This is a genomic window from Micromonospora sp. NPDC005173, assembly GCF_040608515.1.
Taxonomy (GTDB): domain Bacteria; phylum Actinomycetota; class Actinomycetes; order Mycobacteriales; family Micromonosporaceae; genus Micromonospora.
This window is the reverse complement of the sequence record NZ_JBEXIK010000012.1, coordinates 115,344-171,277: the sequence shown is the minus strand read 5'-3', so window position 1 is coordinate 171,277 and position 55,934 is coordinate 115,344. Positions and strand designations below refer to the sequence as shown.

54 protein-coding genes, 1 tRNA gene and 1 other RNA gene (2 of these 56 cut by a window edge) are annotated in these 55,934 nt (G+C 71.9%); 14 read left to right on the top strand and 42 right to left on the bottom strand.

The window, feature by feature from the left end:
* Positions 1-228: the 5' portion of a hypothetical protein gene (locus tag ABZV00_RS16675; RefSeq protein ID WP_355606750.1), read on the bottom strand. Its footprint begins 1,005 nt before the window's first position; the window shows 228 of its 1,233 coding nt (coding positions 1-228); the start codon lies at positions 226-228; the stop codon falls past the left edge of the window.
* An 88-nt stretch (positions 229-316) separates the two neighbouring features.
* Complete coding sequence (locus ABZV00_RS16670) at positions 317-1,120, bottom strand: PPOX class F420-dependent oxidoreductase (RefSeq protein WP_355606747.1); 804 nt, start codon at positions 1,118-1,120, stop codon at positions 317-319.
* 323 nt (positions 1,121-1,443) lie between these two features.
* Here ABZV00_RS16670 and ABZV00_RS16665 point away from each other — a divergent pair, with 323 nt between their 5' ends.
* Together ABZV00_RS16665 and ABZV00_RS16660 are read left to right on the top strand one after the other, a co-directional pair.
* On the top strand, positions 1,444-3,801 hold the full coding sequence (locus tag ABZV00_RS16665; RefSeq protein WP_355606744.1) for a fibronectin type III domain-containing protein: 2,358 nt from the start codon (positions 1,444-1,446) through the stop codon (positions 3,799-3,801).
* Between the two features lie 15 nt (positions 3,802-3,816).
* On the top strand, positions 3,817-4,512 hold the full coding sequence (locus ABZV00_RS16660; protein WP_355606741.1) for a hypothetical protein: 696 nt from the start codon (positions 3,817-3,819) through the stop codon (positions 4,510-4,512).
* Between the two features lie 99 nt (positions 4,513-4,611).
* Here ABZV00_RS16660 and ABZV00_RS16655 read toward each other — a convergent pair whose 3' ends face one another.
* From ABZV00_RS16655 to ABZV00_RS16625, 7 genes are all read right to left on the bottom strand, one after another.
* Entirely contained in the window at positions 4,612-5,763 is a 1,152-nt protein-coding gene (locus ABZV00_RS16655; protein WP_355606738.1) for an epoxide hydrolase family protein, read from the bottom strand.
* Between the two features lie 129 nt (positions 5,764-5,892).
* Positions 5,893-6,666, bottom strand: coding sequence for an alpha/beta hydrolase (locus tag ABZV00_RS16650; protein WP_355606735.1), 774 nt, complete (start codon positions 6,664-6,666; stop codon positions 5,893-5,895).
* A 162-nt stretch (positions 6,667-6,828) separates the two neighbouring features.
* On the bottom strand, positions 6,829-7,209 hold the full coding sequence (locus ABZV00_RS16645; protein WP_355606732.1) for a YciI family protein: 381 nt from the start codon (positions 7,207-7,209) through the stop codon (positions 6,829-6,831).
* Between the two features lie 34 nt (positions 7,210-7,243).
* Positions 7,244-7,918: a DUF998 domain-containing protein gene (locus ABZV00_RS16640; RefSeq protein ID WP_355606730.1), complete on the bottom strand. Its 675-nt coding sequence runs from the start codon at positions 7,916-7,918 to the stop codon at positions 7,244-7,246.
* A gap of 130 nt (positions 7,919-8,048) precedes the next feature.
* Complete coding sequence (locus ABZV00_RS16635) at positions 8,049-9,323, bottom strand: RNA polymerase sigma factor (protein ID WP_355606727.1); 1,275 nt, start codon at positions 9,321-9,323, stop codon at positions 8,049-8,051.
* Positions 9,324-9,415: 92 nt separating this feature from the next.
* Positions 9,416-9,961, bottom strand: a complete 546-nt coding sequence (locus ABZV00_RS16630) for a hypothetical protein (protein WP_355606724.1) — start codon at positions 9,959-9,961, stop codon at positions 9,416-9,418.
* 56 nt (positions 9,962-10,017) lie between these two features.
* Positions 10,018-11,166 (bottom strand): hypothetical protein, encoded by a 1,149-nt coding sequence (locus ABZV00_RS16625; protein ID WP_355606721.1) that lies wholly within the window; start codon positions 11,164-11,166, stop codon positions 10,018-10,020.
* A gap of 225 nt (positions 11,167-11,391) precedes the next feature.
* Here ABZV00_RS16625 and ABZV00_RS16620 point away from each other — a divergent pair, with 225 nt between their 5' ends.
* Positions 11,392-12,930 (top strand): gluconokinase, encoded by a 1,539-nt coding sequence (locus ABZV00_RS16620; protein WP_355606718.1) that lies wholly within the window; start codon positions 11,392-11,394, stop codon positions 12,928-12,930.
* Between the two features lie 108 nt (positions 12,931-13,038).
* Here the strand turns inward: ABZV00_RS16620 and ABZV00_RS16615 are convergent, their stop codons facing one another.
* On the bottom strand, positions 13,039-13,347 hold the full coding sequence (locus ABZV00_RS16615; protein ID WP_355606715.1) for a helix-turn-helix domain-containing protein: 309 nt from the start codon (positions 13,345-13,347) through the stop codon (positions 13,039-13,041).
* On the bottom strand, positions 13,344-13,919 hold the full coding sequence (locus ABZV00_RS16610) for an IS607 family transposase (protein WP_355606712.1): 576 nt from the start codon (positions 13,917-13,919) through the stop codon (positions 13,344-13,346). Before ABZV00_RS16610 ends, ABZV00_RS16615 begins: the two co-directional genes overlap by 4 nt.
* A 29-nt stretch (positions 13,920-13,948) precedes the next feature.
* Here ABZV00_RS16610 and ABZV00_RS16605 point away from each other — a divergent pair, with 29 nt between their 5' ends.
* A complete protein-coding gene (locus ABZV00_RS16605; protein ID WP_355606710.1) occupies positions 13,949-15,286 on the top strand; it encodes a serine hydrolase in 1,338 nt (445 codons plus the stop codon).
* Between the two features lie 8 nt (positions 15,287-15,294).
* Here the strand turns inward: ABZV00_RS16605 and ABZV00_RS16600 are convergent, their stop codons facing one another.
* The 3 genes from ABZV00_RS16600 to ABZV00_RS16590 form a co-directional block, all read right to left on the bottom strand.
* A complete protein-coding gene (locus ABZV00_RS16600) occupies positions 15,295-16,080 on the bottom strand; it encodes a hypothetical protein (RefSeq protein WP_355606707.1) in 786 nt (261 codons plus the stop codon).
* A gap of 120 nt (positions 16,081-16,200) precedes the next feature.
* The gene (locus ABZV00_RS16595; RefSeq protein ID WP_355606704.1) at positions 16,201-16,959 is read right to left on the bottom strand and encodes a MerR family transcriptional regulator; all 759 of its coding nucleotides are present in this window, start codon (positions 16,957-16,959) and stop codon (positions 16,201-16,203) included.
* A gap of 50 nt (positions 16,960-17,009) precedes the next feature.
* Positions 17,010-19,379 carry an EAL domain-containing protein gene (locus tag ABZV00_RS16590; RefSeq protein WP_355606702.1) on the bottom strand — a complete coding sequence of 790 codons (2,370 nt, stop codon included), beginning with the start codon at positions 19,377-19,379 and terminating at the stop codon, positions 17,010-17,012.
* A gap of 506 nt (positions 19,380-19,885) precedes the next feature.
* Here ABZV00_RS16590 and ABZV00_RS16585 point away from each other — a divergent pair.
* Positions 19,886-21,028, top strand: a complete 1,143-nt coding sequence (locus ABZV00_RS16585) for a hypothetical protein (protein WP_355606699.1) — start codon at positions 19,886-19,888, stop codon at positions 21,026-21,028.
* Positions 21,029-21,264: 236 nt separating this feature from the next.
* On the opposite strand, the gene ABZV00_RS16580 is transcribed toward ABZV00_RS16585, so the two are convergent.
* From ABZV00_RS16580 to ABZV00_RS16560, 5 genes are all read right to left on the bottom strand, one after another.
* Complete coding sequence (locus tag ABZV00_RS16580; RefSeq protein WP_355606696.1) at positions 21,265-21,498, bottom strand: zinc-ribbon domain-containing protein; 234 nt, start codon at positions 21,496-21,498, stop codon at positions 21,265-21,267.
* 111 nt (positions 21,499-21,609) lie between these two features.
* Positions 21,610-22,488 (bottom strand): SRPBCC family protein, encoded by an 879-nt coding sequence (locus ABZV00_RS16575; protein WP_355606694.1) that lies wholly within the window; start codon positions 22,486-22,488, stop codon positions 21,610-21,612.
* Positions 22,481-23,038 (bottom strand): helix-turn-helix domain-containing protein, encoded by a 558-nt coding sequence (locus ABZV00_RS16570; protein ID WP_355606691.1) that lies wholly within the window; start codon positions 23,036-23,038, stop codon positions 22,481-22,483. Before ABZV00_RS16570 ends, ABZV00_RS16575 begins: the two co-directional genes overlap by 8 nt.
* Before the next feature lie 91 nt (positions 23,039-23,129).
* Positions 23,130-24,473 (bottom strand): class I SAM-dependent methyltransferase, encoded by a 1,344-nt coding sequence (locus ABZV00_RS16565; RefSeq protein WP_355606688.1) that lies wholly within the window; start codon positions 24,471-24,473, stop codon positions 23,130-23,132.
* Positions 24,470-25,867 carry an FAD-binding oxidoreductase gene (locus ABZV00_RS16560; RefSeq protein ID WP_355606685.1) on the bottom strand — a complete coding sequence of 466 codons (1,398 nt, stop codon included), beginning with the start codon at positions 25,865-25,867 and terminating at the stop codon, positions 24,470-24,472. The genes ABZV00_RS16565 and ABZV00_RS16560 overlap by 4 nt, the downstream gene beginning before the upstream one ends.
* Positions 25,868-25,960: 93 nt before the next feature.
* Between ABZV00_RS16560 and ABZV00_RS16555 the strand changes: the two genes are divergently transcribed.
* The 3 genes from ABZV00_RS16555 (at position 25,961) to ABZV00_RS16545 (ending at position 27,557) form a co-directional block, all read left to right on the top strand.
* Positions 25,961-26,431, top strand: coding sequence for a YbaK/EbsC family protein (locus ABZV00_RS16555; protein WP_328423846.1), 471 nt, complete (start codon positions 25,961-25,963; stop codon positions 26,429-26,431).
* Positions 26,432-26,485: 54 nt separating this feature from the next.
* Positions 26,486-26,770: a DUF427 domain-containing protein gene (locus tag ABZV00_RS16550; protein WP_355606682.1), complete on the top strand. Its 285-nt coding sequence runs from the start codon at positions 26,486-26,488 to the stop codon at positions 26,768-26,770.
* A gap of 73 nt (positions 26,771-26,843) precedes the next feature.
* Entirely contained in the window at positions 26,844-27,557 is a 714-nt protein-coding gene (locus ABZV00_RS16545; RefSeq protein WP_355606679.1) for an RICIN domain-containing protein, read from the top strand.
* Positions 27,558-27,567: 10 nt separating this feature from the next.
* On the opposite strand, the gene ABZV00_RS16540 is transcribed toward ABZV00_RS16545, so the two are convergent.
* Positions 27,568-28,923, bottom strand: coding sequence for an MFS transporter (locus ABZV00_RS16540; protein ID WP_355606676.1), 1,356 nt, complete (start codon positions 28,921-28,923; stop codon positions 27,568-27,570).
* 1 nt (position 28,924) lies between these two features.
* On the opposite strand from ABZV00_RS16540, the gene ABZV00_RS16535 reads away from it, so the two are divergent.
* Positions 28,925-29,932 (top strand): helix-turn-helix domain-containing protein, encoded by a 1,008-nt coding sequence (locus tag ABZV00_RS16535; RefSeq protein ID WP_355606673.1) that lies wholly within the window; start codon positions 28,925-28,927, stop codon positions 29,930-29,932.
* 81 nt (positions 29,933-30,013) lie between these two features.
* Here ABZV00_RS16535 and ABZV00_RS16530 read toward each other — a convergent pair whose 3' ends face one another.
* The 8 genes from ABZV00_RS16530 to ABZV00_RS16495 form a co-directional block, all read right to left on the bottom strand.
* On the bottom strand, positions 30,014-30,478 hold the full coding sequence (locus ABZV00_RS16530) for a hypothetical protein (RefSeq protein ID WP_355606670.1): 465 nt from the start codon (positions 30,476-30,478) through the stop codon (positions 30,014-30,016).
* 28 nt (positions 30,479-30,506) lie between these two features.
* Positions 30,507-32,459 (bottom strand): VWA domain-containing protein, encoded by a 1,953-nt coding sequence (locus ABZV00_RS16525; protein WP_355606668.1) that lies wholly within the window; start codon positions 32,457-32,459, stop codon positions 30,507-30,509.
* A 2-nt stretch (positions 32,460-32,461) separates the two neighbouring features.
* Entirely contained in the window at positions 32,462-33,922 is a 1,461-nt protein-coding gene (locus ABZV00_RS16520; protein ID WP_355606665.1) for a sigma 54-interacting transcriptional regulator, read from the bottom strand.
* A 57-nt stretch (positions 33,923-33,979) separates the two neighbouring features.
* A complete protein-coding gene (locus ABZV00_RS16515; RefSeq protein WP_355606662.1) occupies positions 33,980-35,056 on the bottom strand; it encodes a hypothetical protein in 1,077 nt (358 codons plus the stop codon).
* A 76-nt stretch (positions 35,057-35,132) separates the two neighbouring features.
* Positions 35,133-35,783, bottom strand: coding sequence for a response regulator transcription factor (locus ABZV00_RS16510; protein WP_355606659.1), 651 nt, complete (start codon positions 35,781-35,783; stop codon positions 35,133-35,135).
* Positions 35,780-37,024, bottom strand: coding sequence for a histidine kinase (locus ABZV00_RS16505; protein WP_355606656.1), 1,245 nt, complete (start codon positions 37,022-37,024; stop codon positions 35,780-35,782). Before ABZV00_RS16505 ends, ABZV00_RS16510 begins: the two co-directional genes overlap by 4 nt.
* Positions 37,025-37,088: 64 nt before the next feature.
* Entirely contained in the window at positions 37,089-37,595 is a 507-nt protein-coding gene (locus ABZV00_RS16500) for a hemerythrin domain-containing protein (RefSeq protein ID WP_355606653.1), read from the bottom strand.
* Positions 37,592-38,572, bottom strand: coding sequence for an aldo/keto reductase (locus ABZV00_RS16495; protein ID WP_355606650.1), 981 nt, complete (start codon positions 38,570-38,572; stop codon positions 37,592-37,594). The genes ABZV00_RS16500 and ABZV00_RS16495 overlap by 4 nt, the downstream gene beginning before the upstream one ends.
* Before the next feature lie 69 nt (positions 38,573-38,641).
* Here ABZV00_RS16495 and mgrA point away from each other — a divergent pair, with 69 nt between their 5' ends.
* A complete protein-coding gene (gene mgrA, locus ABZV00_RS16490) occupies positions 38,642-39,637 on the top strand; it encodes an L-glyceraldehyde 3-phosphate reductase (RefSeq protein WP_355606647.1) in 996 nt (331 codons plus the stop codon).
* A gap of 24 nt (positions 39,638-39,661) precedes the next feature.
* Here mgrA and ABZV00_RS16485 read toward each other — a convergent pair whose 3' ends face one another.
* Both ABZV00_RS16485 and sigJ read right to left on the bottom strand, forming a co-directional pair.
* Positions 39,662-40,582: a lytic polysaccharide monooxygenase gene (locus tag ABZV00_RS16485; protein ID WP_355606644.1), complete on the bottom strand. Its 921-nt coding sequence runs from the start codon at positions 40,580-40,582 to the stop codon at positions 39,662-39,664.
* A 123-nt stretch (positions 40,583-40,705) separates the two neighbouring features.
* Positions 40,706-41,653, bottom strand: a complete 948-nt coding sequence (gene sigJ / locus ABZV00_RS16480) for an RNA polymerase sigma factor SigJ (protein WP_355606641.1) — start codon at positions 41,651-41,653, stop codon at positions 40,706-40,708.
* Positions 41,654-41,834: 181 nt separating this feature from the next.
* On the opposite strand from sigJ, the gene ABZV00_RS16475 reads away from it, so the two are divergent.
* A complete protein-coding gene (locus ABZV00_RS16475) occupies positions 41,835-42,932 on the top strand; it encodes an LUD domain-containing protein (protein WP_355606638.1) in 1,098 nt (365 codons plus the stop codon).
* A gap of 110 nt (positions 42,933-43,042) precedes the next feature.
* Here the strand turns inward: ABZV00_RS16475 and ABZV00_RS16470 are convergent.
* A tRNA-Ala gene (locus ABZV00_RS16470) sits at positions 43,043-43,115 on the bottom strand.
* Between the two features lie 85 nt (positions 43,116-43,200).
* A complete protein-coding gene (locus ABZV00_RS16465; RefSeq protein ID WP_355606635.1) occupies positions 43,201-43,791 on the bottom strand; it encodes a YqgE/AlgH family protein in 591 nt (196 codons plus the stop codon).
* Between the two features lie 172 nt (positions 43,792-43,963).
* Here ABZV00_RS16465 and ABZV00_RS16460 point away from each other — a divergent pair, with 172 nt between their 5' ends.
* A complete protein-coding gene (locus ABZV00_RS16460; protein WP_355606632.1) occupies positions 43,964-44,764 on the top strand; it encodes an S-methyl-5'-thioadenosine phosphorylase in 801 nt (266 codons plus the stop codon).
* A 143-nt stretch (positions 44,765-44,907) separates the two neighbouring features.
* The gene (mdlC, locus tag ABZV00_RS16455; RefSeq protein WP_355606629.1) at positions 44,908-46,503 is read left to right on the top strand and encodes a benzoylformate decarboxylase; all 1,596 of its coding nucleotides are present in this window, start codon (positions 44,908-44,910) and stop codon (positions 46,501-46,503) included.
* A 50-nt stretch (positions 46,504-46,553) separates the two neighbouring features.
* On the opposite strand, the gene ABZV00_RS16450 is transcribed toward mdlC, so the two are convergent.
* The 10 genes from ABZV00_RS16450 to pruA form a co-directional block, all read right to left on the bottom strand.
* Positions 46,554-47,498: a hypothetical protein gene (locus ABZV00_RS16450; RefSeq protein WP_355606626.1), complete on the bottom strand. Its 945-nt coding sequence runs from the start codon at positions 47,496-47,498 to the stop codon at positions 46,554-46,556.
* 53 nt (positions 47,499-47,551) lie between these two features.
* Positions 47,552-48,055, bottom strand: a complete 504-nt coding sequence (locus ABZV00_RS16445) for a hypothetical protein (RefSeq protein ID WP_355606623.1) — start codon at positions 48,053-48,055, stop codon at positions 47,552-47,554.
* Between the two features lie 152 nt (positions 48,056-48,207).
* Positions 48,208-48,888 carry a hypothetical protein gene (locus ABZV00_RS16440; protein ID WP_355606620.1) on the bottom strand — a complete coding sequence of 227 codons (681 nt, stop codon included), beginning with the start codon at positions 48,886-48,888 and terminating at the stop codon, positions 48,208-48,210.
* A 122-nt stretch (positions 48,889-49,010) separates the two neighbouring features.
* Positions 49,011-49,386, bottom strand: a transfer-messenger RNA (tmRNA) gene (gene ssrA, locus ABZV00_RS16435).
* 104 nt (positions 49,387-49,490) lie between these two features.
* Positions 49,491-49,970, bottom strand: a complete 480-nt coding sequence (smpB, locus tag ABZV00_RS16430; protein ID WP_328423795.1) for an SsrA-binding protein SmpB — start codon at positions 49,968-49,970, stop codon at positions 49,491-49,493.
* Positions 49,971-50,121: 151 nt separating this feature from the next.
* A complete protein-coding gene (gene ftsX, locus ABZV00_RS16425; RefSeq protein WP_355606617.1) occupies positions 50,122-50,997 on the bottom strand; it encodes a permease-like cell division protein FtsX in 876 nt (291 codons plus the stop codon).
* Between the two features lie 67 nt (positions 50,998-51,064).
* The gene (gene ftsE / locus ABZV00_RS16420; RefSeq protein WP_328423791.1) at positions 51,065-51,745 is read right to left on the bottom strand and encodes a cell division ATP-binding protein FtsE; all 681 of its coding nucleotides are present in this window, start codon (positions 51,743-51,745) and stop codon (positions 51,065-51,067) included.
* Between the two features lie 117 nt (positions 51,746-51,862).
* Complete coding sequence (gene prfB, locus ABZV00_RS16415) at positions 51,863-52,984, bottom strand: peptide chain release factor 2 (RefSeq protein WP_328423789.1); 1,122 nt, start codon at positions 52,982-52,984, stop codon at positions 51,863-51,865.
* Between the two features lie 64 nt (positions 52,985-53,048).
* Complete coding sequence (locus tag ABZV00_RS16410; RefSeq protein ID WP_328423787.1) at positions 53,049-53,564, bottom strand: PadR family transcriptional regulator; 516 nt, start codon at positions 53,562-53,564, stop codon at positions 53,049-53,051.
* Between the two features lie 187 nt (positions 53,565-53,751).
* Positions 53,752-55,380: an L-glutamate gamma-semialdehyde dehydrogenase gene (pruA, locus tag ABZV00_RS16405; RefSeq protein ID WP_355606613.1), complete on the bottom strand. Its 1,629-nt coding sequence runs from the start codon at positions 55,378-55,380 to the stop codon at positions 53,752-53,754.
* A 339-nt stretch (positions 55,381-55,719) separates the two neighbouring features.
* On the opposite strand from pruA, the gene ABZV00_RS16400 reads away from it, so the two are divergent.
* A protein-coding gene (locus tag ABZV00_RS16400; protein ID WP_355606610.1) for a hypothetical protein crosses the window boundary here: on the top strand, positions 55,720-55,934 show its 5' portion. 865 nt of this gene lie beyond the right edge of the window; only the first 215 of its 1,080 coding nucleotides appear in the window; it begins with the start codon at positions 55,720-55,722; its stop codon lies off the right edge, out of view.

Here is a 55,934-nt window from a genome sequence, read left to right as displayed (position 1 = left end):
GAGTACCCGGAAGACGAGTTCGTCGTCGGCGAGGTCCACCGGCAGGCCGGTACGCGGCTGCGTGCACCCGAGGAACCCGACGGCCTCGATCCGCAGCCGGGTCAGGTGGTCCTTGCGTCGGAGCCAGGCGTCGGTGGCGCTGCGGTACGCGTGTCGCCGCCGCCGGTTCTCGCGCTCGGCCCAGGCGATCCGCCAGTGCGGCTCCAAGGTGGTGGGGCGTGAGGTCACGGTCACACGCGGTACAACCGCTCACGTGCGTGACAGGGAACGCGGCAACGATCGATGCTTCCCTTTGTTCCCGAAAGGAGAGATTTGGCTACCCGCGAGGGCTACCGACCTCGGACAGCTCGGCCCGGTCGCTCGCGGGGACGATCGCGAAGTGCACCGTCCCGCCGGTCCTGCGCCGCCCGAGGCGGTGCATCAGCGGCACGAGCACGCCGTGCAGCAGCGGGTACTTGCGGCGCAGCGTGCGGGCAGCCATGTCGTACTCCGCGCCTTCCAGCCGCTGGGCGGTGGCCTGGACGGCCGAGCCGGTCGGCACGCCGCGCGCGGTCGACGCCGCCACCGTGACCATCGGGTTGTTGCCGATCCGCCGGGTCTTCCAGGCCCGTTCGAAGCTGCGCACGTACGCCCGGCCGCCGGCCACCGCGATGCTCACCGGCGTCCCGACCGGTCGGCCGTCCCGGCGGTACGTAGTCAGTACGACCGTCTTCTGCGGGCCGAACGGTGCCAGCGCCGGCACACCGGTCGGTGAAACCACGCCGAGCACCCAACCCCGCTCGCGCCACCGGTACGCGAACGCCGCGCCGGCTACCACCACGGCACCGCCGATCGCGAGGGTCTGCCCGGTGGTGCCGCCGAGATTGCGGTCGGCGACGTGCACCACCGTGTGAGCGGTCCCGCCGACCATGTAGCCGGCGAAGGCCACGGTGAGCGCGTCGGCCCAGATGGTGGCGAGCAGCAGGGTCACGCCGATGCCGAGCTGGAAGGCACCGATGTCGTGCACGAAGTGCCGGTGCGGCGGGAAGTCGGCCCAGGTGCTGAACGAGGCCGGGGCGAGCATCGCCCACACCCCGACGACCGCGCTGGCCAGCCCGAGCAGGGCGGCAGCGGTTCGCACGATTGTTCTCATACGCCCATGACGAGACCACGCACCTCGGCGTGACACCCGAACGGCCCGGCTCCGCCAGTGGTCACGGCGGGCGCAGCGAGGCGAAGAACTGCGGAGCCCGCCTCCACGGCAGCGCCGCAGGCGACCAGTCGCATGTTGCCGGCCTCGCGCCGCCGGTTGAAAGACGCTCACCGGCGCCGCCTGGACGCCGGGGCTATCGCGGTAATGCGGGCGTTCCCCTCGCGAGCATGTACTAAAAATAGGGTGTTCTAAATATAGATCACCATGACAGACTGTGCCCCGTCATTGATCAACCACGGGGATGGAGCGGCATGGCCGACAACAGACGTCATCGATACTTCAGCAGGTCCTTGCGCGCGACGGCATTCGCCGTCGCGCTCGTCCTACCGGTCTCCCTGATCAGCCAGCCGGCTGCCCAGGCGGAGGCCCAGGCGGTGGTCGAGGAACAACTTCCGGCCTGCACCGACCCGTCCGTACCGGAGGACATCAACCACGCCTCCATCCGGCTCGAAGGACCGACAGCCGGGTCGGAGGTCGCGGTCGACGCGAACGGCAAGATCGCCATCAACGGCTACCTGCACAAGCAGGCCACGATGGTGGACGTCTCGATCGAGAAGACGACCTCGTCCAGCTTCACCTTCGGCCCGCCGCCGCCCGGCGAAACGAACTGGTCCGCTTCCTGGACCACCAGCATGCGCCCGCCGCACCTGGGCCCGGTCCAGGTCTGCTCCCGCGCCGAGCGTGAACCCGGCCGGTACGCGAAGATTCTGCGCGACATCACCGTGGTGGACCTGATCCCGCCGAGCAACGTCCCGAACCTGGCGGTCGGCACGATCACGGCGACCAGCGCCAAGGTGAGCTGGGGCGCGGCGACCGACAACTACGGCCTCGCCGGATACGAGGTCAAGGTCGACGGCGGTACGGCGCAGCGGACCACCGTCGGCACCCGCTCGTACTCGATCACGGGGTTGCAACCGTTGAGCAACCACACCGTCTCCGTGGTCGCCATCGACCTGGCGGGCAACCGGTCGGCGACGCCCGCCACAACGTCCTTCACGACGGACGCGCTGCCGCCGCCGCCGGACGTTGACGCCGGTCTGACCCTGGACCCGGACGAGGGGGGCGCCATAGCCAGCTGGCACCCGCAGCCCGCCAACGAGGCGAGCTACCGCGCCTACCTGGACGGCGAGATCTACGACCAGTTCGCGCTGGAGCAGCTCTGCGTGGACGGGAACGGCAACGTGGCCAACCCGTGCACCGCGGACAGCGTCATCAAGCTCCCGATCGAGCCGCTCGAGGAGTACACGCCGTACGCGTTCCGGGTCGAGGCGCTGCGCGCCGACGGCACGGTGGCACGGGAGCTCGCCGGCGACTTCACCACGATGATCCATGTGGACGAGGTGTCGGCGGCGACCACGCAGACGACCGCCAGCGAAACGTCGCAGTGCGCCGGCGCCGGTGGCGACTTCTACATCGCGGCCAGCTCACGCGCCACGGTGCCGGTACCCGCCGGCAGCACGGAGATCTTCCTCGGCTGCTACCGGGCGGCGAACAGCAGTTGCCTCGACGCCTTCCTGCCTCCGTCGGGCGAGAAACTGCTCGACTGCGCGGACAACATCACCGACATGCTCTTCGCGGTGGCCCCGTCCGGCCGCGGACCGGTGATCTCCTCGGTGGACGCCACGCAGGCCCGCCTGCTGGTGCCGGGCCCGGTGGCGCCGATCGCCTGGTGTGCGAGCGGAGCCTGCGCGACGCTGCTGGCTCCCATCGCGGAGACGGTCGAGGTCGTCGCGGCCGCTCAGGTCGCCGCCGCCGGCACCTCGTGGATCGTCGTCGGTGCCGCCGGCATCGGCATCGGTGTCGTGCTGGGCGTCCTGCTCGCCATCCTGTTCCCCAGCACGATCGGCGTGAACGGCCTCATCGAGTACCCGATCGAGCACGACGTCGACTTCGACACGTTCGAGAACTGGGGCCTGGACGAGGGCGAGTGGTACAACAGCCTGAAGGTCTACGCCGAGGTCATCAAGACCACGAAGTTGGTGGCCGACCAACGCGATCTCGACTTCGCGTGGGACTCCACGGAGGATTCGCGACTCAAGCGGATCATCGACTCGGCGTGCACGGCCCAGCGTGGCACCCAGGGCAAGGCCGGGTGTGACGACAACGTCATCGTCTACGTCCCCGGTGCCAAGAACTACAAGGGCGCCGACATGACGCAGACCGGCAAGCACATCGTGGCCGCCATGGGTGACGGCGGATTCCCGCAGCCGCCGACCCGGGCGGTGTGGTTCTACCCGGCGCGCAGCGTGGGAGGGCAGGCGGCGCGCGCCAAGGGCTACAACCACGGATGGTTCAACAGAGTGGAGTTCAAACCGAACGCGTGCGATGTGCGGGTGCCCGGGCAGACCTGCGACGAGTTCCCGTTCTGGTCCACGAACCAGGCGGTCAACCTGACCGGCCAGGTCGCCAGCCTCAAGCTGGTGTCGACGACGGAGTCGCTGCCGCAGGCCAACGACATCAACGCGTTCTACGGCAAGTGCAAGGTGAACAACAACACCGAGTTCATCGTGCTGCCGGTGAAGCCGTGGGTCGAGGCCGGCGGCACGAGCTTCGCCTTCAAGGTCAGCGGGGGTGGGGCTAGCCTCTGCATGACCCCCACGGCCCCGTAGCCGAGGAGCTTGCTGATGCTCGATGACATGCGCGTGTTGCGCGACGCGGTGCGGGAGTACCGCGTCGCGGCGACGGCTGCCGGCCTCGACTGGCCCGACCAGGGCGAGTCGCCGGCCGGGCAGCCGCCGGACGTGGTCTACCGGATCTTCGGGGTGGATCACGTCGCGGAGCAGCTGACCTGGTTGCAGTCGCAGCGATGGCCCGACCGGCGGTTGCTGCCCAACGCCGGATGGCGGATGCCATGGCCGGAGGGCGGGGACGCGCTGGACTATCTGGGGCTGTCGATCGGCACGCCGTTCCCCTGGCGGCAGCAACTGCCCCTGTTCCACTTCGATTTCCTCCTCTACACGTTCGTCCTCGCGGGCGAGCACGAGGGTGAGATCTGGCGTTACGTGATCTCAGAAGACGCCTGGGAGTCCGTCCGTGCCGCCACCAGCCTGGCCGGGCTCTTCGACCAGTGGGCCAGGGGAATCGCCGCCGGGGTGGTCGGCTACGACGAGCACAACAAGTGGCTCCTGGTCGACGACGACGTGGCTAGGGCTCCCGGCCTCGACCCGCTGGCCTTCCCGGTGGCTCCGGTGGAGGAGACGCTGCTGCAGGCGCGGCAGCGCGAATGCGGAGTGAACATGGCCGTCGTCGAGGAGGGCTTCGAGTACCAGGAGGAGTTGCTCGACGCCATCGACGCCGCCAAGGCGTCGCTCGGCGCGTAGCCCGGGTGCCGGCGGCTGTTGCGGTGACAACCGAAACAGCCGCCGGCCACGCCGGGCGCTAGTCAGCCAGGGTGGCGACCGGCCCGGCTCCCCTGCCGGTCAGTACGGGCGCAGCGAGGTGAAGAAATGCCTCAGCTCACCGGCGAGCAGGTCCGGCTCCTCCAGCGGCATGAAGTGCCCGCCCCGGCCCGGTTCGCTCCAGTGTCGGATGTCGGTGCAGGCCCGCTCGGCGATCTCCCGGGGGAGGTTGGCCTGCGAGGGTTCGGTGCTCACCGTGAAGGCGGCGGGCACGGTGATGTCGGGTCGTGGGGTGTTGTGGTCGAAGTCGAAGTACTGCCGGAACGAGGAGCCGATCGTGTCGGTGGCCCAGTACAGCGTGATGATGGTGAGCAGGGTGTCCCGGTCGAAGCTGTTCGCCAGGTCACCGTGGTTGTCGCTCCAGTCCCGGTACTTGTCGACGAGCCAGGCGGCCAGCCCGGCCGGTGAGTCGGCGAGCGCCGCCGCGAGGGTGTCCGGCCGGGTGCCCATGATGGCGCTGTAGCCGCCGTCGGTCTCGTCGTACGCGGCTTCGGCGTCGAGGTACGCCTGCTCGGCCGGGGAGAGCGGACGGGCGTCGAAGCTGGCCGGGAACGGTGGGTGGATCATGTGGATGCCGGCGACCTGTTCCGGGTACAGGGCACCCAGCCAGCCGGTGACCACCCCTCCGACGTCGCCGCCGAAGGCGCCGTAACGCTCGTAGCCGAGCACGTCGGTCATCAACTCGTGCAGCGTCCGAGCGAGGACCGCCCGGGTCACCGGCTCGTCAGGCACCTCCGAGAAGCCGAAGCCGGGCAGCGAGGGCACCACCACGTCGAACGCGTGCGCCGGGTCGCCGCCGTACCGGGCGGGGTCGGTCAGCCGGTCGACCAGGGGCAGCATCTCGACGAAGCTGCTGGGCCAGCCGTGGCTGAGGATCACGGGCAACGGCGCGGGCGTACCGGCCGGACGGGCCGCGCGGACGTGCAGGAAGTGCAGCTTCCGGCCGCCGACGAGGGCCAGGTGGTGTGGGTAGGCGTTGAGTTCAGCCTCGCGGGCCCGCCAGTCGAACCCGTCGCGCCAGTAGGACACCAGGTCCCGCAGGTAGTCGGGGTCGACGCCACCCTGCCACGACTGCTTGCCGCTGCGGTCGGTGAAGCGGGTACGGGCCAGTCGTGCCCGCAGGTCGTCGAGGACCGCATCGGATACGTCGATGCGGAACGGGGAGATAGACATTGGTCCTCCGATAAGGAGGGCGCTCCCCGACGCGAATGGTCAGCTGAGGGGGACGGCCGAGTGGAGCGCCCAGACGTGACAGTGGGTGTTCACCGGGCTCACCTCCTCTCGTGGCTGACGGACGTCACCCTACCCGTGGCCGTTGCCGGCCACGCCATCCGGGTTGGCCGCCGATTCGAGCGGCTCGGTGAGGAAGTCGATGATGAGGCGGTTGCACAGGTCGGGCTTGTCGGCGAGCAGGCCGTGGCTGGTGCCCGGCACCACGGCGAGCTGCGACCGCGGCAGCCCGTCGCGCAGCGCCAGGGTGTGCTCGACGCGGACCTCGTCGTCGTCGGCGACCATCACCAGCGCCGGGCCGGGGTAGCCGGCCAGGTCGGCGACGGTCACCGTCGGCTCCTCGTGGTGCATCCGGTCCAGCTTGGCCTTGACGATCGGGAAGTGCTGCGGCCCGTCCGGTGACACCTCGCCGTGGTACCGCACGAAGAACGCGACGGTCTCCTCGTCGAGGTCGACGGCGCCGTCGATCCAGCCGTCGTGGTGGAACACCCCGGCGGCGAGCACCAGCCGGCGGACCAGGTCGGGGCGGCGCAGCGCCACCAGCAGAGCGACCGGGGTGCCGTCGCTGTGCCCGACCAGGTGCGCCGGCCCGCCGACCACCTTTTCCAGGAACGCGACGGTGTCCTCGGCCATCAGTTGGTAGCTGATCGGGCCGCCCACATCGGGGGTACGACCGTGCCCGCGCCGGTCCGGTCGGTAGACGGTGAACCGTTTCGCCAGCCCCGGCACGTTCTGCCCGAGGGCCCGGGAGTCGGCGAAGCCGGGGTGCAGCAGCACCAGCGGCTCCCCCGCGCCGTCGCGCTCGTAGAACGTGTTGACCTCGCCGAGCTGCACGTAGCCGGGCATCCCGGGCTCCCTTCTGGGCGGAGGTGCCGCCCGAGCGTGATGACTCTGGGGTATCGATATGCCGCAGAGGTATCACGCTCGTCCGACACTGTCGCGCGCCGAGCCGGGCAAAGCCGCCGCCGAGTCGCACGGGCGGCACGGCGGCGGCACGGCGTGGCCGGATCAGGCCGGTTGGTCGGCCTCCGGCGCCTCGTAGACCCGGCGAATGTCCACCTCGACCTCGCCGATCGTCTCGGCGAAGACGTCGGCGAACCGCCGCCCCCACTCCACCGCCTCCTCCTGGGAGCGCACGTCCACCAGCGCGAATCCGGCGATCAGTTCCTTGGTCTCCGTGAACGGCCCGTCGGTGACGGTGGTCTTGCCGCCGGTCACGCTGATCCGGGTGGCGCCCTTGGATGTCTCGCACAGCCCCTCGGCGGCGAGCAGTATCCCGGACTGTGCCACCTCCTTCATGAAGGCCTCCATCCGGGCGTTGAACTCCGGGCTCGGGTCGAACGCCCCCGGCAGGTTCTCGTTGAGCTTGTGCATCAGCATGTAGCGCATCGGTTCGGTCCTCTCGTGATCAATGAAACGACGGTCAGCGGGCGAACTGCCGGCCGCAGAGCGCGGTCAGCCAGGCGAAGATGACGGCGCAGGCGAGCGCCATCCGGACGCTGATGGTGTCCTGGTCGGGCCAGGCCAGCACCACGACGACGGCCAACGCGCAGCCGAGGGAGAACGCCGCCCAGCCGCGCTGCCCGGCCCGCCACCAGCCGCGGCCGAAGACCAGGCAGGCGATGGTCAGCGATCCGAAGGCCAGCGCCGCGCCGACGCCGTGGCCGACGGCGTGCCAGCTCAGCGTCTCCGGCGCACCCTCCGGCGCGCCGGTCGGCCAACCCATGCTCGGGTCGGAGACCAGCACCCCGCCGATGATCAGCCCGACACCGTGCACGGCGACCAGCGCCGGCCCCCACGTTCCGGCGGGCTCGCCGCGCAGCGTCCGGCGTAGCCCGACCGCGCCGGCCAGGGCGAGCAGTCCGGTCACCACGAAGTTGGTGATCTGGATCCAGCCCAGGTCGCCGAGGGCGAGCAGGCTCAGCGGTTGCCGGCTCAGGTCGAACCCGTCGCGGGTGAGCACCTGGGCCGCGGCCACCACCCCGAACAGCGGGCCGGCGGCGGCCCCGCCGGCCAGCAGCGCCCTTGTCGTCGTACGCCGGGAGCCGACGCCCGCCACCGCGGACCCTGCGCCCATCGCGTTCGCCGTCGTCGTCATGCCGATCTCCTCGTCTGTCCCGACCGGCCGGTGGCCGGTCTCGTGCGCCGGTGCGAGCCGGCTTCCACTGACGCGTCGAGCGGTTCGGTCGGGATACGACATGGCGGCTGACATTTCTTCCGGAGATTTTTCAGCGGGTCGGCGCGACGCCCCGGGCGCAGTCGGCGGCGCGGGCGAGCAGCAACGCACGCTCGCGTTCGTTGCTGGTGAGCTGAGCGGCCCGGGCGAACTCAAACCGCGCCTCGTCGTAGCGGCCCAGCTTCGCCAACAGGTCCCCGAGCACGCTGGGCAGCAGGTGGTAGCCGGCCAGCGCCGGCTCGTCGGCCAGCGCCCGGGCCAGGTCCAGGCCGGCGGCCGGGCCGTCGGCGAAGGAGACCGCGACGGCCCGGTTCAGCTCCACGACCGGCGACGGCACGACCCGGGCCAGCTCCGCGTAGCCGGCCGCGATCCGCGCCCAGTCCGTCTCCTGCGGGGTACGCGCCCGCGCGTGGCAGGCCGCGATCTCCGCCTGGAGGGTGAACGGGCCGGGCGGTCCGTCGGCGGCGCGGGCCCGGTCCAGCGCGGCCAGGCCCCGGCGGATCAGCATCAGGTTCCAGCGTCCCCGGTCCTGCTCCATGAGCAGGACCGGCTCGCCGGTGGGGTCGACCCGGGCCGCAGTGCGCGACGCCTGGATCTCCAGCAGCGCGGCGAGCCCGTGCACCTCCGGTTCGTCGGGCATCAGTCCCTGGAGGACCCGGGCCAGGCGCAGCGCGTCCGCGCAGAGGGCCGGGCGCATCCAGTTGTCGCCGGCGGTCGCCGAGTAGCCCTCGTTGAAGATCAGGTAGATCACCTCCAGCACGGAGGCGAGCCGTTCGCCGCGCTCCGCGACGCCGGGCACCTCGAACGGCACCTTCGCGTCGGCCAGGGCTTTTTTGGCCCGGGTGATCCGCTGCGCGACGGTCGTCTCGGGCACCAGGAACGCCCGGGCGATCTCCTCGGTCTTCAGGCCGCCGAGCATCCGCAGGGTCAGCGCCGCCCGCGCCTGCGGCGACAGCACCGGGTGGCAGGCGGTGAAGACCAGGCGCAGCAGGTCGTCGTCGATCCGTTCCTCGAAGGCGGCGTCGAAGTCCGGGGTGAACTGCTCGTCGCCGAGGTCGTGCCCGAGCTCGGCGACCCGGCGTTCCAGCAGGCTCCGGCGGCGTAGCGCGTCGATCGCCCGCCGCTTGCCGATTGTGGTCAGCCAGGCGCCCGGGTTGGCCGGTACGCCGTCGCGTGGCCACTGTTCCAGGGCTGCGACCAGGGCGTCCTGGGCCAACTCCTCGGCCCAGCCGACGTCGCGCACCAGTCCGGCCAGGGCGGCGATCACCCGCCCGGCCTCGATCCGCCACACCGTCTCGATGGTGCGGTGCACCTGCTCATCCCCCATGACCGCCCATCAGAGCAGCCCGGCACCGCTGGGACAAGGAACGACATCGGCGGCGGGCCGTGCCGCGACTGCGGGGATGCGCGGCTGGCCGGTCAGCCGGCGCGTCGGCGGTGCGTCATTGGCCCGGGCAGCGGGCCTCGGGCCGGGAACCGCGACGGCGCACGCGGCGGGTACGCCTCGCAGTGCCCGGCCCACTGCTCGGCGGCTACCGCCAGCGCGTCCGCGGAGACGGTGAGGATCAGCGGGTAGATCGCGGTGGTCGGGCGGCGCATCCACGGTGGCAGCGACTCGGCGGAGAACTCGACGGTCAACTCCAGCCGGCGACGGCGGACCACCCGCGTTCGCAGGGTCAGGTTGGGTTCGGTGAAGCTGACCACCGCCGGTGGCGGGTTCGGGCCGACGGCCGCCTCCGCCTGCCCCCGCAGCCAACTGCCGAGCGCGCGGGCCTCCTCCACCAGGAGACTCGGGTAGTGATGCGACCAGGTCTGACCGTCAGCGGTACGGGCGTCGACCTCGATGAGCAGCCAGTCGCGCCAACCGGGTGCGGACCGGTCGGGGTCGTCGGGCGGATCGATGCCGGGCTGGTAGCCCACCGGGCGGATCCTCAGCCGGGCACCGTCGTCGGACCGGATCTCCATCCGGCCAATTCTGACCGACCGAAGTCGACGAGCGGGCGGAAACCGGCATTAAACGGTCACTTCCAGATGGTTCGCCGCACGCCCCGGTGCTCGGTGCAGGCATTCGACCGGCCACCGTTCAGGCTGACCGAACCGTCGCGGCACTGCACCAGGTAACCCCGACCGGACCAGAACTGCGGCACGCAGTCGAACCAGTCGCAGACCTCAGTGGCCGGCCGACGGATCCGGGTTCCGCCGCAGAAGTCGTACCCCAGCGGGTTTTCCGGCGCGCCGCAGCGCTGGTCCCGCGTCGCCGTGGGCGACGGGCGAGGCGACTTCGTCGGCTTCGGTGTCGTGCGGGGCGAGGGCGGCGGGGCCGCCGGGTAGAGCAGCGCAGGGACCGCGCTGGCGCTGGACGCCGGGGTGGCCGCGACGGCGACCTCCGCGCCGCCGGTCGGGTCGGACGGGTCCGACTCGAACAGCGCCGCCGGCACCAGCAGCGCCACGGCCGCGGCAACCGCGACGGTTCGCCGGCCGCCCGGCACCAGCGCGGAGAGCCGGGCCTGCCCGGGAGTGGCCGCGGCCGGCCGGAACGGCTTGAGCTGGGCGTGCTCGGCGATCAGCTCGTCGAGCTGGGCGAGCACCGCGGGACGCTGCTCGATCGCGTCGGCGAACGCCAGGGTGAGCTTGAACCGGAAGTCCGCCGCCGCCTCGGTGGGCAGCATCAACCCGGAGGTCCGCCGCCGGTCCAGCACCTGGATCAGGGTCACCGGCGCCGCCGGGTCGTGGCCCAGGCCGGTCATCCGGCCGTACGCCCAGTCGCGCCGGCCGCGTCCGCCGAGCAGCACCAGTCGACGGCTGGTGATCACCGCCATGCCGGCGTCGGCGACCCGGACGCCGTCCGGGCGACGCTGGCGCAACGGCCCGGTCGGCGGGGCGACCGTGAGGTCCGGTGCGGGCAGCACCGTGGTGTGCCGCACCTCGACGAGCTGTGCGGCGGGCAGCGCCCAGAGCACCACCTCGTCGCCGGCCAGCTCCAACGGTAGGCCGGCACCGGCTGCCGCGGAGCCCTGAAAGTCGGCGGCCAGGGCACGCAGCCGCCGCAACTCGTCGTCGCGTCGCCGCCACGCCGCCTCGGCGCCGCGGAACGTGCTGACCCGCCGAACGTTCTGCCGGCGCGCCCACCGGTACCGCCATGTGGAACCCGTCGAATCAGTCTTTGCCACGCCGACTCCTCCGCCGCGCTGGCCACCAACCGGGGTGTCACACCTTTTAACAGCGGCGGCGCGCCGCCCGGACACGCCAAAAAAGGGCGAAGTATCCGATCGGCGGAGCAAATTGCACGATAGGGCGATACTGCTGCCGACGTTCATCGGTCCGGAGCGCCGTCTCGCTCGGTAACGTCAGCCGCAGCCGGGTGGCGATGCCGCCGTACGGAGGGGGTGAGGGTCGTGCTGCAGGAAACCCGGCCCGAGGTGGTGATCGGGGTCGACATCGGCACCACCAGCACCAAGGTCGTCGCGTACGGCGCCAATGGCCAACAGTTCGCCAGCCACACGGTCGGCTACCCGCTGGACGACCCGCAGCCCGGGTACGCCGAGCAGGACCCGCAGGTCATCCTCGACGCGGTGCTGACGTCGATCCGCGCGGTGGTGGACGAGCTGAATGAGCCGGTTGCCGGGCTGTCGTTCGGCTCCGCCATGCACAGCCTGATCGGGCTGGACGCGGACGGCGTTCCGCTCACCCGGTCCGTGACCTGGGCCGACTCGCGATCCAGCCGGCAGGCCGAACGGCTGCGGGCGGTGCCGTCCGGGCTGGCCCTGCACCGACGCACCGGGACGCCGATGCACCCGATGGCGCCGCTGCCCAAGCTGCTCTGGTTCGCCGAGCAGGAGCCGAAACTCTTCGAACGGGTCGCGCACTGGGTCGGCATCAAGGACTGGGTGCTGCTGCGGCTCTGCGAGGTGCTGGTCACCGACCACTCCGTCGCCTCGGGCACCGGCCTGATGGACATCCACACGCTGGAGTGGGACAGCGAGGCACTGACCATCGCCGGCATCACCGAGGAGCAGTTGCCCCAACTGGTCTCCACCACCGCCGTACTGCCCGGGCTCACCCCGCAGGCCGCGGCGGCGACCGGCCTGCCGCAGCGCACCCCGGTGGTGGTCGGCGCCGGCGACGGGCCGTTGGCGAACCTGGGCCTGGGCGCGGTGCTCCCCGGCATGGTGGCCTGCTCGATCGGCACCAGCGGCGCGATGCGGGTGATGGTCGAGCGGCCCGGCGTGGACCCGCTCGGCGGGGTGTTCTGCTACGCGCTGACCGAGGATCGCTGGACGGTCGGCGGCGCGATCAACAACGGCGGCATCGTGCTCCGCTGGGCCGCCGAAGCGCTCGCCCCGGACCTGGGCCCGCACTCCGAGGTGGAGTTGGTCGCACTGGCGGCCCGGGCACCGGTCGGCTCGGGCGGGCTCATCATGCTGCCGTACCTGCACAGCGAGCGGGCGCCGCACTGGAGCGCGCTGCCCCGCGGCGCGTACGTGGGGCTGACCCACGGGCACCGCCGCGAACACCTGGTGCGCGCCGCGTTGGAGGGGGTCTGTCAGCAGCTCGCGCTGGTGCTCAGCTCGGTGCGCGCGGCCGGCAATGAGGTCCGTGAGGTCCGGGCTGGCGGCGGCTTCGCCCGCAGCGGCCTGTGGCGGCAGATGCTCGCCGATGTGCTCGGCCTGCCGGTGAGCTTCCCGACCGGGCCCGAGGGGTCGAGCTTCGGCGCGGCCATGCTCGGCATGCAGGCGTTGGGGCTGATCCCCAGCATCGACGTGGCCTGCGACCTCGTGCGGATCGAGGAGACGGTCCGCCCCGACCCGGCCGCCGCCGCCACGTACGCGGCGCTTCTGCCGCTCTTCGCCGAGCTGTACGAGGCGCTGGTGCCCACCTTCACCTCGATGCGCCGGCTGGCACCCGGCCTGCCCACGGGCCTCATCCAGGGTTGAGCGTTCGCGAGAACACGGCCGCCCGGACGGGTGACGCCAGTCCCGGTGACCCCAACCGCCTTCGGCGCTTCATATCGTGCAAACGTGAGAAAAAGCGACAAGAGGCCCTCATCTTCCCAGTCGGGTCCGTTCTTCCGCCCACCACGGCGCCGCCCACTGCTTGATCTCGTTCCAGGTGCGCCGCAGGTCCGGCAGGGACCAGCCCTGCCACGGCGTCAGGTCGGCCTCGGCCACCCCGTAGCTGGCCTCGGCAGCCCGTTGCGCCTTCACCGCGCTGACCCGGCGCAGCATGTGGTTGTAGGCGAACCGGGCCGCACCGGTGTTGCGGCGCAGGCCGAGAACCTGGGCGTCACTCGGGTCCAGGGCGAACCGGTACGCCTGCACGGTCCAGCCGGCCGGCGGCTCGTACCGCTTCACGACTCGTCCTTGGCGGTGGCCGCGGCCACGGCGCGGCTGGCCCGGTTCGCCGCGGCCCGGCGGCCGTACAGCCGGGCGCACAGGCTGGTCAGGATCTCCGTCACGTCCCGCACCAGGTCGTCGTCCACCTCGGCCGGGTCGGCGACCAGCAGCCGGCGGCCCTGGGCGGCCAGCGCCGCCTCAACGTACTCGGCGCCGAACCGGGCGAACCGGTCCCGGTGCTCGACCACGATCGTCGTCACGGACGGGTCGCGCAGCAGCCCGAGGAACTTCTTACCTCGGCCGTTCAAGGCGGAGCCGACCTCGGTCACCACGCTGGAGACGACCATGTTCTGCCCGGTGACCCAGGCGGCCACCCGGGCGACCTGCCGGTCAAGGTCGGCTCGCTGATCGACCGACGACACCCGAGCGTAGACAACCACCTGGCCCTGGGTGTCGTCACCGACAACGTCCACCATGATCGTTCCCGACGGAAGACGCCGAGCGGGCACCGGCATGGTTCCCTCGCGGAACCATCGGTACGCGGTCTGTGGGTGCACCCCGTTGCGGCGCGCCCACTCAGCAAGCTTCATCAGACCGACACTAACACTTACATATTCGCATGCCTGATCACAGAATCGGGAACTGCCGACAACCCCTGAAGTGGCTGGCGGCGGTGGTCGCGCTGGCCGTGGTGGCGACGACCGGGCCGGCCACCGCCGACGGCCCCGGCCCGGGGCCTACAAGCGAGCCGGGGTACAGGGCCGAGCCGGGGTACGGGGTCGAGGCGGAGGCGGGGGACGAGCCAGGGGCGGAGCCGACGCCGGAGCGGGCACCGACCAGCGAGGTGTCCTGGCTGTCGTTCCCCGGCGGAGTGTTCGCGGTGGACTCACTCGGGCACACCGTGCGGTACCGCGCCTGCGACGGCGACACCGGCCGGGTCGCCGACCCGGACATGCGGGTCGCCGCCGGGGTGGCCAGCGGCGAGGTCACCGTCGAGGGCAACCGCTACCGCTACCGGGTGCCCCTGGTCGGACGGAGCGAGGGCACGCTCGCGGTGACCCGGCGGCACCACCCGCCGACCGAGCTGACCGGCGTGGTGGTCACCAGCCCGCAGGCGCCCACCGACCCGGTCGCGGGAGCCCGACTGTTTCCGCTCAGCGGGCAACTCGCCCGGGTGGTCGCCGACGCGAGCCTCAACCCGGCAGGGGTCACCGTCCGCGACCTGTCCGGCCGGTACGGCGATCAGCAGATCGCGGTCAACGGCGCGCTCCGCCCCAAGGCCGCCAGCGTGATCAAGCTGTGGATCCTGGTCGAGCTGCTCCGCCGCGTCGACTGTGGACAGGTCTCCCTCGACGATGGCGTGCTGGTCACCCCGGCGGACGTGGTCGGCGGCACCGGCCAGCTGCAATTCGAGACGTTCCCGCAGGTGGTCACCCTGCACCGGCTCGCCCAGTACCTGATCAAGTACAGCGACAACATCGCCGCGAACGTGCTGATCACCTACCTGGGAGGGTTCGCACCGGTCAACGCGCTGATCGACTCGATGAACCAGCGCTCGACCATTCTGGCCCGCCGGATGCTCGACAGCGCGGCCGCGCTGCGCGGCGAGGAGAACTACACCAGCCCGGACGACGTGGTCTCGCTGCTCGGCGCGGTCTGGGACGGCGAGATCCTCACCCCCGCCTCCCGCGACCTGATGATCGGGTTCATGCGGGAGCAGACCCTGAACACCAAGATCCCGGCGGCGCTGCCGCCCGGCGTGCCGGTGGCGCACAAGACCGGTGACCTGCCGGACGCCTCACACGACGTCGGCTACTACCTGATCCCCGGCTCGGAGACCGCCGTCGCATTCCTCACCGCCGGGCCGATGGACACCGGCGACGAGACGGTCCGTCGGATGGCCCGCACCGTCTACGACTTCCTGGTCACCCCGGCGGGCGGGGCGTACGAGGAGTGAGCCGGGCGTCAGGCGCCGGGGATGTTCGCCGGCGGGTCCTCGCCGACCAGGTCGGCCGCCGGCGGGTCGGCGGCCACCGGCAGCCCGAAGTCCGAGTACGTCAGGTCCAGCTGCGCGGTCTGCGACTGCTCGCTGGCCAGCTCGATCCGGTAGCGGACCAGCCGCCCCTGCTCGTCGACGGCGGCGGTGAACGGCACGGCCCCGGCCCGGTCACCGAGCACCTTGCCGACGCCGCTGCCCAATACCGCGCCACTCTCGCGCAGGTCCAGCGTGCCGGCGTACTCCCGGACGCCGGTCTGCCGGACCTGGGCCGGCGCGGTCAACGTGCCGGCCAGCCGGGTGTTGTCCAGGCCCGGCTGAGCGCCCGGCGCATCCGGAGCGCCGACGTGCCACCAGGTACGGCCGTCCCAGACCGGGATCCGGCGGTCCGGGGCGGTGACCCGCACGTAGACGTCCGGTCCGGTGGTCAGCCGCTCGATCTTCACCTCGCCGTTGGGCACCTTCAGCGACGTCGTCTCCAAACCGCGCCGTGCCTTCGGGTCCCAGACCAGCACCGTGCCGTCCCCGCCCGTCGCCCCGCCGGTGCCCAGCGTCAGCTTGTACGTCTGCTGGTCGACCTTCGCGGCGGCCGCGACCAGGACGCTCACCGGGTCGGTCGCCACCGGGGCGGGTGACGCGTCAGCTGCGGGACGACCCGCGTCGGGCTCGTCGCCCCTGGCGAACAGAGCCCACGCCCCGGCGGCGAGCGCCACGGCGAGGACGGCGCCAGCGGCGACCAGCTTCGGCTTGTTCACGGTCATCTCCCCCGGGCGGCACGCCCTCCGGCCGGTGGCCGATCGACGCTGACCGCGGTGCGGTCCGGCCAGACTAGCCGGACCGCACCCGCTGCCGTTTCGGGTCTGCGCCCCGGGCGATCAGGCGCGGCTGATCGCGTTGGCGTGGATCGCCTCGTTCAGGTAGGCGGCCAGGCCCGGCGCGATGTTCTCGTAGTGCCTGGTGAACCGCTCGTCGGCCAGGTACATGTCGGCCAGTCCGGTGTGCACCTCGTACGAGCACTCGTAGAACCAGCGGCTGATGATCTGCCGGTGTTCCTCGGCCAACTCCATCGCCTCCGGGCTGTCCGCTGGCGCGCCCGAGGCCAGCGCCGCGACGATCCGCCGGCCCCAGTCCTCGTTCTCCGCCTTGATCCGCAGCCAGTCGTCCTTGCTGTAGCGGGAGGCCCGCCGGTTCGACTCCCGGTACGCCTCGCTGTCGCCCCAGCGCTGTTCCGCCTCGGCCTCGTGCTCCTCCGGGTTGAAGTCGCCGAAGACCTCGAACCGTTCCTCCGGGGTGAGTTGGATGTTCAACTTGCTCGCCTCCATCGCGAACTCGATCGCCGTTACCATCTCCTGCAACCGCTTGATCCGTACCGTCAGCAGGTCGTGCTGACGACGCAGGTGCGCGGCCGGGTCGGCCGCCGGGTCGTCGATGATCGCGGCGATCTCCTCAAGCGGGAAACCCAGCTCCCGGTAGTACAGGACGAGTTGCAACCGTTCCAGGTCCGCGTCGTCGTAGCGGCGGTAGCCGGCCGTGGTCCGTCCGCTCGGCGAGAGCAACCCGATCTCGTCGTAGTGGTGCAGCGTCCGTACCGTCACGCTGGCGACCTTTGCCACCTGACCCACCGTGTATGCCATGGTTCCCCTCCCTTCCGGAAACCAGGCTCTCGCCTGCCGCGACGTGAGGGTCAAGCCCGATTCTGACCCACCATGGCGGGGCCGTCCGGTCGCCCGTACAGATAGCCCTGGCCGCGCGGGCAGCCGATGGCGGTGACCGCCTCGTGCTGGCGCTCGGTCTCCACGCCCTCGGCCACCACCGCCAGGTCGAACGCGCCGGCCAGCCGGGTGACCATCTCCACCGTGGCGTGCGCCCGGTCGTCCGCCCCCAACCGGGCCACGAACGAGCGGTCGATCTTCAGCTCGGTGGCCGGGATGCGGTGCAGATAGCTCAGCGAGGAGTAGCCGGTGCCGAAGTCGTCGATGGCGATCTGGATGCCCAACTCCCGGAGCTGGCGCAGCCGCTCCAGCACCGCGTCGGTCCCCTCGATCAGCGCCGACTCGGTCAGCTCCAGGGTCAACGCGCGCGGCGCCAGCCCCGCGCCGGCGGTGGCCGCGGTGACCGTGGCGATCAGGTCCGGCCGGTGCAGGTGCGCCGCGGCGATGTTCACCGCCACGGTCGCGTCCGGCGCCCGGTCCCGCCAGGTCGCCGCGGCCCGGCACGCCTCGTGGATCACCCAGCGGTCGATCGGCAGGATCAGCCCGGTCTCCTCGGCCAGCGGCAGGAACCGGGCCGGCGGCAGCATCCCGAGCCGGGGGTGCCGCCAGCGCACCAGCGCCTCGGCGCTGCGTACCGCGCCGGTGGCCAGGTCGACGATGGGCTGGAACTCCAGGTGCAGCTGCTCCTCGTCGACCGCCCGGCGCAGGTCGGCGATCAGCTCGGCCCGGGAGACGGCCGACTCGCGCAACGCAGGGGTGCACGTCCGGTAGGCGGACTTGCCGGCCGCCTTGGCCGCGTACATGGCGATGTCGGCGTCGCGCAGGAGGTCGGAGTGGGAGGCGTGCTGCGGGCCGTACTCGGCGATGCCGATGCTCGCCGACGGGTGCACGCCGACGTCGTCGTCGCCGTCGGAGGGTTGCAGGGCATCCAGCAGCCGTTGGGCCAGCCGCTCGGGGGGCACGGGCCGGTCGCCGTCGACCAGCACCGCGAACTCGTCCCCGCCAAGCCGGGCGATGGTGCCGTCGCCGTCCACAGCGGCTCGCATCCGGGCCGCCAGCCCGGTCAGCAGGGTGTCGCCGGTGGCGTGCCCGAACCGGTCGTTGACCTGCTTGAACCCGTCCAGGTCGAGCAGCAGCACGGCCACCGGCCGGCCGTCGCGCAGGGCCAGGCGCAGCCTCCGGTTGAACAGCAGCCGGTTGGGCAGCCCGGTGAGCTGGTCGCCGTACGCGAGCCGGCGCAGCCGGGCCACCAGACGCAGGTTCTCGTTGGCGGCCAACCCCTGGCGCAGGGCGAGGGCGGCCAGCAGCACCATCATGGTCACGAAGACCAGTTGTGGGGTCTGCCCGGTTGGGCGGCGGGCCAGCACCACCGCGATGATGGCCCCGCCCACCGGCAGGTACGGCAACGCCACCCGCCACCACGGCGGCGGAGGTGACTCGGGGGTGTCGTCGGTGCCGTCGCAGTCCAGCGGCGGCGGGTTCCGGGTCGCCAGGCCGATCAGCAGGTAGCTCAGCGGCCAGCACAGGTCGATCGGGTGACCGGCGGCGTAGTCGCCGCGCGCGACCAGCGAGACGTAGACGACGTCGGCGACCACCCGGATGGTGAGGCTCGCCGCGAGCACGCTCATCGGCCGCCACACCTGTCGGGCCGGGCCGGAGACCGCGACCAGGATCGTGAGCTGCATCAGGTCGAACATCGGGTAGAGCAGCCCTAGGGTGCGCGCCGGGTCGGCCAGCTCGGCGGCGGCGACGCCCCGGAACACGAGCACCCAGCCGATCGGCACCAGGGCCAGCGCGACGATCACCCCGTCCAGCAGCGTCCGGGCCCGCCCGACGGCGGTCCGTGGCGCGGAGGGCGAGCAGAGCAGCGCGGCGGTGCCGGTGAGGATGCCGGCGGTGAAGACCGCCCCGACCAGCGGGGTGTGTGGCAGGTCGCCGCCGCCGAGCCGCTGCACCGTCCAGATCGCCCGGCCGAATGCGGCGAGCGCCATGGTGACCGCCAGCAGCGTCCAGAACCGGCGTAGCGGGGCCGGATGACGGCGGACCACCCGGGCGCAGGCGACGGTGGTCCAGCCGGCGACCAGCAGCCCACCCAGGTCGCTGACCAGCGCGGCGCCGGGCAGTGCGGCGACCAGCCAGAACGCCTCGAGGAGAACGACCGCGGCCGCAGCGGTCAGCCCGGCGCGTCGCGGCCGGGCCGGCGCGACGGCAGTGGCCGGACCGGCGGCCGGCACCCGTGGGGCCGGAGTCAACAGGGTCGGTTCGGTGGGGGTCGGCGGCACGCCGTTCGGCTCGGCAGGGGTGGACTCCCCCGCGGCCTGCTTCACGTCCTGTCGCGACACGGTCGCTCCGGCTCTTCGTCGTGCGTGCACCCTCGGCGGACCTGTCCACGGCAAACCCCGAAAGCGTAGCCAGCGCCCGGGGTGCCCGCCAAGGTCCGGACGGCCGCGCAAATCGAGCTGGTCCGGCCATACAGGAGCGGCCGTGCGCTGATCTCGTCCCGGAGCGCGGTGAGGGTGTCGCTGGCCTGGACCTTCTGCCCTGGTACGCGCTCCTGTCGAGCTGCCCCATAAGTGGGGCAGGCCGAGTGCCGCCAGGGCGGCGATAACCGGTGTGTGTGCTGGCGGAATCCGCCATGCAAGATCATCGGCATGGTCGAGTGGCGTCAATGACCGCCCTATCGGCGGCAGAAAGATAATGGCGAAGCCGGGCGGGCATCGCGAACGTGGATCGGCGTGGCGGTGTGCGACGTGAGTACGGCAAGTACCTGGGCCTTTACTTGTTCCGGCCGTACTATCTCCCGGTGTTCTCCACCCGCCGACAGCTGGTCGCCGCGTCCATCCTCCTGGTGTTGGAGGCGGTGGCGTTCGCGCTGTTCGTCACCGAGTCCGTGACGGGTGCGATCGCCGCCGTTGGCTTCACCTGCGTGTCGTTGTGGGTGCACGTCGTCCTGCACGAGTGCGGGCACCTCGTCGCGGCGAAGCTGCTGCGTCTGCCGGTCATCGCGGTCCGTATCGCACCCTTCACCGGGCGGCGGAGCGAAGTGGCGGTTCGCCCGCCGTCGTCGGCGACCGCGTTGCCGCTGCGGATGGTGCTGTTCTACCTCGGTGGCCCGATGGCGAACCTGTGCACTGCGGCGGTGCTCGGTGCCGCAGCGGCGTTGACGAGCACGGCATTGACCCGCGTCGCACTGCTTGGCGCGGCGCTTGTTGCGGTGCTGCTCGGGGTGGTCAATCTCATTCCCGGGATATCGCCCCACAGTGACGGCCGCAACCTGCTTCGCTGGCTCTTGGCGCCAACGGCCAGCGGCGCCGCGCTACGGGCGGGCTACTACCAGGAGGAGGTATACCGGACGTTGCGGGCGATTGCCCGAGGGGACGTTGACGACGATCTTCTCGGAGATCCGGTTCGCGACGGCAACGACCCGCGACTCGCGCTCGCTGCCTTCCAACGGCGCTGGAGCATGGGACACGCGCAGTCGGCGGCGGACTTCATCGCCGACGCCGAGCGGCTCGCGGCGCTGGCTCGCGCCGACAGCACCGATCCCATGGCCGCCGCCGCAATCGCGCAGGCGCTCACCGTCCAGTTCGGGTTGTGGTACCTGCACGCCGCAGTGGTGAACAGATCACCGGTCGAACACCGAGAGGTGTTGGAGATCTCGGAACTGGCCCAGATCGGCCTCCACGTGCAGCCGCACAGGTTGTCCGCTCGGCTCGCTATGAGCCTGGCTCACCTGCTCAACCAGCAGCCGGAGCACGCGCGGTCGCTGCTTCTCGACATTCGGCCGGGTGTTGACCCGCCGGACCTGTGCAGCGTCGCGTTTCTCCTGCGGGCCATCGCGGAGTGTTACCTCGGCAACCACGCCGATGCGGCCACCCTCATCAGGACGGCCGGCGGCGACTACCAGCAACTGACACAGGTCGTTGCCGCGATCCAGGCGGCCGATCCGGTGCCGCCCTTGTTCGCCCCGGCACCGATGGCTGACACCTGACCGGTGTGCCCGCGCCAGCTGGGCGGCGGAGATGGGTATGCGAGGGATGTGGTCAGCGGCCGGCGGAGCGGTTCCAGGGCGAGCGGGGCAACCTGGTGCCAGCCAGGGGACGGCGGGTGCGGCGGTGCTTCCGCCGGCCGGGGGTGCAGGGCGCGCGCGGGGCGGTGTGCACCGGAGGGCCGGAGGACGGCGGCGGCCGGCGGATCAGCCAGCAGAGGAAGCGGGCCATCTGCGGCTCAGCCGACCGGGAGACGCTCGGCGTCGGACTTGGAGATCTCATATTGCGCCCCGCAGAACGTGCACTGCTGCGCGTACCGGGTGCGCACCGGGATGAGGGGGACGAAGAAGAGGGTGAACTTGGTCGATCGGCGGGTGATCACCTGCGCGGCGTGGTTGCCGCAGTGGCGGCAGACCTGCTGCACGACCCCGGAACGGTCGACCTTGGTACGCAGACCAAAGATGAAGAACATCGCCAGCCAGTACCCACTCCAGCCCGATAAATCACCAGCACCGCCGCCGGACGCGCGGCGAGCGCCGGCCCGTGGTGCGGTGGGCCGGCGCTCGCCAGGGGTGTCACGGCGTCAGCTGGCCGCTCGGGTCGGCTCGGGCTCCAGGCCGGGGATTTCGGCGGGGAGCCAGATCGGCTGCCAGGCCGGCACCTCGTGGAAGCGTCGCAGCTCGGCCAACCCGGACACCGACCCGGTCCAGGCCCCGTACGGGGGGTTGCCCTCGTCGAAGCCGCTCTGCACGAAGGTCAGCGTGGTCCGCCCACCGGACTCGGCCAACTCCCAGCTCGTGATGCCCGTCGGCCCCCAGTCGACGCTCATCTTCCGCCCCGGCTCCAGATCGATGACCTTGGCCGCGTAGCCGGCGTCGAAGCCGCCCATGGCGTATCGGCCACCGACCCAGGGCTCGATGCCGATCGGGTAGCCGAACCAGGCGCTGGCCTGCTCGGAGTCGGTCAGCGACTGCCACACCTTGTCGGCGGGGGCGGCGATGACCAGCTCACCGCGCAGGTCTGCGGAGGTGAAGTCGGTCCGCGGCAGCAGCGACCGGCCCTCCAGGTGGGCGGCCAGGTTGGCGATGGCCAGCGACCAGTAGGTCTGCAGCACGCCGCGGATGCTGGAGCCGCTCATCGCCTCGGCGAAGTCGAAGTGGCTCTGCGTCAGCGTCAGCACGGTGCTGTCCGGGCTCTCGGCGGTCAACTGGAACTCGCTGGTGGTCTCCACGCCGTCGAGCAGCCAGCTGAAGCGCAGCGTGTCGTCGTCGGCGTGCAGCAGTCGCTGGTGCGGGGCGTCGCCCTCGGGCGTGTACCGGCCCCAGAACTCGTACCGCTCCGGCAGCTCGACCTCGGCGTGCTCGGCCAGCCAGAGTCGCAGCTCGGCCGGGTCGGTCAGTGCCTGGCGGACGCGCGCGACGGGCGCGGAGAGGCGGGCCTGCACCTTCATCGGTTCACTCATGGTCGTTCCCTTTCGGATAGCAGGCCACGGCGAGCTTGAAGGCATCCCCTTCGCTGCCGCCGTAGCGGGTGAACAAGTCCTGAAGTGCGGTTTGCAGGTCGTGCAGGAACTGCTGGCGTTGCTCGGCCGGCACCCGAATCTCGCCGGAGACCCCGATCGAGGGCAGCTCGGGCGCTGCCCGGTCCAGGCCGGCGATGTCGGCCTGGACCTCCTCCATCAGGTCGAGCAGGTAGCCCAGGCTCAGCTCGTCGCGGGCCCGGCGCAGCCCGATCCGGCCGACCAGCCGGGGGGAGAGCCAGTAGGACCGGGCGGCGGCCTGGTAGATGCCTTCGGTGATGCCGCGAACCTTGCGCTCGTTGACCAGGTCGACCAGGCCGGCCGCGACGAGCTGCTTGACGTGGTAGTAGACGCGCTGCGGCGTCTGGTCGAGTCGGGCCGCGATCTCGGTGCAGGTGCGCGGCTCGGCCAGTTGCCGCAGCACCGCGACGCGCTGCGGCTTGAGCAGGGCTTCGGCCTGCTCGATCTGCTCCAGGTACAGGACGTCTCTCATGGCAAAATCAGTTTGTACGTACAAAACTTGTTTGTCAATCGGTTCGCCAAAAGCCGCGCCGACTTTTCGGCGCGGCTTCAGGCGGTGACGGTCAGGGCAGCCAGTCTGGCCGCAGCGGATAGCTGCTCTGGCCCTCCGGGCCGTTGTGGGTGGCCAGCACCTGGTGCAGCTGGATGCCGTTGCGCTCGAACGCCATCCGCGACCCGGCCATGTACAGCCCCCACACCCGGGCGGTGCCCGCGCCCACCTCGGAGACGCAGAAGTCCCAGTGCTCGACCAGGTTGCGACACCAGGCGGCCAGCGTCAGCGCATAGTGCTGGCGCAGGTTCTCCTCGTGGTGCACCTCCAGCCCGGCGTCGTGCATCTCGCTGATCAGCCGACCCGGCCCGGCCAGCTCACCGTCCGGGAAGACGTACCGGTCGATGAACGCTCCGGAGCGGTGCGGCGCCCGATTGTCCGCCCGGGTGATGCAGTGGTTGAGCAGCCGCCCACCCTGCCGCAGCCGATCGCGCAGCGCTCCGAAGTAGACGGGGTAGTTGCGCACCCCGATGTGCTCGGTCAGCCCGATCGAGGAGATGGCGTCGAACTGCTCCGCAGGCGCGTCCCGGTAGTCCAGGTGCCGCACCTCGGCCAGCTCGGTCAGCCCCTCCCGCTCGATAGCGGCCTGCGCCCACTGCGCCTGCGCCTTCGACAGGGTCACCCCGAGCGCCTTGACGCCGTACTCACGCGCGGCGTGCCGGACCATGCCACCCCAGCCGCAGCCCACATCGAGCAGCCGCATCCCCTGCTTGAGCGCCAGCTTGCCGGCGACCAGGTCGTACTTCGCCGCCTGGGCCTGCTCCAGGGAGTCGTCCGGGGACCGGTACACCGCGCAGGTGTACGTCATCGACGGGCCGAGCACCTTCTCGTAGAACGCATTGGAGACGTCGTAGTGATGCGAGATGGCGGTGCTGTCCCGGACGCGCGAGTGTCGCAGCCCGTTCATCACCCGCTTCCAGCGCGGCTGCGCTTCCTGCGGCGGGGCCGGAGGCGGCAGCAGCCGCTCCCAGCCCAGCCTGCGGGCCAGCGCCAGCCCCTCCGTCAGCGACGGCGGGCGCAGCCGCAACTCGTCCTTGAGCACCCGCAGCGCCTCGTACGGGTCGCCCTCGTGCACTCCCTGCAACGCCAGGTCGCCACTGACGTAGGCCCGGGCCATGCCCAGGTCGCCGGGGGCGGTGAGCAGGTACGACAGGCCCCGCTCGGAGCGGATCGCCAGGGTGATCCCGGCGTCGGCCGGGCCGACGGCGCTGCCGTCGTACCCGGTGATCCGCACCGGCAGCGGCCCTGCGGTGACGGCACGGACCACATCCGCCACAGTCGGAACCGCTTGCCGGCCCCCCGCCGGCGGGGTAGCGGGGACGCTCGCCGCCCCCTGATCTCGGTCGGTCAGGCTCATGCTCGTGCTACCGCCTTTTCGTACAGTCCCGTCAGCCGGTGGTCCGGGTCGTAGCGGTCCTTCACCGCGCGCCAGGTCTCGCCGCCGTAGAGGCGATCGAAGGCGTCCCGGTCGTAGTACGCATCGGAGTAGAGCGACTTGTGCCCGCCCGACTCCGACACCCTGCGTTCGATCGTGCGGTTGACGTCGCCGTCGGCGGCGCCCGGCGCGATCGGCACGCTCCCCCAGAACCCAATGTTGACGTAGTCCTGCCCCGGCCGGAGTGGATACAGCGGCCAGGACCGCGCGGAGCCTGGACCCTCCGGCTCGCGCAGGCGCAACGGACAGAGCCACACCGGGTTCATCCCCACCGCGCCGGCGAACCAGCGCAGGAAGTCAGCCATACGTTCGAGCGGGATCTCCACGTCCTGCACCACCCGCTCCCGGGCCGGCTGGCCGCGCAGCCGGTCGATCCGGGCCGCCACCTGGTGCCGGTGCTCGAGCCGGACCAGGCGGTGATAGACGTCGCTGCGCCGGTAGCGGGCCGGCCAGAACCGGCGCACCACCGGGTGCTGCGCGCCGAAGGCCGCCGAGCACCAGAACCAGTCGGTGTCCCAGCGCCAGAGATAGTCGTACGCGGTGAGCACGTCGCGGGTGCGCTGGCGCAGCGACCGGTAGTAGATCCCCTGGCCGGTGTAGTCGCTGGGCGGCTCGGCCGCGTCGGTGAACGTGGCCAACACCAGGTACGCCTCGCCGGGGCTGAACATCACCCCGTCCATCGCGTCGACCGGCTCGCCGGCCCAGGACCGGGTCGCGGTCACCTCGGCGATCGCGTCGGTGAGCGCCTCCAACTGGGTGAACCGGATGTTGCGCAACGCCACGTACCGGCCGACCGGTTGCAACTCGATGCGCAGCCGGGTGGCGTAGCCGAGGCTGCCCAGCGAGTTGGGGAACGCGGTGAACAGGTCGGCGTGCTCGCCGTCCGGCCGGGCGGTGATGATCTCGCCCGAGCCGGTGAGCACGTCCAGCTCTCGTACCGACTCGTGCGGCAGGCCGTTGCGGAACGAGGTCGACTCGATCCCGAGGCCGGTCACCGCCCCACCCAGGGTGATGGTGCGTAGCTGCGGCACCACCAGCGGCATCAGCCCGTGCGGCAGCGTCGCGTCGACCAGGTCCTCGTAGGTGCACATGCCCTGCACGTCGGCGGTACGCCCGGTCGGATCGACCGAGAGCACCCGGCCGAGGCCACTCACGTCGAGGCCCGGGGTTCGGGGAGCGGACCGGGGGCGGAACAGGTTGGAGGTGCGTTTGGCAAGCCGGACAGGCTCGCCAGTGGGCACCGCGGCGTACGACCGCCGCAGCGTGGCCACCGCTTGATCATGGTCAATCGAGGGATCCACACGCTCAGCGCGCATGTGATCACCTTACGCCCGTACCCAGGATTCGGTGGGATGTCGACGAGGGCCGTTTCCCGTCCGGTGGCTGGCCGGGCGGTTACCGTGGCGGGCATGCCGTCGCCCGCGATCACCGCCCTGGACGCCGCCGGCCTGCCCTACCGGCTGGTCAGCCACGGCCCGGTCGGCAGCCTGGCGGAGGCCGCCGCCGCCCGGGGCGTGGCCGTCCCGGACGTGGTCAAGACGATCGTGGTCCGCCGGGGCGCGGACGACCACCTGTTCGTGCTCACCCCCGGCGACCGGGTCGTCTCCTGGCCCAAGCTGCGCGCTCTGCTCGGGGTGCACCGTCTCTCCATGCCGGACGCGGCCGGCGCACTCGCCGCCACCGGCTACGAGCGCGGCACCATCACCCCGTTCGGCGCCAGCACCGCCTGGCCGGTGATCGCCGACGAGCGGCTGCGCGGCCGGGAGATCACCCTTGGCGCCGGCGAGCGCGGACTCGCCATCGCGGTCGACGCCGACGCCACGATCGCCGCTCTCGCGGCCACCGTGGCCGATGTCACCGACCCACAGCCGACCCGGTGAGCCTCCCCGCACCGACCACTGTCATCGTCGGTGGCACGGCCTAGTGTTGGTCTCATGCCAAAAGCCATGTGGAACGACCTGGTCGTCGCCGAGAGCGACGACACCGTGCTGGTGGAGGGCAACCGTTACTTCCCCCGCTCCGCCCTGCGCGACGACCTGATCCAAGAGTCCGCGACGCACACCGTCTGCCCGTGGAAGGGCACCGCCTCCTACTACACCCTTGAGCACGAGGGCAGCACCAGCGAGGACGCGGTCTGGTACTACCCGGAGCCGAAGCCCGACGCCGAGATGGTGCGCGACCGGGTGGCGTTCTGGAAGGACGTCCGGGTCGTCGACTGACCCGTCCGCCGTGGCGGCCGGCCGCCGGTGTCCGACTGGCCCCGGCCCGCCGCGGTGGGTGAGGATGGCTCGTATGTCCCCGCCCGAGGAACGCCCCGACCCCGCTGGCACCGTCTACGGCGGTCGCCGGGCGCCCCGTTCCGGCCTGCTGAGCGACCCGCTGCTGCGGGTGGCGCTGGCGGTCGGGCTGGTCGGCGTACTCCTGGGGGTGGTCTTCGCCACCGGGCTGTTCGACGGTGACGACGAGCCGGTGGTGCCGGCGACGGTCGGCGCCCCGACCAGCGCGGCCGAGCCCACGACCCCGACGGCCGAGCCGAGCCCGACCGCTGCGGCCGAGCCGTCACCGACCCCGGCGGCCACCACCCCGGCCGCCCCGGCCACCGGCCCCAAGGTGCTGCGGACCGCCTCCGGGCTCTGCCTCGGGCTGGACGGCGACGGCGAGAAAGCCGAGGCCGAGTTGGCCGCGTGCACGGGCGGCCCGGAGCAGCAGTGGGTGGTCAACCCGGCCGGCGCGGACGTGGTGACGCTGACGAACGCCGCCTACGGGCAGTGCCTCGACGTCGAGGGCGGCAGTGCGGACGACGGTGCCCGGATGTTGCAGTTCCCCTGCCACGGCCAGGTCAACCAGCAGTGGCGGCTGACCGCCTCCGGCACCGGCCCGGTGCTGCTGGTCGCGGTGCACAGCGGCAAGTGCGGGCAGGCCGACGACGACGGTGCCGAGGCCGGGGACGAGGTTCGGCAGCGGTCCTGCGACGGTCGGCCCGCCCAGCAGTGGACCCTCGGCTGACCGCCCGGCCTCAGCCCCGGAAGCTCCACGCCCGGGGCGCGGTGGCGGCGACCAGGACGGCCTCCGGCACCGGCCGGCCCGGCCGCCTGCGCAGCAGCAGCGACAGACCGGCCGCGCCGATCGACAGGGCGCCGGCCACGTACCAGGCCATCGCGTAGTCGCCGAGCCGGTCCCGGACCAGCCCCGCGCCGGTCGCCGCGAACGCCGCGCCGAACTGGTGGGCGGCGAACACCCAGCCGAACACCACGGCGCCTGCGCTGCCGAAGTACTCCCGGCACAGCGCCACGGTGGGCGGCACGGTGGCCACCCAGTCCAGGCCGTAGAAGATGATGAACACCAGCATGCTCGGCTTGGCGGTGCCGGCGAACAGGCTCGGCAGCACCAGCAGGGACGCCCCGCGCAGTGCGTAGTAGGCGCCGAGCAGCAGGCGGCTGTCCACCCGGTCGGTCAGCCAACCGGAGGCGATCGTGCCGACGATGTCGAAGAGCCCGACCAGGGCGAGCAGCCCGGCGGCGGTGGTCTCGGTCATGCCGTGGTCGTGCGCGGCCGGCACGAAGTGCGTACCGACGAGGCCGTTGGTGGTCGCGCCGCAGATCGCGAACCCTCCGGCCAGCAGCCAGAACGGTCGGGTCCGGGCCGCGGTGGCCAGCGCGCCCAGGGCCCGGCTCGCCGCGCCGCCGGTCGCCGCCGGCGCCGCGACGACCTCGGTGGCGCCGTAGGCGGGTAGGTCGAGATCCGCCGGGTGCTCGCGCAGCAGCCACACCACCAGGGGTACGACCGCCAGCGCGGCTCCGGCCACGACGAGCGCCGCCGTGCGCCAGCCGTGGTCGCGCACCAGCACCGCGATCAGCGGCAGGAAGACCAGTTGCCCGGCCGCCCCGCCAGCGGTCAGCACCCCGGTGACCAGGCCCCGCCGGCGGACGAACCAACGCCCGGTGACGGTGGCCACGAAGGCCAGCGCCATCGAGCCGGTGCCCAGCCCAACCAGTACGCCCCAGCAGAGCAGCAGCTGCCAGCTGGCGGTCATGAAGACCGTCAGCCCACTGCCGGCGGCGACCAGCAGCAACGCCACCGAGACCACCCGGCGGATGCCGAACCGGTCCATCAGCGCGGCGGCGAACGGCGCGGTGAGCCCGTAGAGCAGCAGGTTGACCGAGACGGCCGCGGAGATGGTGGCCAGTGGCCAGCCGAACTCCTCATGCAGGGGGTGCAGCAGCACCGAGGGGGTGGCGCGGAACCCGGCCGCGCCGACCAGCGCCACGAAGGCGACGGCGGCGACCAGCCAGGCGGGATGCAGGCGGCGGTTCTTGGACACGCGACCAGTCTGGGCGGCGCCGTTAGCAGCGACGAGTGGCCGGAAAGCCATCATGCGCAATAATCGGGCCATGACCGCGCGCCCGCACCGGATCGCCGTACTCGCCCTGGACCAGGTGGTCGGCCTCGACCTCGGCACCCCGTCCCAGGTCTTCAGCACGGCCCGGAGCGCCGACGAGACGCCCTTCTACGACGTGCGGGTCTGCACCCCGGGTGGCGGGGCGGTCCGCAGCACCGCCGGCTTCCAGGTGCTCCCGGACCACGGGCTGGAGCTGCTCGACACCGCCGACACGGTGATCGTCCCGGGCATCCACGGCGGCGGCGCGCTGACCTCGGGCACCCTCGAACCGGAGGTGACCGAGGCGCTGCGGTCGGCGTACCGACGGGGTGCCCGGGTGATGTCGATCTGCACCGGGGCGTTCGTACTGGCCGCCGCCGGGCTGCTCGACGGGCGTCGAGCCACCACCCACTGGGCGTACGCGGAGCAGTTCCGCCGGCTGCACGACCGGGTGGACCTCGACCCGGGCGTGCTCTTCATCGGCGACGACCGGGTGCTCACCTCGGCCGGAGTGGCCGCGGGCATCGACCTCTGCCTGCACGTCATCCGCCTCGACCACGGCAGCGAGGTGGCCAACCGGGCGGCCCGCCGCTGTGTGATGCCGCCCTGGCGGGACGGCGGCCAGGCCCAGTACATAGAGCAGCCGGTGCCGAAGGCCACCGACACCAGCACCGCCGGCGTGCGGGAGTGGGCCCGGCAGCGGCTGCACGAGTCGATCGCGCTGCGCGACCTGGCCGAGCAGGCCCGGATGAGCGTGCGCACCTTCACCCGGCGCTTCCGCTCGGAGACCGGGCTGAGCCCGGCCCAGTGGCTGCTCCAACAGCGCACCGACCACGCCCGGCTGCTGCTGGAGACCACCGACCTCACCGTCGACCAGATCGCCCACCGCTGCGGCTTCGGCACCACCGCCGCCCTGCGCCAGCAACTACATCAACGCGTCGGCGTAGCCCCCTCCACCTACCGCCGCACGTTCCACCCACGCCCAGAGTTGATCGACACCTGATCCGCCCCGCGCGGCCGGCCCCGCCCGAGCCCGTCGCGCAACCCACGCCACGCCCGAACGGCTGCGCAGGGACGACACGTCTCAGGGGCTGCGCAGCATGTGGAGCTGGGCCTGGTGTTTGGGGAGATGGACCCGGGTGTGCAGGTCGAGGGTGCGAGACCAGGGCAGCGGCTCCTCGACGATCAGGTCGAAGCCCTCGCGCAGGTGGGTCTCGACCGGCGTCTCCGCCGCCAGGCCCAGTCGGTCGACCAGCGCGCACAGCCGGTCGCTGGTGCCGCGCAACAGCGCGGTCAGGCCGCGCAGGCCACCATGCTCGGCGACCAGCGCGTCGAGCTGCGGGCGGTGCATGTCATCCAGGTCGTAGTAGGCGAACGTCGAACCGGCCAGCAACGCCTCGGTGGCCTGGATCATCAGCTCGTCGTTGGCGACCAGGTGCGCGACGATCTGCTCGGCGCTGAGCTGACCCTCCGGCGGCGGACCGAAGCCCGCCGCGTCGATCTCCGCGAACACCGCGTCATACGCCCGCCGCAGCCCCCCGCTCTCCACACCCCCAGTCAACCCCGCCCCGCGGGTGTTAGCGGCGGGATTGGCGGGAGCGGAGGTAGTCGCTCACCACGTACTCGCCCAGATCGTCGGCGTCCGGGGTGAACATCCGACCACGGCTGCGCCGGGCCACCGCGTCGACGAACCGGCGCAGACCGGGATCGTCGCCGAGCATGAACAGGTTGAGCGTGGCGCCGTAGCGGCTGAGCCGGTCGACCTCTCGGACGGTCGCCTCGATCGTCTCCGGCAACGGCGGCCAGTGGAACAGCGCCTCCCCGTCGTCCGGGTCCAGGTGGGCGGTCGGCTCCCCGTCGGTGACCACCAGCACCACCGGCTCGGCATCGGGGTGCCGCCGCAGGTGCCGGCCGGCCAGCCGCAGCGCGTGCTGGAGGTTCGTGCCCTGTTCCCCGTCCGGCTCCACGGCGGCCAACTCCTGCTGGCTGAGCGTCATCGCCTCCCGGCCGAAACCCACGATCTGCAGAGCGTCCTGCGGGAACCGGGTCTCCATCAGGTGCGCCAGCGCCAGCGCCGTCTGTTTCATCGGCCCCCAACGCCCCTGGGAGATCATCGAGTACGAGAGGTCGACGCAGAGCACCACCGCCGCGGAAGCCCGCTTCTCGGTCTCCACCACCTCGAAGTCGTCCACCGCGAGCTGCACCGGCACACTCGGCCCGCCCCGGCTGACCGCCCGGGTCAGCGTGCGAACCACGTCCAACGGCTGCTCGTCCCCGTACTGCCACGGACGGGACGCACCGCTCACCTCGCCGGCGGCGCCCGCCGAACGCAGGTCGTGCTGGCCGCGTGGCCCGGCGGTCAGCTCGGAGAAGACCCGTCGCAGCGCGGTCCCGCCGAGTCGGCGCAGCGCCTTCGGGCTGAGCGTGAGCCCGTCCGCGTCCCGGCTCACCCAGCCCTGCCGGCGTAGCTCGCGCTCCAACTCGCGCAGCCGGCGGACCTCGTCGGCGGCGTCCCGGCCCAGCGTCCGGGCCACGGCGTCGACGTCAACGTCGTCGAGGGTGGCCCCGGGGTGTTCCTGGTCGAGCTGGTCCAGCAGGTCGTCCAGCTCGCCGATCTCACCCAACGCGCCGGCCGCGTCGGCGTAGCCCAGCGGCTGCTCGCCCCGGACCCGCTCGCCGCGCCCCCACCGCAGATCCGGCCGCAGCGCCCGCAGGTTCGCGTCCAGCGCGGACAACTCCCCGGCCAGCCGGTCGCCGAGCGACTGCTGCATCAGCCCGGACAGCTCGGCGCGCTGCCGATCGGAGAGCGAGTTCATCAGCCGCTCGCCGGCTGCCGAACGGCGGGCCAGTACGTCGATCAGCTCGTCGACGGTCTCCGGCCGTTCCGGGAAGAAGTCGCCGTGCCGGCGCATGAACTCGGCGAACGCGTCGGTGGTGTCCTCCGCGCGGCCGTGCCGGGCCAGCAGGTCGTTCAGGTCCCGCATCATCTCGGCGAGCCGCTGCTGGGTGGCCGGGTCGGCGGACGCGCGCACGGCGTCGCGCAGCCCGGCGAAACGCTGGCCGAGCACGTCGTCGCGGAGCTGGTCGAGGATCTGCTGGTACGACCGGCGGGCGTCCTCGCTGGCCCACTGGTATCCGGCCAGCTCCTCCACGGCACGCGCCGTGGAGCGGGGCAGGTTGTCCAGCACGGACTCGGCGAACCGCGCCGCGTCGTCGTCGCGCCCCCGCAGCTCGTCCCGCTCGGCGGCGAGGGCCTGGTCGAGGAGTGCCTGCGCCCGGGTCACCGCGCCGTCCAGATCGCCCCGCCGCAGCGCCTCCCGGCGCAGCCGCCGGGCTCGGGCGGCCAGGTCGTCCAGCCCGCCACGCCCCTGCAGGCCACGCCGCAGCAGGTTGCGCAGCGCCTCGCGCAGGCTGCCGCCGGCCAGCACCTCGGCGCCGACCGCGTCCACCGCCTCTTGCACGTCGTACGGGGGCGCGAGCGGGTCGGGCCCGCCGCGCCACTGCCCGTACCGGAACCGGTTGCCGGCCACGGTCAGCCTCGGCCGCCGTAGACGGTGCGACCGGAGTCGGTCACGTCCTTGCCGAGCCGGCGGGTCAGGTGCAGCCCTTCCAACACGAACTCGACACCGGCGGCGGCCTCCTCGGGGGTGGGAGCGTCGCCCAGGCCGAGCCGGTCCAGCACCTTGGCCAGCCCGGGCACGGTGCCCACCTGGCGCAGCAGCTCGGCGGCACCGATCAGCTCGCCGGTCTCGATCGCCGCGCCGTCCTCGACCAGCCCGGTGAAGCCGGACAGGTCCAGCCCGGCCAGGTGTGCCCGGAACGTCTCGGCGGTCGCGGTCCGCAGCAGGTGGGCGAGGATCTCGATCTCCCGACCCTCCTCGCCGCTCTCGAACTCCACCTTGCCGCGCAACGTGCTGGTCACCGACACCGCGTCGCCGACCCGGGCCACGGCGGCCTCCGGCCGTCCCTCCGGGGTGCCACCGGCGGCGAGCAGGCCGGCGCGGCGCAGCGCGGCACCGGCGACCGTCTCGGCGGCGGCGATGGCGAACCGGGCGGAGACACCGGAGCGCGGGTCCACCGACGGCGACTCGCGCACCGCGCGGGCGAACCGGGCCAGGACCTCCAGCACGTGCTCCGGCACCTCGGCGACCAGGTCGGCCTCCTGCCGGATCAGGTCCAGCTCCAGCTCCAGGTCGAGCGGGTAGTGGGTACGGATCTCCGCGCCGAACCGGTCCTTGAGCGGGGTGATGATCCGACCCCGGTTGGTGTAGTCCTCCGGGTTGGCGCTGGCCACCAGGAGCAGGTCCAGCGGCAGCCGTAGCTGGTAGCCGCGGACCTGGATGTCCCGCTCCTCCAGCACGTTGAGCAGCGCCACTTGGATCCGCTCGGCCAGGTCGGGCAGCTCGTTGACGGCGAAGATGCCCCGGTTGGTGCGGGGCACCAGCCCGAAGTGAATGGTCTCCGGGTCGCCGAGGGTGCGCCCCTGGGCGATCCGGATCGGGTCGACGTCACCGATCAGGTCGCCGACGCTGGTGTCCGGGGTGGCCAACTTCTCGCCGTAGCGCATCGAGCGGTGCAGCCAGGCGACCGGCTGGTCGTCGCCGGCCTCGGCGACCTGGGCGCGGGAGGCCGGGGTGAGCGGGTGCATCGGGTGCTCGTTGAGCACCGAGCCGGGGATGACCGGCGTCCACTCGTCGAGCAGCCCGCCGAGAGCGCGGATCAGGCGGGTCTTGCCCTGGCCGCGCTCGCCGAGCAGCACCATGTCGTGCCCGGCGAGCAGCGCCCGCTCGACCTCGGGCAGCACGCTGTCGTCGTAGCCGACGATGCCGGGAAAGCGGGTCTCGCCGTTGCGCATCCGGGCGAGGAGGTTGTCGCGGAGTTCCTGCTTGACGGTGCGGTACTGGTGACCGGCCGCCCGTAGCGCGCCGAGCGTGCCGGGCAGGTCGGCCGGTGGAACCGGAATTACCGGGGAGGGCGCAGTCACCCGACCCACGCTAGCTCACACTCGCGGGGGTGCCCCGTGCATCGGGGGGCACCCCCACTCCCACCTTCAGCTCCGGTCGCAGCGCCGGCAGGCACCGCGGCGGCGCAGGTGGTACGCGTAGGTGGCCGCGACGAGCGCCAGCCCCCAGAACGGCCAGAGCAGCATCGGCGCCCCAGCCAGGCTGAACCCGTGGGTGAGCTGCCAGAACTCCGGGTTGCTCAGCAGTCCCAGGGTGGCCGCGGTCACCGCGACGGCGACCAGGGTGGCCGGCACCACGGCCAGCTTCACCGGCACCCGGCGGCCGGCCAGTCCGAGCATCCAGCGCGGGAACCGCTCGCCCCAGCGCTGCACCAGCCCGAGGGTGAGGATCGCGCCGACGGTGGCGAACGCGCCCAGCCCGAACCCGGCCCACACCAGCCCGGTCTCGCGCATCTCGGTCAGGAACTCCCGGGAGATACCCAGCGGGATGCCGGCCGCCCAGGCGAACCGGGTCAGCGCGTACGCCAGCGGGATGGCCGCGGCGATGCCGGCGGCCCACCGACCCCAGCGCGCGGCGGCGGCCGGGGTGGTCCAGCCCCGGCCGGTGTCGCCGCGGCCGCAGCCGACGCATGCTCCGGCGGTGCGACGCTGCCAGGCGAGCACCGCCCCGGCCAGCAGCAGACCGCCGACGAGCGCGGCGAACCGGGCGAACAGCGCCCAGCTGAAGATCTCGGCATAGTCGACCGGCGGCCAGCCGAACGGCGCCCCGATGATCAGCATCGGCAGGTAGCCGAGGATGACCAGCACCCGGGCGTCCGGGACGACCACGGCGAGCACGAACGCCACCGTCCAGCCGTAGCCGGCCAGCAACACCCGCAGCGGGCCGGACGGGCGGACCACCGGACGACTCATGGCCAGCGCCGCCACCGCGGTGGCCAGCAGCAGGCCGGCGAAGAGCGGGGTGGCCAGCTCCACCGGCACCAGGCGAAGCAGGTTGGCGTCGCCGCCGTGCGGGTCGTTCGCGCCGAACGGGTAGCCGGCGCCGGTGATCGTGCCGAGCAGGGCGAGGACGCCCCACAGGCCGAGCCAGCCGGCAGCCAGCGGGGCCAGCCGGTCCGGCCAGCGGGAGTCGGAACGGGGTCTGGAAGCAGTGATCGTCGTCATGCTCCCAGCGTCGGCCGTCGGCCGGCCGGACCCCTCCCGGGCGGCGGTGAACCCACTCCCCCTCGGGAGGGACGCGTCAGCCGGACGGGGTGACGAAGCCCGACTCGTAGGCGGCGATCACCGCCTGGGTGCGGTCACGTACGCCCAGTTTTGCCAGCACATTGCCGACGTGCGTCTTGACCGTCTCCACCCCGACCACCAGGTGCGCGGCGATCTCCGGGTTGGACCGGCCGCTGGTCATCAGCCGCAGCACCTCGGCCTCCCGCTCGGTGAGCCGGGCGGCGGCCAGCCGGTCGCCCCCGGCCGGCCCGTACGCCCCGACCAGTCGACGGATCGCAGCCGGAAAGAGCAGCGACTCGCCCGCCGCGACCACCCGGACGGCCTCCACCACCTCGGCCGGCCGGGCCCGTTTGAGCAGGAAGCCGGCCGCTCCGGCGCGCAACGCCTCGTAGACGTACTCGTCGTTGGCGAAGGTGGTGACCACCAGCACCCGGGGCGGGTCGGCGGAGGTGGCCAGCAGGTGCCGGGTGGCCTGGATCCCGTCGATGCCGGGCATCCGCACGTCCATCAGCACCACGGCCGGCCGGTGCCGGGCGACCAGCGGCGGCACCTCGGCGCCGTCCGCGGCTTCGGCGAGCACCCGCAGGTCGGGCTGGGCGTCGATGATGGCCCGCAGCCCGATGCGGATCAGCTCGTCGTCGTCGACGATCAGCACCCCGGTGGTCATCGCGTCCCCTCGTACGGAAGGCGGGCCCGGATCCGCCACCGGTCGCCGTCCGGCCCGACGGTGAGCTGGCCGCCGAGCAGCAGCACCCGCTCGCGCATGCCGTCCAGGCCCCGGCCGCCGCGGCCCGGGTCGGCGCGATCGGGCCGGCCCACCGCGTTCACCAGTTCCAGGTCCAGCGCGTCCGGGTGCAGGTTCAGCCGCAGCGTCACCGGCCCCTGGCCGTATCGGGCGGCGTTCGTCAGCCCTTCCTGGACGATCCGGTAGCCCTCCCGGGAGACCACCGCGGGCACCCGCGCCGGGTCGCCGCTGCGCTGCGCGTGTACCGCCAGCCCGGTCGTGCGGGCGTCGGTGAACAGCCGCTCCAGGTCGGCGAGGGTACGCTGCGGCGCCACCGAGGGCCGGTCGCCACCGGTCTCCCGGAGCAGCCCGAGCACGTGGTCGAGTTCGTCCATCGCGGTGCGCCCGGCGTCCTCGATGGCGCTCAGCGCCCGCCGGACGAACTCCGGGTCGGTGTCGAGCATCTCGCGGGCAGCCCCGGCCTGGAGGGTGGCCACGGTCAACGCGTGGCCGACCGAGTCGTGCAGCTCCCGAGCCAGCCGGTTGCGTTCGGCGAGCCGGGTGGCCTGCGCTTCCAGGGCGGCGATCCGCTCCGCCGGGGCCGGGCCGAGCAGCACCGGCGCCATCGACCCGGCGAGCGCGCCGAGCCCGGCGACGGCGTAGCCGAGGCCGACCAGCACGGCCACTCCGGTCAGCGTCAGCCAGCCGGTGTCCCGCCCGTCCAGCGGCCCGAACCGTTCCCGGCTCATCAGCTCGGCGCCGATGCCGAACTGCTGGGCGATGAAGGCCAACGCCATCGGCACGGCGGTGATCAACGCGACCATCACCGCGGCGCCGATGGTGAGGTGGGTGCCGATCCAGAGTGCGCTGCGCAGCCGGGTTTCCCGGTCGCTGCGGTGCCCCGGCACGGGGTCGGGCAGGTCGACGCCCAGCAGTGCCCGCACGGCCGCGACCTCCAGTGCCCGGCTGCCATCCAGCAGCAGCGGCACCACGGCGATCACCACCGCGATCACCAGCAGGGCGAACACCAGCGGGCGGGGGACCTCCGAGCCGGCGAGCAACTGCGCGAAGGTCACCGCGAGCAGCCCGTACGGGAGCGCCAGCACCCCGCCCAGCAGCAGGAACACGCCACGCCGCCAGGTGGTGCCGGCGACCAGCGGGGCCAGCATCGCTCGGGGGGTCACCCCGTCATTCTGCTGCCGTGACCGCCCTTTGCGACTCCCCCGTGCCGGGGAGATCGAGCCGCGCTCAGCGGTGGTCGGCCACGTACGACTGCGGGTCCTTGTCGCGGAACGGCAGGTTGCGCCCGTTCTTGTGCTCGCCATAGAAGGTCAGCCACCGCTGGCCCAGCTCGGCACGCAGCTCGGTGCCGGCGTGCCGGCGGAAGTCGGGCAGCGCCTCGTCCTCCTCCTCGGCCAGGTGCTCGCTGTTCTCCCGGCGGGCCGTGCCGACGGCCGCCCACCAGCGTTCCGAGCCGACCGGGTGCAGCTTGGACTCGGCGATGGCGTCCCGGATCTTGTTGTGGTCGCCGATCGCGTCGGCGGTCTCGTCCTCGCCGTCGTCGCCGTGCTTGACCAGGTGCGGGTAGAGGATCGCCTCCTCCGCCTCGGCGTGGATGTCCAGGTGCAGGGCGAGAGCATCCCAGATGGCCAGCAGCTCCTGCTCGTCGCGGGCGTCGTCCAAGCGGGCGAAGCCGCGCCGGAAGGCGGCGTGGTCGTCCAGGATCAGTGCGGTGATGTCGTCCACTGTGCTCACTTCTCCGTCGGGCTGGCGAACCGGGCGCGCAGCATTTGAGGCATCGCGGCGAGGCCGGTGACCGGGCGGAACCGTTTGGCGGCCTCGGCCAGCGCGGCGTACTCGTCATCGGCGAGATCGATGTCGGCGGCGGCCGCGTTGCGTTCCATCTGCTCCACGCCGGACGCGCCGGGGATGGCCAGCACGTTCGGGTGGCGCAGCAGGTAGGCCAGCGCGATCTGGCTCGGGGTGGCGTCGTGCGCGTCGGCGACCTGGCGCAGCGTGTCGATCAGGGTGGCGCCCCGCTCCAGGTTCTCCGGCAGGAAGTACGGGTTGGCCCGCCGGACCGCGCCGCTCGGCGGATTCTTCGCGTCGTACCGGCCGGAGAGGAAGCCCTGGGCCAGCGGGCTGTACGCGATGACGACCCGGCCGGCCTGCCGCGCGTACGGCAGCAGGTCCTGCTCGGGTGCCCGGTCCAGCATGCTGTAGCGGACCTGGTTGCTGAGCACGCGCCGGCCGAGCGCCGCCTCGGCGACCTGCCAGCGGCGCAGCCCGTAGTTGCTCACGCCGACCTCGTTGACCAGCCCGATGTCCTGCAAGGCCCGCATCCCGCGCATGGTGCTGTGGTCGGCGACCAGCGGGTGCGGCTGGTGCACCTGGTAGAGGTCGAGGGCGGTGACGCCGAGCCGGGCCGCCGAGGCGACGGCCCGCTGCTGTACGACGGCAGCCACCGGCAGCACCGGGAAGATCTTGGTGGCGACCACCACCTTGGGCCGGTCATCGCCGAGCGCCGCGCCGAGGATCCGCTCGCTGCGCCCGAAGCCGTAGATCTCCGCGCTGTCGAAGACGGTCACGCCCAACTCGACGGCCCGCCGGACGATCTGTGTCGCCTGCGCTTCGAAGGCCGGGCCGTAGCCCCACTCGCGGGACCCGAACTGCCAGGTGCCCAGCCCGATCTTGGACAGCGGTTTGGGAGTGTCGAGCGCGATGAAACGCATGGCGTCGAAGCTACCCCGATGTCCTGGTTCACACGCCTGATCCCGCGCAACCTGCCAGGGCTAGGCTCATTGATCGTGACTTACCTCGCCGCGGACGACCGCTACGACACCATGACCCACCGGCGCAGCGGACGCAGTGGCCTGCGGCTGCCCGCCGTCTCCCTCGGCCTGTGGCACAACTTCGGCCCGGACCGCCCGTTCGAACGGCAGCGCGACATCGTCCGGCGCGCCTTCGACCTGGGTGTCACCCACTTCGACCTGGCCAACAACTACGGCCCACCGCCCGGCGCGGCGGAGGAGAACTTCGGCCGGATGCTCGCCACCGACCTGAGGCCGTACCGGGACGAGCTGGTCATCTCCAGCAAGGCCGGCTACCTCATGTGGCCCGGCCCGTACGGCGAGTGGGGCTCGCGCAAGAACCTGATCTCCTCCCTGGACCAGTCGCTGAGCCGGATGGGGCTGGACTACGTCGACATCTTCTACTCGCACCGGTTCGACCCGGACACCCCGCTGGAGGAGACGATGGGCGCGCTGGACGCCATCGTCCGCTCCGGCAAGGCGCAGTACGTGGGCATCTCGAACTACAACTCCGAGCAGACCGCTCGCGCCGCCGCGATCCTGCGCGAGCTGGGCACGCCGCTGCTGATCAACCAGCCGTCGTACTCGATGCTCAACCGGTGGACCGAGGCCGACGGCCTGCTCGACACGCTGGAGGAGGTCGGCGCCGGCTGCATCGCGTACAGCCCGCTGGCCCAGGGCCTGCTGACCGACCGCTACCTGGGCGGCATCCCCGCCGACTCGCGGGTGCGCACCAGCGTCTTCCTCAACGAGAGCGACCTCAGCGAGGAGAAGATGACCACCATCCGAGGGCTCGGCGCGGTCGCCGAGGGCCGTGGCCAGTCGCTGGCCCAGCTCGCGCTGGCCTGGGCGCTGCGCGACCCGCGGATGACCAGCCTGATCATCGGGGCGAGCAGCGTCGAGCAGTTGGAGACGAACATCGCCGCGCTGGACAACCTCGACTTCACCGCCGAGGAGCTGGCTGAGATCGACCGGCACCTGGGCTGAGCGCCGCCGCGCCGGCGGGCCGGGTCACCAGATCCGGCGCCGCCCGGCCCGGTGGTTGCGCACCTCGCACTGCCGGCCGACCGGCGGGCCGCCGCTCCGCCGCCGCCGGCTCGCGCCGATCAGCAGCGCCAGGACCAGCACGATGGCGGCGCCGGCCAGCACCGGCCACCGGCCACCGAGGTCGGTCACCGACGCCACGGGCACGCCCGGATCGGCCGCCGCCACCACCGCCGGGTCGGTGGCGGCCGGCCGGCTCGCGGCGGTACGCGGTGCGCTCTTCGTCGCGGCGGCCGGCTTGGGCGTGCCCGTCGCCGTGCCGGCGCGCGCCGAGCGGAACACCACGTCGGAGCAGGAGTAGTAGGTGTCCGGGGTGTTGGAGTTCTGCCAGATCGTGTAGATCAGGTGCCGGCCGTCGCGACCCGCCGGCAGCCGGCCCGGCAGCTGGTACGCCCCGCCCCGCACCGGCGGGTCGGTCAGCGTCAGAAACGGTCGGGCTTCCAGATCCGCCCAGGTCAGTGGTGCCCGGGGGTCGTAGTCGGGCCGGGTGACGTAGAGCCGGAACGTGCCTCGGTGCTCGATGGTGGTCCGGTACCGGAAGGTGAACCGGGCACCGGCGGTCAGCTCGGTGGCCGGCCAGTCGGTCCGGGGCAGGTCCAGCCCCCGGTACGCGGAGAGCCCGCCGCTGCACAGCTCCCCGTCCGGGATCCGCTCCCGGTCCCGGCCGTTGATCGCGGCCACCCGGACGTTGTCCCACTCGCGGACCGCAGCACCCGCCTCGACGGCCGCCCGGCAGGCGCTGGTGGCCGCGTGCCGGCCCTCGGGTCCGCAGGCCGCCGCGCGGCTGATCGGGTCGGTCGGCGCGCCGTGCGCCGCGGCCGGCGCGGCGCTGACCGGCACGGTCGCCGCAGCGACCAGCACGGCGGCGAGCACTCGACGCACGGTCATGGCTTGACCTCCCGCGCAGTGGTACGGACGCGGGGCGGCAAAGGTTCGATGTCGGGGTGGCCGGGAATCGCGGCGACGGCCAGTGCGTGCCCACCATCGGCGGTGCCGACGGCCTCATCCTGGTCATCTTCCGTGCGGAGCGGGCAACCAGGGCCGGAGCTTCTCGGGGTTCAGTACGGCCCAGAGGCGCGTGATCCGGTCACCGACGAAGTCGAACGCGTACACCGCCACGGTGACGCCGTCCTGCAGGGCCACCAGACCGGGCTGGTCGTTGACCGTGCGCTCCAGGATCGTCACGTTGGTTGCCCTGCCGGCGAGGCCCACGAGGTAGCGCGCGATCTGCTCGCCTCCTTCGATCGGGCAGGGCGCGGCGTTGGCGAGGCCGCCACCGTCGCCGGTCGCCGTGGCGTGGGGGTCGAGGAGGCCGATGAGGGCATGGATGTCCTTGGCCTCCCATGCCCGCTTGAAGTCCCTGACGATGCCGCTCTGGCGGGCTGTCGGGGTTGCGGGAGCCTGCGTCGCGCGTACACGACGGCGGGCTGAGGAGGCCAGCTGCCGGCAGGCCGCCGGCGTACGGCCGACGATCTCGCCCACCTCGGCGAACGAGTAGCGGAAGACGTCGTGCAGGATGAACGCGACGCGCTCGGCCGGGGTCATCGATTCGAGCACGACGAGGAAGGCCATGTTGACCGACTCGTCGAGGGTGACCCGGTCAGCCGGGTCGACGGCGCTGCCGTCCGACCGCCCGCTGTTCCACTCCGTACGTTCGGGCAGCGGCTCCGGGATCCATTCGCCCACGTAGGTCTCCCGCCGGGCCCGTGCCGAGCCCAGCAGGTTGAGGCAGATGCGACTGGCGACCGTCGTCAGCCAGGCGCCGGGGGTTTCGACCGCCTCCTGCTGCTGTTGCGGCATGGCGTACCAGCGCGCGTAGGTCTCCTGGACGACATCCTCGGCGTCGGCCAGGGAGCCGAGGAGTCGGTACGCGAGGTTGATCAGTTGGCGTCGCTCGCTCATGATCGCGCTCAGGCCCGGATCGGGTCGGGCGTGCCCTGGTTCGGATCGGGTGGCCATGGTGTCGCCGACTCCCTCGGTCGCAGCTGCCCTTACCAGTTCGACAAGACAGCGCACCGAATTGTGAGGTTGGCGTCGCCTCACAATCCGAGGGGCTGCGTTGTCGTACTCCTGAGACGAACACACCATCCAGCGGGCGTCATACGCCGGGCTCGATGTGACAGGGAGGCAAGAGGAGCCGATGAGTGACTTTCAGGCCATCGCGGATCGCGTCGAGATCGAGGCGCTGCGCGGCGAGTTCACCGACGCGGCGATGATGCGCGACCGCACCCGCCTCGCGTCGCTGTTCACGCCGGACGGCGCGCTGCGGATGCCCAACATCCCCGCCGAACTGGTCGGCCGGGAGGAGATCCGCGCCGGGGGCGAGCGGCTGCAGGCCCAGTGGGACTTCTTCGTGCAGACCACGCACTCGGGCACGATCCAACTCGACGGCGACACCGCGACGGGCCGTGCCTACATCCAGGAGCTCGCGCGCACCCTCGACGGTCGCCAGGGACTGAACTACGCCATCTACCACGACCGATACCAGCGCACCCAGTACGGCTGGCGGTTCACCGAGCGGGTCTACGAGGTCAGGTACCTCGACAGCACTCCACTGGCGGGCTCGGCACCCGAAGCCACCGTCACCGCGTCCAGCCCAGGAGGCACCACGACCACCCCGATTCCAGCAACGATGTTCGCCGACCCGGCACCCGCGCAGATCCTGGAACGGGCTGCCGCAGCGCTGACGGCCCATGGTTTCACCGTCGAGATCCTCGACGACGCCGCCGCCGCCCGCACGCGCATCGAGGATCTGATCCCCGAGGGCGCCAGCGTCTTCACCGCGGCCAGCGAGACCCTCCGCCTGTCCGGCATCGACGAGGCCATCAACACCAGCGGGCGGTATCAGGCCGTCAAGCCACACGTACTGGCCATGGACCGCGTCACCGGCGCCGACGACATCCGGCGGCTGCTCGCCAGCCCCGACGTCGTGGTGGGAAGCGTCGCCGCGCTCACCGAAACCGGCTCCCTCGTGGTCGCCTCGGCCAGCGGAAGCCAACTACCCGCCTACGCCGGCGGCGCCGCCCGCGCGATCTGGATCGTCGGGGCGCAGAAGGTGGTGCCCGACCTGGACACCGCGCTGCGCCGCCTCGAAGACCACGCCCTCCCGCTGGAGAGCGCCCGCGCCCAGGTGGCCTACGGGCAGCCCAGCGCCGTCAACCGCCTTCTCGTCCTCAACGCAGAACCCCATCCCGGGCGCGGCACCGTCCTGCTGCTCCGCGAAGCCATCGGATTCTGAAAACGGACCCGCATCGCAGCTCGGCACGGAGCGGTACGAACCACCTGTCGACGAAAAGCCAATCGGCACCAGTCAATTGACTGGTGCCGATTGGCTTGCACAACCAAGGGTGGAGCCGAGGGGACTCGAACCCCTGACCCCCACACTGCCAGTGTGGTGCGCTACCAGCTGCGCCACGGCCCCTTGTTGTTTCCCGGTCGCCCGGGCACTGGGAAACTATACACATCCCGCCCGGCATGGTCATCTCGCGGGGTCCCACCGACCCGGGTCAGTTGAGCGCCACATCCGGTGGGAAGTGGGCGACGGCGGACATCATCCCGCCCTGCCGGCGCAGCACCATCGGCCACAGGTCGTCCGGCCGGTCGACGAAGGCGTCACCGGGCAGCGCGTCCAGCAGGAACCAGGAACCGTCGGCGATCTCCTGCTCCAGCTGCCCGGTCCCCCAGCCGGAGTAGCCGGCGAAGACCCGGATGCCGCCGATGCTCTCCCGCAGCCGCTCCGGGTCGATCGAGAGGTCGATCGTTCCGACCGCCCCGGAGACCTGGTGGAAGCCCTTGAGCCGCCGCAGCGGTTGCCGCATCCGGGCCAGGCAGATGGCCGAGTCGGGCTGCACCGGGCCGCCCTCGAAGAGCACCGCCGGGTGGCGGGCCAGGTCACTCCAGTCGCCGAGCACCTCGGCGACCGGCACCTCGGTGGCCCGGTTCAGCACCACGCCGAGCGCGCCGCCCGGCTCGTGGGCGACCAGCAGCACCACCGTGCGGTCGAAGTTCGGGTCCTTGAGCGCCGGAGTCGCGACCAGCAGCCGCCCGGTCATCGACTCCATCGCCCGTCCGCCGATCGCCTGGCCCTCTCCCTGCATCCCACACACCCGTCAACCGTGAACCCGCGCCGGGGATCCGTCACTCACCGGACCCGCACGGTGCACCGGGATCAGCCGCGCTGTCAACGCCATGCCTGGCACCATAGCCTGCACTCCGGGTGCTGGCTAAGGTCTGACCGGCGGGTGATCGGACAGTTAAGACGGAGGGTCGATGGCACCGAAGGCGGACCTCGCGGTGATCGGCGGGTCGGGCCTGTACGCCCTCCTCGACGGCACCACCCATGAGCTGGAAACTCCGTACGGCCCGCCGTCGGACGTGGTGACCATCGCCGAGGTGGCCGGGCGGCGGGTCGCGTTCCTGCCTCGACACGGCCGCGACCACCGGTACCCGCCGCACCTGATCCCGTACCGGGCCAACCTCTGGGCGCTGCGCTCCCTCGGCGTACGCCAGGTGCTCGCCCCGTGTGCGGTCGGTGGGCTCCGCCCGGAGCTGGGCCCCGGCACGTTCGTGGTGCCCGACCAGTTGATCGACCGGACCAGCGGGCGGGCGCAGACCTACTACGACCAGGGCGCGGTGCACGTGCCGTTCGCCGACCCGTACTGCCCGAGCGGCCGGCGGGCGTTGCTCACCGCCGCCGCCGGCCGGGACGTCACCGCCGTGGACGGCGGGACGGTGGTGGTCGTGGAGGGCCCACGGTTCTCCACCCGGGCCGAGTCCCGCTGGTTCACCTCGATCGGCGGCATGGTGGTCAACATGACGAGCCACCCGGAGGCGGTGCTCGCCCGGGAGCTGGCCCTCTGCTACTCGTCGATCGCGTTGATCACCGACCTGGACGCCGGGTTGCAGGCCGGCGAGTCGGTGACCCAGGACGAGGTGTTCCGGGTCTTCGCGGCGAACACCGACCGGCTGCGGGGCGTGCTGCTGGACGCGCTGGCCGCGCTACCCACCGCGCGGGACTGCGCCTGCGGCCGAGCACTGGACGGCATCACCCTGCCCTTCCCGCTGCCCTGAACCGGTGCGGGCGCAGCCCGCCGCGGTGGGTCGGGTCACCGACGCCTGGAAAACGCCCGAAACGTCCGTGACATCCCGATAGATTCGGCTGATCGGGAGGGCGACCGCGGTCGTCCCTGCGCGCGACACGGAAGCAGGTGGCGATGGCAACGGTCCGGGACGCGACGTACGACGTACTCCGCGCCCTCGGCATGACCACCGTCTTCGGCAACCCCGGCTCCACCGAGGAGCCCTTCCTGCGGGACTTCCCGGCCGACTTCCACTACGTTCACGCGCTGCACGAGGCGACGGCGGTCGCAATGGCCGACGGGTACGCCCAGGCCACCGGCGCGCCCGCGCACGTCAACCTGCACACCGCCCCGGGCACCGGCAACGGCATGGGCAACCTCGTCACCGCCTGGCACAACAAGACCCCGCTGATCGTCACCGCCGGCCAGCAGACCCGGGAGATGCTGCTGCTCGAACCCCGGCTGACCAGCCGCCGAGCCGCCGAGCTTCCCCAGCCTTACGTCAAGTGGGGCTACGAGCCGGTCCGCGCCCAGGACATCCCCGCGGCGCTGCTGCGGGCGTACGCGACCGCGGTGCAGCCCCCGGCCGGGCCGGTCTTCCTCTCCCTGCCGATGGACGACTGGGCCCAGCCGGCCGACCCGCCGCCCGCGCCGCGCTCGGTGGCCACCCGGTTCGCGCCGGACCCGCAGCGGTTGGACGAGTTCGTCCGGGTGCTGGCCGGCAGCCACAACCCGGCGCTGGTGTTCGGGCCGGGAGTGGACCGGGCCGGGAGTTGGACGGCCGCCGTGGCGTTGGCCGAGCGGCTGGCGGCGCCGGTCTGGTCCGCCCCCGCCCCGGAGCGGAGCGTGTTCCCGGAGGACCACCCGCACTTCCGTGGGGTGTTGCCGTTCGCGATCGGGCCGCTGGCCGAGGCGCTGAGCGGGCACGACACCGTGCTGGTGATCGGTGCCCCGGTGTTCCGCTACTACCCGCACGTGCCGGGCGACCATCTACCCGCCGGCACCCGCCTGCTGCACGTCACCGACGACCCGGACGAGGCCGCCCGCGCTCCGGTCGGGGACAGCCTGCTCGGCGATCCCGGGCTCACCCTGGCGGCGCTGGTCGACATGGTGCCGCCGGCCGACCGACCACCACCGGCACCCCGGGACTCGATGGCGCCGCCGGAGGTCACCGCGCCGCTGAGCGCCGACGCCCTGTTCGCCGCGCTGGCCGCGCACTGGCCGGCGGACGGGGTGCTGATCCAGGAGTCACCGTCCAATCTGTCCGCACTGCGCCGCCGGGTACGCATCAACCGCCCGGCGTCATACTTCACGATGGCCAGCGGCGGCCTCGGCTACGGCCTGCCGGCCGCGATCGGCGTGGCCCTGGCCGAGCGGGACACCGGACGCGGCCGGCCGGTGGTGGCGGTGGTCGGTGACGGCTCGTTCCACTACTCGGTGCAGGCGCTGTGGACGGCCGCTCGGCTGTCGCTGCCGGTGGTGGTGATCGTCCCGATCAACCAGCAGTACGCGATCCTCAAGGCGTTCGCCGAGTTGAAGGAGACGCCCGGGGTGCCCGGCCTGGAGCTGCCGGGGCTGGACATCACCGCGATCGCGGCCGGCTACGGCTGCGCCACCGAGGTGGTGGAGACCCCCGACCAGCTCGGCGCGGCGCTCGCCGCCGGGCTGCGCGCCGACCGTCCCACCGTGCTGCCGGTACCGATCGGCACCGAGGTGCCCAGCATCCTCTGACCGCGCACCGCCACCAGCACCAGCGGCCCGTCCGAGACGGTCGTGCGCGGTCAGCGCGGGGCGATCGACAGCGGCGCGCCGGTGAAGACGTCCAGCACCGGCCGGGCACCCAGCGGCGCGGCCAGGGTGACGGTGACCGGCTCCAGCTTGAGCAGGTCAATGCACTCACCGGTGGACCGGGTGACCCCGCCGCCGACCACCACCACGTCCGGTCGTTCCTGTACCAGCGGGGCGATCCCGGTGTCGCAGGCGCCGACACCCAGCCGGACAGTCAGCCGCGCACCGTCGACCGCCGTCAGGTCCTGGGCTGCCACCAACCCGTCCGGCAGCGGCCGTACCGGCGCGGTGGGCTCGGGGACCGGGGTGACCGCCGTCGGCGCGACGGCGAGCCGGGCCACCGGGATGGCCAGCTCCTTGATGGTGAACAGCCAGGCCGGGACCTGCGCCTCGCCCCGGCTGGTGCGTACCGGCACGGTGCCGAGCGTGACCCCGGTGACGGTCAGCGGAAGGCACGCGGTCTCTGGGCCACTGCTGACCCAGCCGTCCGGTCCGGGTTCGACGGTGGGGCCGGGGGTCGGTAGTCCGGGCCGCTTCGGCCGTCCCGGACAGGGCAGCGGATCGCCCTGGTCGAGCTGCCGGTACGCCTCGGCCGCGCTGACCAACGGCAGGGTCAGCCGTCCGTCCGGGAAGCGGATCTCCCCACCGACCCGGGTGGGCGGGATCGGGACCTGCGCGCGGTACCAGCCGGCCCGGAAGGCGGCCTCGGTGTCCGGCGTGAAGCCCGGGTCGCCGTTGAGGATGGTCGGTCCCTGCAACGGGACGTACCCGGTGCGCCAGTCGGCACCGGGCCGCCACGCCTCGGCGACCTCGGTGGCTCGCTGCTCGAACGCCTCCGAACGGTGTTCCGGGGCGGTGGGCGCGTCGGCGTCGGTCGGAGCGCAGCCCGCCGCGAGCACCAGCAGGGGCAGAGTGAGCAGCAGGACCGATCGACGCATGCTGGTACGACGCACCCGCCGACGCTCCGGTTCCCCGACCACCGGCAGCCGGCTCAGGTCTCGCCGCCCAGATCCATCTGGTACGCCTGCCAGAGCAGGTCGGCGCCGCGCCGTCGATGCCGCGCCAGCGTCCGCACGAGGTGCCCAGCCCGGCCGCGCACCTCGTCGGGGCAGGTCTGGGGCTGCTCGGCGGCCCGCTGCACGGACAGGATCGCCGCGACGATCTCGGCGTGCTCCCGGGTCAGCAGCCGGACCCCGTGGTCCAGCCGGGGTGAGTGGGCGAGCAGTTCCCAGTAGAGGCCGGTCGGACCCTCGGTCACCCGGACGTGCTCGGCGAAGCCCTGCCCGACCGGGCGCAACCGGACCAGCACGCGCTCGCGCCAACTGGGCTCGGTCGCCGCGACGGCGACGGCCCGGGCAAGCGCGTGCAGGTCACCAGCGAGCCCGGCCGGGCGCGGGTCACCGGGCAGCCCGGTGGGGTGCGGACCGGCGGGGAGACCGGCCGAATGCGGATACGCGGCGGCACGTGACGGCTGCTGGACCGGACCGGTGGCCATGGGCACCTCCCGCGCCGCGTTGCTACCGCATACCGCGATGGTGAACCCGCTCGTCCGCCCTGTCCAGAGCCCTCGCACGCCTCATCTGCCCCACCCGCAGCAGCAGTCCCACAGACACCACAGGCACACCTTTTCGCGAGGCGGGCAGCCGGTCAACCCGCCGACGGGTGCTCCGCCAGGCGGCGCAGGTGGCTGGCGGCGGCGTGCGCGTCGCCGTCGCGCCCGTCCACGGGACGCCCGGTGCTGATCGCGTCCGCCAGCGCCCGCAACTCGGACGGGGGCAGGGTGTCCAGCCCCATGCCCCGCAATGGGATGGTGACCCGCCGCCCGCTCTCGCCATCGGTGGCGACGACGGCCGGCACCCGGTGCCCGCGCGCCCGCACGTCGTCCCCCGCCTCCCGGTACGGCAGGGTCGCGGCGTCGATCCGGGCGGTGGCGAGGTCGACGGTCCGGCTGGCGAACGCCCCGCGCACCCGGACCCGGCTGCCATCCAGCCAGGCGGCCGTGCGGAGCACCCGCAGCACCAGGTAGACACCGAGCAGGGCGAACGGCAGGCCGCACAGCCCGACGAGCGGGCCGGGGCCGGTCTGGTCCCCGCCACTGCCGGCATCCTGCAGCCCGGGCGGCAGCAGCCCCGGGGGCAGGTCGCGAGCCTCCTCGTAGGTGGCGAGCCCGTCGCCCGGGCCGGTCAGCCGGCGCAGCAGCCCGTCGGCGACCAGGGGCAGCACCACGAACGCCGCGCCGACGGCGGCAACGAAGACGCCGACCACCACCGAGACGGTGCGCTGAGCGGGTGACGCGCCGACCGACAGGCGCAGCTCCTCGTTCGTCACAGCCGGCAGCGTAGGCGAGCCACGCCGCAGCCGGCGTCATGGCTCCCGGGAGTGCCGGAGCCGAGTGGGCCCGGATACGACGATGCGCCCCGGCCGGGGGGCCGGGGCGCATCGCTTCGAGGTGGTGGAGGTGCCGGGAATCGAACCCGGGTCCTTCGCCGGTTTGTCAGGGCTTCTCCGAGCGCAGCTCGCTGTGCCTCTACTCGGCCCCACCGCTCACGCGAGCAAGTTGGTGTGACGGGCCCAGTCGCTGATTAATCTCGCCGCACGGACCCCGCGACCGGGTCCGATTGGCCAGCCTTCTAGCTGATGCCGGCTACTGGGACGAAGGCGTTCCCAGGCCGACAGACTTAGCTACTCGCCTCAGGCGGCGAGAGCGAAGTCAGCGCGATTGTTCTTGGCGCTTATAAGTTTCCGACGACCGATTCTCGAGACGACGTCGGCTTCCTCGGCTCGCTTCCCCTGTCGCTGCGTACGAAGTCGAAACCAGTCACCCCCTCGACAGGCCGCCGATGTGGCGGCACTGACAAGACTAACGCCTGCCGCAACGGGTTTCATCCCGAGCCCCGGGCCGACGCGCCGACCCGGACAAACAGGATTATTCAGTCGTCCATGCCCTTGCCGCGCCGACCGGAGACCCGGGCGATCTCCCGGTCCGCGTCCCGCTTGGCGAGGTCCTGACGCTTGTCGTACGACTTCTTGCCCTTGGCCAGGGCGATCTCCACCTTGGCCCAGCCGTCGGAGAAGTAGACCTGCAACGGGACGATGGTCAGACCGCCCTCACGGGTCTTGCCGAGCAGCCGGTCGATCTCGCCCCGATTGAGCAGCAGCTTGCGCGTACGCCGGGGCTCGTGGTTGGTCCAGGTGCCCTGGGTGTACTCCGGGATGTGCATCGAGTGCAGGTACAGCTCGCCGTTGCGCTCCTGGGCGAACGCGTCCACCAGCGACGCGCGCCCGGCCCGCAGCGACTTGACCTCGGTGCCGGTGAGCGCCATGCCCGCCTCGTACGTGTCGAGGATCGAGTAGTCGTGGCGCGCCTTCTTGTTGGAGGCGACGACCTTGCGCCCCTTTTCCCGTGGCATCGGTGCCACCCCCTCTCCCGGAAGGTCCATGGCCGGGATCACCCCGGCCGGACAACCGATCATGCTACCTGAATGACAAGGACCCTCCCGCGCTGTTTATTTCCGGCAGCGGGAGGGCCCTCGGGCGATGACGGGACGACCCGTACGGCGCCTAGACCCGCAGGTAGAAGCGGAGGGTGATCCAGGCGGTGCCGGCGCTGACCAGGCCACCGACGCCGGCCATCAGCGGGAAGATGAACAGGATGTCACCCCAGCTGATCGGCGAGAGCAGGCCCTGCAACGCGCTGAGTGACCCGTCGAAGAGCAGATACTTCGCCGCGACGAGGGCAACCAGGCCGAGCAGCGAGCCAATCAGGCCAGCCACCACCGCCTCCAGCACGAACGGCGCCTGGATGAACCAGTTGGAAGCGCCGACAAGTTTCATGACCGCCACCTCACGCCGCTTGCTGTAGGCGGCCACCTGGATGGTGTTCGCGACCAGCAGCAGGGCGGCGACGGCCATCACGATGGCGGCGGCCAGCGCGATGTTCTGGATCGAGGTGAGGATGTTGAAGATCTTGTCCAGTAGTCGGCTCTGGTCGACGATCTCGTCGACGCCCTCGGTTTCCTTGTACTGGTCGTAGATGTTCTTGTACTGCTCCGGGTTGTTCAGCTTCAGCCGGAACGACTCGGGCAGCTGGTCCGGCTTGACCGCGTTCACCAGGTCCGGCGCGTCCTGGTACATCTCCTTGAAGCGCTTGTACGCCTCGTCCTTGTTGACATAGAGGACCTCCTTCACCAGGGGGTCGCCGTCCAGCTTGGCGTTCAGGTCGGTGCGCTGCTGCTCGGTCACCTCCTGGCTCAAGAAGATCGAAACCTCGATGTTCTTGTAGTAGAGGTCCTTCATGTCGTCGACCTGGCGGTACATGAGACCGCTGGCGCCGAGCATGGTCAGCGAGACCGCCATCGTGATGATCATCGCGATGGACATGGTCACGTTGCGCCACAGTCCGACCAATACCTCGGACAGGACGTATTTCACGCGCATCGGGGTTTCCTCCGGGTCTCCGGCATCAGGTGTTCGTCGTCAGGCTGCGCAGGGGTGGAGCGCCGGCTCACCCGTAGACGCCGCGGGCCTGGTCACGCACGATGCGACCGCTCTCGATCTCGACGACGCGGCGGCGCATCTGGTTCACGATGTTGGAGTCGTGGGTGACCATCACGACGGTCGTGCCGGTGCGGTTGATCCGGTCCAGCAGACGCATGATCTCGATCGAGGTGTCCGGGTCCAGGTTTCCGGTCGGCTCGTCCGCCAGCAGGATCAGCGGACGGTTCACGAACGCCCGGGCGACGGCGACGCGCTGCTGCTCACCACCCGAGAGCTCGTGCGGGTAGCGGTGCTCCTTGCCGCCGAGCCCGACCAGCTCCAGCACCTCGGGCACGACCCGGCGGGCAACCGCCTTGGTCTTGCCGATCACCTCAAGGGCGAACGCCACGTTCTCGTAGGCGGTGCGGTTCGGAAGCAGCCGGAAGTCCTGGAAAACGCAACCGATCGAGCGCCGGAAGTGGGGTCGCTTCCAGGAGCGCATCGAGGTGACGTCCTTGCTGTTGACGATGACCCGCCCCTTGTTGGGGGCGACCTCGTGCAGCAGCATCTTGATGATTGTGGACTTGCCGGAGCCGGATGGACCGATGAAGAAGACGAACTCGCCCTTCTCGATCGAGACGGACACGTTGTCGAGCGAAGGCCGGGACGCCTTCGGGTACGTCTTCGTCACTTGCTCAAGCTGAATCACGGGTGGTGAGTCTACGCGGTGTAACGACAGTGCCAAGCCCCACGCCCCGTAGATACGCCGCGCGTCCTCGAAAAGGGGCCTACCAGGAGATCGACGACGCGCTCCGCCTGCGTGTCGTCACGCACCGTCGCCGGCGAGTTGGCGCTGCTTGCGCCAGCGGATGCCGGCTTCGATGAAACTGTCCAACTCGCCGTCGAAGACCGAGCTCGGATTGCCGGTCTCCTGCTCGGTTCGGAGATCCTTCACCATCTGATAAGGGTGCAGGACGTAGGACCGCATCTGGTCCCCCCACGAGCCGGCGGCGTTCTCCTTGAGCCCCTCCAGCTTGGCCTGCTCCTCCTGGCGCTTGCGCTCCAACAGCCGGGCCTGGAGAACCCGCATCGCGGAGGCCTTGTTCTGCAGCTGGGACTTCTCGTTCTGGCAGGTCACCACGATGCCGGTCGGAATGTGGGTGAGCCGCACCGCCGAGTCGGTGGTGTTGACGCTCTGCCCGCCCGGCCCGGAGGAGCGGTAGACGTCGACCCGCATCTCGTTCTCGGGGATGTCGATGTGGTCGGTCTGCTCGGTGACCGGCAGGACCTCGACGCCGGCGAAGCTGGTCTGCCGGCGGCCCTGGTTGTCGAACGGGCTGATCCGGACCAGCCGGTGGGTGCCCGACTCGACACTGAGCGTGCCGTACGCGTAGGGCACCTTGACCGCGAAGGTGGCCGACTTCAGGCCCGCCTCCTCGGCGTACGAGGTCTCGTAGACCTCGGTCGGGTAGCCGTGCCGCTCCGCCCAGCGCAGGTACATCCGCAGGAGCATCTCGGCGAAGTCCGCCGCGTCCACGCCACCGGCGCCGGCCCGGATGGCGACCAGCGCCTCCCGGGAGTCGTACTCGCCGGAGAGCAGGGTGCGGACCTCCATCTCCTGGATGGCCTTGGTCAGCCCGGTGATCTCCGCTTCGACCTCGGTGAGCACGCCCGGGTCGGATTCGGCCTCGGCCAGCTCCAGCAGCACCTGGGCATCGTCGAGCTGCGAACGCAGGCTGCCCAGCTTGCTGATCTCGCCGTTGACGTACGACAGCTGCGAGGTCACCTGCTGAGCCTTGGCCTGGTCGTCCCACAGGTCGGGGGCGGACGCCTCCTGCTCAAGCCGGGCCTTGTCCTCGTGCAGACGGTCAAGGTTGAGGACGGCCTCGATGTTTCGCAGGGTCGCGTCGAGTTCCTTGAGCTGTTCGGCGTAATCGGCAGCGGTCACGACAGACAAGCGTACTGTGCCGCGAGCGAAGCAGCTCGTTCCCTATGGGCGAACCCGCCGGAGGTCACCCGACGGGGGCGGACTTCAGCCACGACAGGGCCGCCCGGTGGTAGGCGACGGCGAACTCCAGCGCGCTGGCGTCGTACGTCTCCCCGTCCCGTTTGGCGTTTTTCACCTGTTCCCGGACCTGCGCCAGGGCCTCGGTGTGGTACTCGTTGGCGGAGGCGTACAGCCCCTTCAGCTGGCTCGCGGAGTGCAGCTCGCCGAACGCCATCCGGAGCGCTATCGGGTTGCGGATGGTGTCCCGCCCCGGGTTCTCCGTCAGCCAGCGGGAAAATGTCCGTTTCCCGGCGGCGGTTAGCGAGTACGGCTGGCTCATCCGCGGCCCCGGCTTGCCGAGCCGCACGAACCCCCGCTCGGCCAGCACCGGCAACTCGCGGTAGACCTGGCTGCGGGTCATCGACCAGTACGGCGCCAGCCGGCGCTCAGCGGCGGCCATCAACTGACCGCCTGTCATCGGGCCCTCATGGAGCAGGCCGAGAAGGGCCGCCGCCGTAGGGTTGACTCCGGAATCCGCCATGCCCACTACGCTGCCACTTTGCGCTCGCGGCGTCCAGGATTTGACGGTTTGCCACCCGACAGGACTTCCTATGTGCACTGTCGGCGACAGACTGTCCGTTGAGGACCATCGATGGGTACGGCGATGGGGTGAACCCCGGCCGGGCCACCGCCGGCAGCGCACGCGCGCCGCCGGCGGTCGGCGCCGGTCAGCCCATGTGCGGGTACGTGTGGTCGGTCGGCGGCACGAAGGTCTCCTTGATCGTCCGCGGCGACACCCAGCGGACCAGGTTGAGCCAGGAACCCGCCTTGTCGTTGGTGCCACTGGCCCGGGCGCCGCCGAAGGGCTGCTGCCCGACCACCGCGCCGGTCGGCTTGTCGTTGATGTAGAAGTTGCCGGCCGCGTACCGCATCCGCTCGCCGACCGCGTCGATCACCCGGCGGTCGGTGGCGAACACCGACCCGGTCAGCGCGTAGGGCGCGATCGACTCGGCCTGCGCGACCACCTCGTCGAAGCGGGCGTCGTCGAACACGTGCACGCCCAGGATCGGCCCGAAGTACTCGGTGGTGAAGGTCTCGTGGGCGGCGTCGCTGCACTCGAAGAGCGTCGGCCGGACGAAGTACCCGACCGAGTCGTCGGCGGTGCCGCCGGCCAGCACCCGGCAGGTGTCGTCGCCGGCGATCAGCTCCAGCGCGGCGGTGTGCCGGGCGAACGCCTTGTCGTCGATCACCGCGCCGCCGAAGTTGCTGAAGTCGGCCACGTCGCCGTAGGTCAGCGAGTCGGTGGTGGCGGCCAGCCGGTCCCGCAGCCCACCCTCCCAGAGCGAGCGCGGCACGTACGCCCGGGAGGCCGCCGAGCATTTCTGGCCCTGGTACTCGTAGGCGCCACGGATCAGCGCGGTGTGCAGGGCGTCCACGTCGGCGCTGGTGTGCGCGACCACGAAGTCCTTGCCACCGGTCTCGCCGACCAGCCGCGGGTAGCCCCGATAGCGGGCGATGTTGTCGCCGACGGTCCGCCAGAGCTGCTGGAAGACCTTGGTCGAGCCGGTGAAGTGGATGCCGGCCAGGTCCGGGTCGGCGAGCACGACGTCGGAGACCTCCTCGCCCCGGCCGGTCACCATGTTGATCACGCCGGGCGGCAGGCCGGCGGCCTCGAACAGCCGCATCGTGAAGTGCGCGGCGAACTGCTGCGTCGGGCCCGGCTTCCAGATCACCGTGTTGCCCAGCAGGGCCGGCGCCGAGGGCAGGTTGCCGGCGATGGCGGTGAAGTTGAACGGGGTCACCGCGTAGACGAAGCCCTCCAGCGGGCGGTGGTCGAAGCGGTTCCAGACGCCGGGCGAGGAGCTCGGCTGCTCCTCTAGCAGGCGCCGGGCGAAGTGCACGTTGAACCGGAGGAAGTCGATGAACTCGCAGGCCGCGTCGATCTCCGCCTGGATCGCGGTCTTCGACTGGCCGAGCATGGTGGCGCCGTTGAGGGTGTCCCGCCATGGACCGGCGAGCAGTTCGGCGGCGCGCAGGAAGATCGCGGCGCGCTCCTCGAACGGCAACGCCCGCCACATCGGAGCGGCATCCTTGGCCGCCTTGATCGCGGCACGGGCGTCGTCGTGGGTGGCGTGCGCGGTCACGCCCAGCACGTGCGCGTGCTGGTGCGGCTGCACCACGTTGATCGAATCACCGGCGGCCATCCGCTGCTCGCCGCCGATGGTCATCGGCAGGTCAATGCGCTCGGCGGCGAGCTCGGTCAGCCGCCGCTGGAGCCGCTCCCGGTCGGGGCTGCCCGGCTCGTAGTTGCGAACCGGCTCGTTGCGCGGCTCGGGTACGGAGAACACGGCGTCCATCAAGGCTCCTGGCGATCTCGACAGCAGTGGCGAAACCGGACCCGCGGGCACCGACCGGACGGCCGGACACCGGACGCCGCGCGGAAGGGCCGAGCAGCGGCGGGACCTCCCGCGATTGTTCCATGCGGGGGTGCCCGCCTCACCTGCACCACCACCCTCCCATCAAGGACCGCCCCACCCCTCCTCCCCTTACCGATGCGTCGCGGGCGGACGCCGGGCACCCGTCCCGGGGGAGCCGGGCCGGGCCGTACCGGTCGCGGCCAGTCCCGGGCGGCGGGGGCGCCCAGCGGACCCGCGTACCCTGAATGCTCGGTGACCTGCCGCCTCGAAGGGGAGACGATGACCAAGCAGCCCGGCCGCGTCCCGGCCGCGGAGTCGGACGAGCCGGCGGTCGACACGGCCACCCCCAGCGGCCGGCCGGTGCCCGCGCCCGGTGCCGCGGTGCTCGCGCTGCTGGCGCTGGGCTGGTTGGCCGCCATGCTCTGGTCGACCAGGGAGGCGATCATCTCGTCGGCGGCGGGGGTCACCGCGATCAGCCTCTCCGCGTTCGCTCT

What these genes read in the sequence shown, in the direction of transcription:
- ABZV00_RS16645 (WP_355606732.1), bottom strand. Translation starts at nt 7,209, where the DNA reads ATGCGCTACATGCTGATGCACAAGCTCAACGAGAACCTGCCGGGGGCG.
- ABZV00_RS16635 (WP_355606727.1), bottom strand. Translation starts at nt 9,323, where the DNA reads ATGGGGGATGAGCAGGTGCACCGCACCATCGAGACGGTGTGGCGGATC.
- ABZV00_RS16450 (WP_355606626.1), bottom strand. Translation starts at nt 47,498, where the DNA reads ATGCGTCGATCGGTCCTGCTGCTCACTCTGCCCCTGCTGGTGCTCGCG.
- ABZV00_RS16570 (WP_355606691.1), bottom strand. Translation starts at nt 23,038, where the DNA reads ATGAGAGACGTCCTGTACCTGGAGCAGATCGAGCAGGCCGAAGCCCTG.
- ABZV00_RS16535 (WP_355606673.1), top strand. Translation starts at nt 28,925, where the DNA reads ATGCGCAATAATCGGGCCATGACCGCGCGCCCGCACCGGATCGCCGTA.
- sigJ (WP_355606641.1), bottom strand. Translation starts at nt 41,653, where the DNA reads ATGGCCACCCGATCCGAACCAGGGCACGCCCGACCCGATCCGGGCCTG.
- ABZV00_RS16445 (WP_355606623.1), bottom strand. Translation starts at nt 48,055, where the DNA reads ATGGCCACCGGTCCGGTCCAGCAGCCGTCACGTGCCGCCGCGTATCCG.
- ABZV00_RS16460 (WP_355606632.1), top strand. Translation starts at nt 43,964, where the DNA reads ATGGCACCGAAGGCGGACCTCGCGGTGATCGGCGGGTCGGGCCTGTAC.
- ABZV00_RS16610 (WP_355606712.1), bottom strand. Translation starts at nt 13,919, where the DNA reads ATGAAGCTTGCTGAGTGGGCGCGCCGCAACGGGGTGCACCCACAGACC.
- ABZV00_RS16580 (WP_355606696.1), bottom strand. Translation starts at nt 21,498, where the DNA reads ATGTTCTTCATCTTTGGTCTGCGTACCAAGGTCGACCGTTCCGGGGTC.
- ABZV00_RS16465 (WP_355606635.1), bottom strand. Translation starts at nt 43,791, where the DNA reads ATGCAGGGAGAGGGCCAGGCGATCGGCGGACGGGCGATGGAGTCGATG.
- ABZV00_RS16555 (WP_328423846.1), top strand. Translation starts at nt 25,961, where the DNA reads ATGCCGTCGCCCGCGATCACCGCCCTGGACGCCGCCGGCCTGCCCTAC.
- ABZV00_RS16560 (WP_355606685.1), bottom strand. Translation starts at nt 25,867, where the DNA reads ATGCGCGCTGAGCGTGTGGATCCCTCGATTGACCATGATCAAGCGGTG.
- ABZV00_RS16475 (WP_355606638.1), top strand. Translation starts at nt 41,835, where the DNA reads ATGAGTGACTTTCAGGCCATCGCGGATCGCGTCGAGATCGAGGCGCTG.
- ABZV00_RS16545 (WP_355606679.1), top strand. Translation starts at nt 26,844, where the DNA reads ATGTCCCCGCCCGAGGAACGCCCCGACCCCGCTGGCACCGTCTACGGC.
- smpB (WP_328423795.1), bottom strand. Translation starts at nt 49,970, where the DNA reads ATGCCACGGGAAAAGGGGCGCAAGGTCGTCGCCTCCAACAAGAAGGCG.
- ABZV00_RS16515 (WP_355606662.1), bottom strand. Translation starts at nt 35,056, where the DNA reads ATGACGACGATCACTGCTTCCAGACCCCGTTCCGACTCCCGCTGGCCG.
- ABZV00_RS16605 (WP_355606710.1), top strand. Translation starts at nt 13,949, where the DNA reads ATGCCTGATCACAGAATCGGGAACTGCCGACAACCCCTGAAGTGGCTG.
- pruA (WP_355606613.1), bottom strand. Translation starts at nt 55,380, where the DNA reads ATGGACGCCGTGTTCTCCGTACCCGAGCCGCGCAACGAGCCGGTTCGC.
- ABZV00_RS16540 (WP_355606676.1), bottom strand. Translation starts at nt 28,923, where the DNA reads ATGGCTTTCCGGCCACTCGTCGCTGCTAACGGCGCCGCCCAGACTGGT.
- ABZV00_RS16575 (WP_355606694.1), bottom strand. Translation starts at nt 22,488, where the DNA reads ATGAGTGAACCGATGAAGGTGCAGGCCCGCCTCTCCGCGCCCGTCGCG.
- ABZV00_RS16485 (WP_355606644.1), bottom strand. Translation starts at nt 40,582, where the DNA reads ATGACCGTGCGTCGAGTGCTCGCCGCCGTGCTGGTCGCTGCGGCGACC.
- ftsX (WP_355606617.1), bottom strand. Translation starts at nt 50,997, where the DNA reads ATGCGCGTGAAATACGTCCTGTCCGAGGTATTGGTCGGACTGTGGCGC.
- ABZV00_RS16640 (WP_355606730.1), bottom strand. Translation starts at nt 7,918, where the DNA reads ATGACGACGACGGCGAACGCGATGGGCGCAGGGTCCGCGGTGGCGGGC.
- ABZV00_RS16565 (WP_355606688.1), bottom strand. Translation starts at nt 24,473, where the DNA reads ATGAGCCTGACCGACCGAGATCAGGGGGCGGCGAGCGTCCCCGCTACC.
- ABZV00_RS16510 (WP_355606659.1), bottom strand. Translation starts at nt 35,783, where the DNA reads ATGACCACCGGGGTGCTGATCGTCGACGACGACGAGCTGATCCGCATC.
- ABZV00_RS16650 (WP_355606735.1), bottom strand. Translation starts at nt 6,666, where the DNA reads ATGCCCGGCTACGTGCAGCTCGGCGAGGTCAACACGTTCTACGAGCGC.
- ABZV00_RS16665 (WP_355606744.1), top strand. Translation starts at nt 1,444, where the DNA reads ATGGCCGACAACAGACGTCATCGATACTTCAGCAGGTCCTTGCGCGCG.
- ABZV00_RS16495 (WP_355606650.1), bottom strand. Translation starts at nt 38,572, where the DNA reads ATGCGTTTCATCGCGCTCGACACTCCCAAACCGCTGTCCAAGATCGGG.
- mdlC (WP_355606629.1), top strand. Translation starts at nt 44,908, where the DNA reads ATGGCAACGGTCCGGGACGCGACGTACGACGTACTCCGCGCCCTCGGC.
- ABZV00_RS16595 (WP_355606704.1), bottom strand. Translation starts at nt 16,959, where the DNA reads ATGGCATACACGGTGGGTCAGGTGGCAAAGGTCGCCAGCGTGACGGTA.
- ABZV00_RS16660 (WP_355606741.1), top strand. Translation starts at nt 3,817, where the DNA reads ATGCTCGATGACATGCGCGTGTTGCGCGACGCGGTGCGGGAGTACCGC.
- ABZV00_RS16630 (WP_355606724.1), bottom strand. Translation starts at nt 9,961, where the DNA reads ATGGAGATCCGGTCCGACGACGGTGCCCGGCTGAGGATCCGCCCGGTG.
- ABZV00_RS16410 (WP_328423787.1), bottom strand. Translation starts at nt 53,564, where the DNA reads ATGGCGGATTCCGGAGTCAACCCTACGGCGGCGGCCCTTCTCGGCCTG.
- ABZV00_RS16655 (WP_355606738.1), bottom strand. Translation starts at nt 5,763, where the DNA reads ATGTCTATCTCCCCGTTCCGCATCGACGTATCCGATGCGGTCCTCGAC.
- ABZV00_RS16550 (WP_355606682.1), top strand. Translation starts at nt 26,486, where the DNA reads ATGCCAAAAGCCATGTGGAACGACCTGGTCGTCGCCGAGAGCGACGAC.